At 69.4% G+C, this 42327-nt stretch carries 24 protein-coding genes and 1 tRNA gene (1 of these 25 only partly in view); 12 read left to right on the top strand and 13 right to left on the bottom strand.

Annotated elements, in window-relative coordinates; translation table 11 throughout:
* Nucleotides 1-67: 67 nt before the first annotated feature.
* From ABD210_RS17745 to ABD210_RS17720, 6 genes are all read right to left on the bottom strand, one after another.
* Entirely contained in the window at nt 68-1492 is a 1425-nt protein-coding gene (locus tag ABD210_RS17745; RefSeq protein ID WP_344112692.1) for an acyl-CoA carboxylase subunit beta, read from the bottom strand.
* 14 nt (nt 1493-1506) lie between these two features.
* Nucleotides 1507-2742: a beta-ketoacyl-[acyl-carrier-protein] synthase family protein gene (locus tag ABD210_RS17740; RefSeq protein WP_344112691.1), complete on the bottom strand. Its 1236-nt coding sequence runs from the start codon at nt 2740-2742 to the stop codon at nt 1507-1509.
* 123 nt (nt 2743-2865) lie between these two features.
* The gene (locus ABD210_RS17735) at nt 2866-3114 is read right to left on the bottom strand and encodes an acyl carrier protein (RefSeq protein ID WP_012920191.1); all 249 of its coding nucleotides are present in this window, start codon (nt 3112-3114) and stop codon (nt 2866-2868) included.
* 74 nt (nt 3115-3188) lie between these two features.
* The gene (locus ABD210_RS17730; RefSeq protein WP_344112689.1) at nt 3189-4187 is read right to left on the bottom strand and encodes a beta-ketoacyl-ACP synthase III; all 999 of its coding nucleotides are present in this window, start codon (nt 4185-4187) and stop codon (nt 3189-3191) included.
* Nucleotides 4187-5377, bottom strand: coding sequence for an acyltransferase domain-containing protein (locus ABD210_RS17725; RefSeq protein WP_344112688.1), 1191 nt, complete (start codon nt 5375-5377; stop codon nt 4187-4189). Before ABD210_RS17725 ends, ABD210_RS17730 begins: the two co-directional genes overlap by 1 nt.
* A gap of 78 nt (nt 5378-5455) precedes the next feature.
* Nucleotides 5456-6661, bottom strand: coding sequence for a PucR family transcriptional regulator (locus ABD210_RS17720; protein WP_344112687.1), 1206 nt, complete (start codon nt 6659-6661; stop codon nt 5456-5458).
* A gap of 102 nt (nt 6662-6763) precedes the next feature.
* Here ABD210_RS17720 and ABD210_RS17715 point away from each other — a divergent pair, with 102 nt between their 5' ends.
* On the top strand, nt 6764-7807 hold the full coding sequence (locus ABD210_RS17715; protein ID WP_344112686.1) for a PHP domain-containing protein: 1044 nt from the start codon (nt 6764-6766) through the stop codon (nt 7805-7807).
* Nucleotides 7804-8814: a pirin family protein gene (locus ABD210_RS17710; RefSeq protein WP_344112684.1), complete on the top strand. Its 1011-nt coding sequence runs from the start codon at nt 7804-7806 to the stop codon at nt 8812-8814. Before ABD210_RS17715 ends, ABD210_RS17710 begins: the two co-directional genes overlap by 4 nt.
* A 180-nt stretch (nt 8815-8994) precedes the next feature.
* On the opposite strand, the gene ABD210_RS17705 is transcribed toward ABD210_RS17710, so the two are convergent.
* Nucleotides 8995-10461, bottom strand: a complete 1467-nt coding sequence (locus ABD210_RS17705; RefSeq protein WP_344112682.1) for a peptide MFS transporter — start codon at nt 10459-10461, stop codon at nt 8995-8997.
* Between the two features lie 187 nt (nt 10462-10648).
* A complete protein-coding gene (gene aceE, locus ABD210_RS17700) occupies nt 10649-13378 on the bottom strand; it encodes a pyruvate dehydrogenase (acetyl-transferring), homodimeric type (RefSeq protein WP_344112798.1) in 2730 nt (909 codons plus the stop codon).
* A gap of 296 nt (nt 13379-13674) precedes the next feature.
* Here aceE and ABD210_RS17695 point away from each other — a divergent pair, with 296 nt between their 5' ends.
* The 4 genes from ABD210_RS17695 (at nt 13675) to ABD210_RS17680 (ending at nt 26216) form a co-directional block, all read left to right on the top strand.
* Nucleotides 13675-14121, top strand: a complete 447-nt coding sequence (locus ABD210_RS17695; RefSeq protein WP_344112680.1) for a DUF3052 family protein — start codon at nt 13675-13677, stop codon at nt 14119-14121.
* Nucleotides 14122-14128: 7 nt separating this feature from the next.
* A complete protein-coding gene (locus ABD210_RS17690; protein WP_344112679.1) occupies nt 14129-14605 on the top strand; it encodes a peroxiredoxin in 477 nt (158 codons plus the stop codon).
* A 19-nt stretch (nt 14606-14624) separates the two neighbouring features.
* Nucleotides 14625-14696: transfer RNA gene (locus tag ABD210_RS17685), tRNA-Val, on the top strand.
* 519 nt (nt 14697-15215) lie between these two features.
* Nucleotides 15216-26216 (top strand): non-ribosomal peptide synthetase/type I polyketide synthase, encoded by an 11001-nt coding sequence (locus ABD210_RS17680; protein WP_344112676.1) that lies wholly within the window; start codon nt 15216-15218, stop codon nt 26214-26216.
* Nucleotides 26217-26347: 131 nt separating this feature from the next.
* On the opposite strand, the gene ABD210_RS17675 is transcribed toward ABD210_RS17680, so the two are convergent.
* The 4 genes from ABD210_RS17675 to ABD210_RS17660 form a co-directional block, all read right to left on the bottom strand.
* On the bottom strand, nt 26348-26923 hold the full coding sequence (locus ABD210_RS17675) for a hypothetical protein (protein WP_344112674.1): 576 nt from the start codon (nt 26921-26923) through the stop codon (nt 26348-26350).
* 339 nt (nt 26924-27262) lie between these two features.
* Complete coding sequence (locus ABD210_RS17670) at nt 27263-28180, bottom strand: ROK family protein (protein WP_344112673.1); 918 nt, start codon at nt 28178-28180, stop codon at nt 27263-27265.
* 10 nt (nt 28181-28190) lie between these two features.
* Nucleotides 28191-28832: a DUF7158 domain-containing protein gene (locus tag ABD210_RS17665; RefSeq protein ID WP_344112671.1), complete on the bottom strand. Its 642-nt coding sequence runs from the start codon at nt 28830-28832 to the stop codon at nt 28191-28193.
* On the bottom strand, nt 28829-33145 hold the full coding sequence (locus ABD210_RS17660; RefSeq protein ID WP_344112670.1) for a glycoside hydrolase family 38 N-terminal domain-containing protein: 4317 nt from the start codon (nt 33143-33145) through the stop codon (nt 28829-28831). Before ABD210_RS17660 ends, ABD210_RS17665 begins: the two co-directional genes overlap by 4 nt.
* Nucleotides 33146-33389: 244 nt before the next feature.
* Here ABD210_RS17660 and nagZ point away from each other — a divergent pair, with 244 nt between their 5' ends.
* Complete coding sequence (nagZ, locus tag ABD210_RS17655; protein WP_344112669.1) at nt 33390-34847, top strand: beta-N-acetylhexosaminidase; 1458 nt, start codon at nt 33390-33392, stop codon at nt 34845-34847.
* Here the strand turns inward: nagZ and ABD210_RS17650 are convergent.
* The gene (locus ABD210_RS17650; RefSeq protein WP_344112668.1) at nt 34787-36046 is read right to left on the bottom strand and encodes an ROK family protein; all 1260 of its coding nucleotides are present in this window, start codon (nt 36044-36046) and stop codon (nt 34787-34789) included. The genes nagZ and ABD210_RS17650 overlap by 61 nt on opposite strands.
* Before the next feature lie 165 nt (nt 36047-36211).
* On the opposite strand from ABD210_RS17650, the gene ABD210_RS17645 reads away from it, so the two are divergent.
* The 5 genes from ABD210_RS17645 to ABD210_RS17625 form a co-directional block, all read left to right on the top strand.
* On the top strand, nt 36212-37873 hold the full coding sequence (locus tag ABD210_RS17645; protein ID WP_344112667.1) for a glycoside hydrolase family 13 protein: 1662 nt from the start codon (nt 36212-36214) through the stop codon (nt 37871-37873).
* Nucleotides 37874-37944: 71 nt separating this feature from the next.
* A complete protein-coding gene (locus ABD210_RS17640; protein WP_344112666.1) occupies nt 37945-39087 on the top strand; it encodes a Nif3-like dinuclear metal center hexameric protein in 1143 nt (380 codons plus the stop codon).
* A gap of 76 nt (nt 39088-39163) precedes the next feature.
* Nucleotides 39164-39877 (top strand): zinc ribbon domain-containing protein, encoded by a 714-nt coding sequence (locus tag ABD210_RS17635; protein ID WP_344112665.1) that lies wholly within the window; start codon nt 39164-39166, stop codon nt 39875-39877.
* Nucleotides 39874-41004, top strand: a complete 1131-nt coding sequence (locus ABD210_RS17630; RefSeq protein WP_344112663.1) for a bifunctional RNase H/acid phosphatase — start codon at nt 39874-39876, stop codon at nt 41002-41004. The genes ABD210_RS17635 and ABD210_RS17630 overlap by 4 nt, the downstream gene beginning before the upstream one ends.
* 52 nt (nt 41005-41056) lie before the next feature.
* A protein-coding gene (locus tag ABD210_RS17625) for an RNB domain-containing ribonuclease (RefSeq protein ID WP_344112662.1) crosses the window boundary here: on the top strand, nt 41057-42327 show its 5' portion. The gene runs 166 nt beyond the window's last position; 1271 of the gene's 1437 nt are visible here — the first part of the coding sequence; the start codon lies at nt 41057-41059; its stop codon lies beyond the right edge, outside the window.

Here is a 42327-nt window from a genome sequence, read left to right as displayed (position 1 = left end):
CCGCACCAATCCTTGCGTCCGAAAAGCCGTAGGGCAGGCCCCTCGCTTCTTCGGACGCAAGCGTTGGTTAGAGGGGGATGTTGCCGTGGCGGCCGCGGGTTCGGCCGGCTGACTCGGCGGTGGCGATCGCGGCGGCCAGGGCTGAGCGGGTGACGCTCGGCTCGACGATCTCGTCCACCACGCCGATCTGGCGGGCGCGCTCGATACCGCCGGCGATCTTCTCGTGCTCGACTGCCAACTCCGCCTCGACCTGCGCGCGCAGCTCCGGCGCCACCTCGGCGAGCTTGCGCCGGTGCAGAACCCGGATCGCAGCGACCGCGCCCATCACCGCCACCTCGGCCCGCGGCCACGCGAACACCCGGGTGGCTCCCAGGGATCGCGCGTTCATCGCGATGTAGGCGCCGCCGTAGGTCTTGCGCGTCACCAGGGTGACTCGCGGCACGACCGATTCAGCGAAGGCATGCAGCAACTTGGCGCCCCGTCGTACGACGCCGTCCCATTCCTGGCCGACACCCGGCAGATAGCCGGGGACGTCGACCAGCACGACCATCGGTACGCCGAACGCGTCGCAGGTCCGGACGAAGCGGGCTGCCTTCTCCGCGCTCAGCGCATCGAGGCAGCCGCCGAGCCGCAGCGGGTTGTTCGCGATCACGCCGACGGTCCGGCCACCGAGCCGGCCGAGCGTGGTGACGATGTTCGGCGCCCATCGCTGGTGCAGCTCGACGCCGGATTCCTCGTCGAGCACCCCGCCAACCAGCGGATGGACGTCGTACGCGCGCTTCGCCGACTCCGGCAACAGCCCGGACAGATCGGTGTCCGGCACGTCCTTGGAGACCTCGCCCTGGTTCGCGAGCAGGTCGGCCAGCTGGCGCGCCTTCTCGATCGCGGCGGCCTCGGAGTCGGTGGTGATGTGGACGACGCCGGAGCGCCGGCCGTGCGGCTCGGGACCACCGAGGCGCAGCATGTCGACGTCCTCGCCGGTGACCGAGCGGACCACGTCCGGGCCGGTCACGAAGATGCGGCCCTCCGGACCGAGGACGACGATGTCGGTCAGGGCCGGACCGTACGCCGCTCCGCCCGCGGCCGGGCCGAGCACGACCGAGATCTGCGGGATCTTGCCCGACGCCTGGGTCATCTCGTAGAAGATCTTGCCGACCGCGTGCAGGCTGAGCACACCCTCGGCCAGCCGGGCGCCGCCGGAGTGCCACAGACCGATGATCGGCAGCTCCTCCTGGCGGGCGACCTGGTAGGCCTTCACCACGACCTCGCAGCCCTCGTCACCCATCGCGCCACCCATCACGGTGGCGTCCGAGCAGAACGCGACCACCGGTGCGCCCGCGATGGTGCCGCGGGCCGCCAGCATGCCGGACTGGTTGTCCGGGGTGATCAGCTCGAGGCTGTCCGGGTCGAGCAGGTGGGTGAGCCGGGTGACCGGGTTGCGGGGATCCTGTTCGCGCGGCAGCTTGGCCGGTTTGACGGGGGCAGTGGTCATGGGGTTCTCCCGGATCAGACTGACTTGAAGGCAAGGGCGACGTTGTGGCCGCCGAAGCCGAAGGAGTTGTTCAGCGCCGCGATGTCCCCGTCGCTCAGCTTGCGCTGTTCGGTCGCGATGTCCAGCTCGACCCCGTCGTCGACCTTGTCCAGGTTGATGGTCGGCGGTACGACCCGGTGGTGCAGGGCGAGCACGGTGGCGATCGACTCGACCGCACCGGCCGCACCCAGCAGGTGGCCGATCATCGACTTCGGCGCGGTGGCGATGGCGTGGTCGGCCGCCTTGCCGAGCGCCTTGCGGATCGCGACCGACTCGGCGACGTCGCCGACCGGGGTGGAGGTGGCGTGCGCGTTGATGTGCACGATGTCGCCGGTGGCGAGGTCACCCTCGCGCAGAGCCTGCTTCATGGCGCGCTCGGCACCCGAACCGGTCGGGTCGGGCTGCACGATGTCGTGGCCGTCGGCGGTGATGCCGGCGCCCGCGAACTCGGCGTAGATCTTGGCGCCGCGGGCGACCGCGTGCTCGTAGCTCTCGAGCACCAGTACGCCGGCGCCCTCACCAAGCAGGAAGCCGTCGCGGTCCACGTCCCAGGGCCGCGAAGCGCGCTCGGGGTCGTCGTTGCGCTTGCTCAGCGCCATCATCTGACCGAACGCGGCCAGCGGCAGCCCGGCGATCGAACCCTCCGATCCACCGGCCACCACGATGTCCGCGCGGCCGAGCCGGATCTGGTCGGCGGCCAGTGAGATGGCCTCGTTGCTGGAGGCGCAGGCCGAGACCGGGGTCTGGACACCGGCCAGGGCACCGAGCTCGAGGCCGACGTTGGCGGCGGCCGAGTTCGGCATCAGCATCGGGATCGCCAGCGGTGAGACGCGGCGCGGGCTGCTCTTCAGGGCGTCGTAGTTGGCCAGGGTGGTGAGCAGGCCGCCGATCCCGGTGGCGATGGCGACACCGAGACGGGTCTTGTCGAGCTCGACGTCGGCCAGACCGGAGTCCGCCCAGGCCTCGCGCGCGGCGACGATCGCGAACTGCGCGTTGCGGTCGAGCCGGCGGGCCTTGACCCGCTCGATGATCTCGGTGGGTTCGACAGCGGCCGGAGCGGCGATCTTGACCGGCAGCTCCTCGACCCAGTCCGCGGTCAGCAGCTTCGCGCCGGACTTGCCGGCCAGCAGTGCCTCCCAGGTGGTGGCGACGTCGCCCCCGACCGGGGTCGTCGCTCCGAGCCCGGTGATGACGACTCGGGTCTTCGACATGGTTACCTCATCCTTCGGCGTGAGATCGGCGGGAAAACTGGACTGGAGCTGGAGCCTGCTGGAGCCGCTCACCGGGCGTCGCCGCCCGGTGAGCCGTGCCAGCACGAACACAGAGGGGCTGGGTCAGCCGTTCTGCGCGCGCTCGATGAACGCCACGGCGTCACCGACGGTCTTCAGGTTCTTGACCTCGTCGTCCGGAATCTTGACGCTGAACTTCTCCTCGGCGGCCACCACGACCTCGACCATGGAGAGCGAGTCGACATCGAGGTCGTCGGTGAAGGACTTGTCCAGCTGGACGTCCTCGACCGGGATGCCCGCGATCTCGTTGACGATCTCGGCGAGGCTTGAACGGATCTCTTCGGTGCTGGCCATCTGTTCGTTTCCCTTTCGGATTCTGTGTGTATTGCCGCCGGGCCGGCCACCTGATGAGCCGTCCCGGACATCTATTAGGGGAGCCGGATCACCTGGGCGGCGAAGACCAGGCCCGCGCCGAAGCCGATGATGAGGGCCAGGTCGCCGCTCCTGGCCTCGCCGCTCTCGCGCATCGCGGTGATCGCCAGCGGGATCGACGCGGCGGACGTGTTGCCCTGCCGCTCGATGTCGCGCGCGACCTTCACGGCCTCCGGCAGTTTCAGCGCCCGGCGCATCGCGTCGGTGATCCGCATGTTCGCCTGGTGCGGCACGAACAGGTCCAGGTCCTCGGCCTTCACGCCGGCCACGTCCAGGGCCTGCTGCGCGGTCTTGGCCATCTCGAACGAGGCCCACCGGAACACCGGGTTGCCGTCCATCCGCAGGTGCGGCCAGTTGGAGCTGCCGGCCGCCTCCTGCCAGGACTCCTTCTGGCTGATCACGTAGTGCTGGGTGCCGTCGGAACCCCACACCACCGGGCCGATCCCGGTCTGGTCGGACGGGCCGACCACGGCAGCCCCCGCGCCGTCGGCGAAGATGAACGCCGTACCGCGGTCGGTCCGGTCGGTGATGTCGCTGAGTCGCTCGACCCCGATCACCAGCACGTACTTCGCGCTACCGCCGCGGATCATGTCGTTGGCCATCGAGATGCCGTAGCAGAACCCGGCGCAGGCCGCGGAGATGTCGAAGGCCGCAGCGGTCGGGGCTCCGACGGCGACGGCGAGCTGGGTCGCGATCGCGGGGGTCTGGTAGAGGTGGGTGACGGTCGCGACGATGACGCAGCCGATCTGCGCCGGATCGATGCCGGAGTCCACCAACGCATCCTTGGCGGCGTTGGTCGACATCATCAGCACGGTCTCGTCCGGCTCGGCCCAGCGCCGCTCCTTGATGCCCGAGCGCGTCTGGATCCACTCGTCGCTGGAGTCGATGTGCTCGAGGATCTCCGAGTTCGGCACCACCCGGCGCGGACGGTACGCACCAAGGCCCAGTACTGCGGCGTGTGCGGCGCCGGTGGATTCGTTCAGCAGGCCGGTCATCAGCTCACCGCGCTCGGGTGCAGCCGGACCAGCGGCTGGCCGGGGGCGACCGGGTCGCCTTCCTCCACCAGCCACTCGACCACGATGCCGCCGTGCGGAGCGCGGACCTCGAGCTCGTCGCGCAGGCTCTTCACGGTCGCGACCACTTCACCGGCCTCGACGGTGTCGCCTGCCTCGCGCGGCACCTGGGCCTCGCGGGTGAAGGTGCCCTTCATCGGGGAGACCAGCAGTCGCCAGGTCGGCGAGGCGTTGATCTCCGACGGGCTGCCGTGCTTGTCCACGAACGCGCGGGCGTCGTCCAGCTGGTCCGGCGTCTTCAGGGCGAAGGTCTCGACACCCTTGAGGGCACGCTTGGCGATGCCGGTGAGGGTGCCGGCCGGCGTCATCTCCAGGATGCCGGTCACCTGCAGGTCGGCCATCGTCTGCATGCACAGATCCCAGCGGACCGGGGCGTTGACCTGCTGGACCAGGCGACGCAGTACGTCGCGGCCGTCGTGCACGATCTGGCCGTCGCGGTTGGAGATGAGCCGCGAGCGGGGGTCGTGGGTAGTGATCGACCGGGCGTAGCCGCCGAGGGTCTGAACGGCCGGCTCCATGTGCTTGGTATGGAAGGCGCCCGCGACCGAGAGGGGGACCAGCCGCGCCTTGGCCGGCGGGTCGGCGGCCAGCGCCGCCAACTCCTCGACCGTGCCGGCGGCGACGATCTGGCCGGGCCCGTTGTCGTTGGCGGGGGTCAGGCCGTGCTCGGCGAGCTTGGCCAGCACCTCGTCGCGATCTCCGCCGAGCACCGCGGTCATCGAGGTCGCCGTCTGGGCGGCGGCCGAGGCCATCGCCTTGCCGCGCTCGCGGACCAGGACCATCGCCTGCTCGGCGCTGATGACGCCGGCGCCGACGGCCGCGGCGATCTCACCGACACTGTGGCCGGCCATGGCGCCCATCTTGTCGAACGCGTCGCCGGGGTGCGGGAACACCGCCAGCGCGGCCAGCATGCTGGACGCGACCAGCAGCGGCTGCGCGATCGCGGTGTCGCGAATCGTGTCCGCGTCCGCCTTCGTGCCGTAGTGGGCGAGGTCGAGCCCGGCCACGGCGGAGAGCCAGTGCAGCCGGTTCTCGAAGACTGGGTCCTCCAGCCAAGGCTCGAGGAAACCTGGGGACTGAGCGCCCTGTCCGGGCGCGACGATGACGAGCACGTGACAACTCTCCCTGAGCCGAGCCGTTCGCGGGCCACAATGCGACACGAATTCTACCCGGCCGACTTTGTGGAGATCCTACAAAACGTACGACCCTGGTTCCGGGTTGAGCAGGCGACCGAGGGTCAGTGCGACACGCAATGTGAAACTGTCGCGGGGGTTCGCCGGCGAGTAGCCCGTGATCTCGCCCACACGCTTCAAGCGATACCGGACGGTATTGGGGTGGATGAACATCGCGCGGGCCGTCGCCTCGATCGAACCGCCGGAGTCCAGGTACGTCGAAACGGTGTCAAGGAGGACGCCGTCGCCCATTGTGAGCGGGCCATAGACGTCTGAGGCCAGTTGGCGACGGGCGTGACCGTCGCCCGAGAGAGACCTCTCCGGCAGTAGTTCGTCGGCTTGGACCGGTCTCGGCGCTGCCGGCCAGGCGGGTGCCGCGCGGAGCCCGGCGACGGCCGCACGAGCCGAGGTGACCGCGGACATCAGGTCCGGAACCACTGGGCCGATGACGATCGGGCCGGGTCCGAAGAAACCGGCCAGGTTTTGTACGATCTCGACAGGTTTACTCGTACCACCGAGTACTATCACCAGCCGATCACCCTGCATCGCGCACAGAGCGTCACACCCCGCCTCGCGGGCCGCGTGCCGGACAGCGTCCGCCACGTTCGCACTCCCGGCCTCGGCAGAGGGGGCCCTGCCCACGACCACGGTGACGTCGGCCGACCCCGTAGTACCGGCTCCGCTCCAGCCCAGCGCGGAAGCGCGGGAACGGACGGATTCGTCGGCCTCGCCGCGGATCACCGAGTCCACTACAAGTGCTTCCAGGCGGGCGTCCCACGCGCCGCGCATCTCGGCGGCCTGGGCGTAGACAGTGGCCGCGGCGAAAGCGACCTCGCGGGCGTAGCGCTGCATCGCCTCGCGCACCACCGGTACGTCGTCCTCGGGCAGCAGGTCACCGATCGTGTTCTCGATCATCTCGATCGTTGTCCGGACCAGATCGACCGTCTGATGCAGCGAGATCACCCGGGTGAACTCGCGTGGCGCCGAACCGAACATCCGGGTCGGCATCGACGAGTGCGTCTCGGGGTCGCGGAACCAGTCGACGAACGCGGTGATGCCGGACTGCGCGACCAGCCCGATCCAGGACCGGTCCTGAGCAGACAGCTTGCCGAACCACGGCAACTTCTCCTCCATCGCCGCGGTGGCAGCCGTCGCCAGCGCCCCGGTCGCGTTCTGCAACCGCTCAGCCCGCGCCTCGTGCTCCTTCACCCCGGTCTCCGCCACAGCCCGACCATAACCGGCAATTCCCGTACTCCCGACCACTCACCTGCCCAGCCGGCATCAAGGCTGCGGCGGATGGTCGGTGTGGCAGGTCATGATTGGGGGATGAGTGACAAGGCGGGCGTCGCGGACGCGGTCGAGGCGTTGCGGGCGATCGGGTATTACCTGGAGCGCGACCGGCAGCCCACCCACCGGGTGAAGGCGTACCGGCGGGCGGCCGACACGATCGAGGCGTTGCCCGCCGCCGAGGTTCGTGCTCGTAGGCGGGCCGGGACGTTGACCGAGTTGCCGGGGATCGGGCCGAAGACCGAGGCCGTGATCCTGGAGGCAATGGACGGCGCGACCCCGTCGTATCTGGTCAAGCTCGAGGAGGCCGCAGGCTCCCTCACCGAAGCCGGTACTACGTTGCGGTCCGAACTGAAGGCGGATCTTCATCTGCACTCCGAGTGGTCCGACGGCGGCAGTCCGATCGAGGAGATGGCCCGGACCGCGGCTCGGCTCGGACACAGATACATGGCGCTGACGGATCACTCGCCCCGGCTGACGGTTGCCAACGGGCTGTCCCGGGAGCGTCGGCTGCAGCAGATTGAGGTCGTCGCCGAGCTGAACAAGAAGCTGGCCGACGAGCTGGACGGGTTCACGATCCTGAACGGGATCGAGGTGGACATCCTGGACGACGGTTCGCTCGACTGCGACACCGAGATCCTGGCCCGGCTGGACCTTGTCGTGGCGAGCGTTCACTCCAAGCTGCGGATGGGGTCTGAGCCGATGACCGAGCGGATGGTCCGGGCGATCGCGAACCCCCATGTCGACGTGCTCGGGCACTGCACCGGCCGGCTGATCACCGGCGGCCGGGGGACGCGGCCGGAGTCGGAGTTCGATGCGGAGGTGGTGTTCGAGGCCTGCCGGCAGTTCGGGACGGCGGTGGAGATCAACTCGCGGCCCGAGCGGCTGGATCCGCCGAAGCGGCTGCTGTCGATGGCCGTCGAGTCCGGCTGCGTCTTCTCGATCGATACCGATGCGCACGCGCCGGGCCAGCTCGACTGGCAGGTCTACGGTTGTGAGCGGGCCGAGGAATGCGGTGTGACCACCGATCGGGTGATCAACACCAGGGACTCGGACGAACTTCTGGAGTGGGCGGCGTCATGAGCGATCTGGAGAAGGATCCGGCCGAGCTGGTCAGCGAGGGGTCGCGGGCCGAGGGACCGGTGCTGGAACTGCTGGAGCCGCGGAAGGTGGTGCTGGGGCGGACGACCACGGTGCGGCGGTTGCTGCCGAACAAGAACCGGCGGATGGTCGGCGCGTGGTGCTTCGTCGATCACTACGGGCCGGAGGACCTGACCGCGCGGGTCGACTCGTACGACGTACCGGGGGACCAGGGCATGCTCGTGCCGCCTCACCCGCACACGAGTCTGCAGACGGTGAGCTGGTTGTTCGAGGGCGAGATCGAGCATCGCGACAGCGCGGGGTCACACGCGATGGTCCGGCCGGATGAGCTCAACATCATGACCGCGGGCAACGGCATCGCGCACTCAGAGGTCTCGCTGCCGAGCGCGCCCCCGACCCTGCACGGCGCTCAGCTGTGGGTCGCGCTGCCAGATTCGGTCCGCACCACCGTGACGCCGGCCTTCAACGCCTACGCGGACCTGCCCGTGCTCACCCTCGACGGCGGCAAGGCGATCGTCATGATCGGAACGGTCGGAGGAGTCACCTCGCCCGCCCCGGCGTACACGGCGCTGGTCGGTGCCGACGTCGCAGTCGAGCCAGGGCGGACTATCACCTTGCCACTCCTGCCGGGCTTCGAGTACGCCGTACTGGTGGTGGACGGGACTCTTCAGGTCGGCGAGCTGGCTCCTGGCTTCGGGGAGATGGCATACCTCGGCACGGGTCGCTCCGAGCTCGAGTTCGCGGCCGCCGACCAGGGAGCGCGCTTCCTGCTGCTGGGCGGAGAACCGTTCGAGGAGCGACTGGTGATGTGGTGGAACTTCATCGGCCGCTCGCACGAAGAGGTGGTTGCCGCCCGCAATGACTGGATGACCGCGATCGAAGCCGGCGGCAACGACCGATTCCCGATGGTGGTCGGCTACGAAGGCGATCCGTTGCCGGCGCCCACCCTTCCCGCCACCCAGCTGAAACCCCGCGGGCGGTCTCGCTAGGTGCTCAGCGGCAGCACCGCGATCTGTAGCCGGCGGGGCGCCCGATGCATCCCTCGGGAGAGCGGACCTCCAGCACTCACAATGAGAATGCATGGCCCGGCAAACAGCCCGGCTCACGCTCGGCGGACCTGCTCAACGTGAGGAGAAGCGGGCTTGGTGAGTGGGGGACGTCCGCGGTTGTCAGGAGCGGGCGTGGGCGTGGCGGCGGATCCAGGGGGAGAGGAAGTAGAGGATGACGGCGAAGGCGATGGTGACGATGGCGAGGCCGCCGAAGTACGCCGTGTCGGAGGCGCCTTCAGTCGCCTGCACCAGTTGAGCGGTGATCGCCTGACCGGCAGCCGGTGCCAGGAACCACAGAGCCATCATCTGGCTGGTGAACGCCCTCGGCGCGAGCACCGTGGTTGCGGCCAGGCCGACTGGGGAGAGGAACAGTTCGCCCAGGGTCTGGACGAGGTAGACCACGACCAACCAGAGCGGCGAGGCGAGGGCGTTGCCGGCGACCGACGACCCCAGCGCCATCACGGCGAAGGACAGGCCCGCCAGCAGTAGGCCGGTGGCGAACTTCTGGCCGATGCTGACCCGATCGCCGAGCTTGATCCAGATCACCGCGAAGACGGGCGCCAGCAGGATGATGGCGAAGGGGTTGATCGACTGGAAGAACTCGGGCGTGATCGAGATGCCGAGCACGCTCAGCTCGGTCCGGTCCGCGGCGAACGTGGTCAGCGTCGTGGCAGCCTGCTCGAACACCATGAAGAACAACATCGCCGCGATGAACAACGGGATGTACGCCCGCACCCGCTGGCGTTCCTCGGGCGTGACGAGCGGACTGCGCAGCAGCATGGTGAAGTAGGCGATCGGCGCGAGGAAGCACAGGTACGAGATCGCGTCGACCACGGGTTTCGGCCCGAGGCCGCCGGACCGCCAGGCGGAGTACGTGAAAATGATCGCGAGCAGCGCGACGACCGCGACGGCGATCCTGACCATCGTCGGGCGGTCCTCGGCCGTCAGCGGGTTCGGCGGGGTGTCGCCGCGGCCTTCCAGGGTGCGCCGGCCGAGCACATAGGCGACCAGGGCCAGCGTCATGCCGACCGCGGCCGCGGCGAAGGCGACATGGAATCCGAAGTGGCTACGCAGGAAACCGACCACGAAGGGCGCCGCGAAGGAGCCGAGGTTGATCCCCATGTAGAAGATCGAGAACGCGGAGTCGCGGCGGCTGTCGTCCTTGTCGTAGAGGGTGCCGACCATGGTGGATACGTTCGGCTTCAGCAGGCCGGTGCCGAGGGCAACCAGCGCGATGCCGAGATAGGCCAGCCCCTCGGCCGGCAGGGCCAGGCAGAGGTGCCCTGACACGATCACGACCCCGCCGTACAGCACCGTCCTGCGGGCACCGAACACGCGGTCGGCGAACCAGCCGCCGAGCACCGACAGCAAGTAGACCGAGGCGCCGTAGATCGACACGACCGCTTCGCCGAGTGACTGCCCGAGCCCGAGCCCGTGCGCCTTGTCGGTCAGGTACAGCAGCAGGATCGCGCGCATCCCGTAGTAGCTGAACCGCTCCCACAGTTCAGTGGTGAACAGCGTCATCAACCCGCGCGGATGCCCGAAGAAGCTCTTCTCCTCGGCAGCGGACTGTTGCGTTACGGACACGATCGACTACTCCCAGTACATAGACAACCAACCTTGTCGACGTTAGTTGGTTGCGAACCCCAACCACGACTGAGGGTGGTCCATCACACAGGTGAGCCGCCCCACGCCTCGCCGCTGGGTCAGGGGACAAGCGAAGGGGCACCGCCGAGTGATGATCGGTGGTGCCCCTTCCGGGTCCGGCGGAAACTCAGGCGCCGGCACCCTCCTGCTTCACGCCGGCGACCGCGGTCGGGTCCTCGATGCGGTACTTGCGGGCGGCCTCGGCGGCCACCTCGCGCTTGACGTCGCCCCGCTTGGCCAGGATCTCCAGAGCGGCGACGACGATCGACTCGGCGTCCACATGGAAGTGGCGGCGAGCCGCGGCCCGGGTGTCGGCCAGGCCCCAGCCGTCGGTGCCCAGCGACGTGAAGTCGTTCGGCACCCAGCGGGAGATCTGGTCCTGCACGGCGCGCATGAAGTCGCTGACGGCGACGACCGGGCCCTTGGTGTCCTTGAGTTGCTCGGTGATGAACGGCACCCGCTCGTCCTCGTCCGGATGGAGCAGGTTGTGCTCCTCCGCATCGATGGCGTCGCGGCGCAGTTCGTTCCACGAGGTCACCGACCAGATGTCGGCCGCGACCGAGTACTCCTCGGCCAGGATCTCCTGGGCCTTGCGGACCCACGGCAGCGCGACACCCGAGGCGAGCAGTTGCACGCGAGGCACGTCGTCACCGGCTGCCGTCGGGTATTCCGAGAAGCGGTAGATGCCCTTCAGCAGAGCCGCCACGTCGAGGTTCTCCGGCTCGGCAGGCTGCGGAACCGGCTCGTTGTAGACGGTGAGGTAGTAGAAGACGTCCTCGCCGTACGGCTTCTTCTCGTCCAGGCCGTAGCCGTACATGCGGCGCAGGCCGTCCTTCACGATGTGCGCGACCTCGTAGGCGAAGCCCGGGTCGTAGTGCACCGCGGCCGGGTTCGTCGAGGCGAGCAGCGGCGAGTGGCCGTCCGCGTGCTGCAGACCCTCACCGGTCAGCGTGGTCCGGCCGGCGGTGGCGCCGATCAGGAAGCCCCGGCCGAGCTGGTCGCCGAACGCCCACATCTGGTCGCCGGTCCGCTGGAACCCGAACATCGAGTAGAAGATGTAGAACGGGATCATCGGTTCGCCGTGCGTCGCGTACGACGTACCGGCCGCGATCGTCGAGCCCATCGCGCCGGCCTCGCTGATGCCCTCGTGCAGCAACTGGCCCTTCTCGGACTCCTTGTACGCGAGCAGCAGGGCGCGGTCGACCGACTCGTAGGTCTGCCCGTGCGGCGAGTAGATCTTCGCCGTCGGGAACATCGAGTCCATCCCGAAGGTGCGGTACTCGTCCGGCGCGATCGGGACGATCCGCCGGCCGATCTCCGGATCCTTCATCAGGTCGCGGAACAGCCGCACCAGCGCCATCGTGGTAGCGACCGGCGTCTTCTCGTTGCCCTTGCTGAGCGGCTTGTAGACGTCGTCACCAGGGAGCTTCAACGTCTTCGGCCGGACCCGGCGCTCCGGCAGGAAGCCGCCGAGCTGCTCGCGGCGCTCCATCATGTACTGGTACTCCGGCGAATCGGTGCCGGGGTGGAAGTACGGCGGGTCGTACGCGTTCTCGAGCGCCTTGTCCTCGATCGGCAGGTAGAGCCGGTCGCGGAACGCCTTCAGGTCGTCCGAGGTCAGCTTCTTCATCTGGTGGGTCGCGTTGCGGCCCTCCAGCGCCTCGATCGTCCAGCCCTTGATGGTCTGGGCCAGGATCACGGTCGGCTGGCCGACGTGCTCGCTCGCGCTCTTGAAGGCCGCGTAGACCTTGCGGTAGTCGTGACCGCCGCGGGGCAGCTTGCGCAGGTCCTCGTCGGACAGGTTGCGCACCATCGCCTGCAGCCGCTGGTCGCCGCCGAAGAAGTTGTTCCGGATGTACTCGCCCGACTCGACCGAGTAGGTCTGGAACTGGCCGTCCGGCGTGGTGTTCATCTTGTTGACCAGTGCGCCGTCGTGGTCCTGCGCCAGCAGCGCGTCCCACTCGCGGCCCCAGATCACCTTGATCACGTTCCAGCCGGCGCCGCGGAAGTACGCCTCGAGCTCCTGGATCACCTTGCCGTTGCCGCGGACGGGTCCGTCCAGCTGCTGCAGGTTGCAGTTGATCACGAAGGTGAGGTTGTCCAGCTCCTCGCGGGCGGCCAGGCCGATCGCGCCGAGGGACTCCGGCTCGCCCATCTCGCCGTCACCGAGGAATGTCCAGACGTGCTGCTGGCTGGTGTCCTTGATGCCGCGGTGGTGCAGGTACCGGTTGAAGCGCGCCTGGTAGATCGAGTCCAGCGCGGCCAGACCCATGGAGACCGTCGGGAACTCCCAGAAGTCCGGCATCAGCCGGGGGTGCGGGTACGACGACAGGCCCTTGTGCGGGCCGCGGGAGACCTCCTGGCGGAAGCCGTCCAGCTGGTCCGCGGACAGCCGCCCCTCGAGGAAGGCGCGAGCGTAGATGCCGGGGGAGGCGTGACCCTGGATGAAGACCTGGTCGCCGCCGCCCGGGTGGTCCTTGCCCCGGAAGAAGTGGTTGAACCCGACCTCGTACAGGCTGGCCGCGGACTGGTAGGTGGCGATGTGGCCGCCGACCTCGAGGCCTTTGCGGTTGGCCTTGCTGACCATCACCGCGGCGTTCCACCGGATGAAGGCCCGGATCCGCCGCTCGACGTGCTCGTCGCCGGGGAACCACGGCTCGCGCTCGGGCGGGATCGAGTTGATGTAGTCGGTGCTCCGGAGCGCCGGTACGCCGACCTGCCGCTCCCGCGCCCGCTCGATCAGCTTGAGCATCAGGTAACGCGCCCGGCTCTTGCCGCGCTCGTCGAGCACGGCGTCGAGCGATTCGACCCATTCACGAGTTTCGTCGGGGTCGATGTCGGGGAGCTGGGTGGGCATCCCCTCGGTGATGATGGCTGGTGGTTCGTGTCCGGAAGCCACGGTGTCCTGCCGTTCTGTCTAGTCGGTCCTCCTGGCAATCCTGTCACCTGTTCGGAATGCGTTCTACTTTGCCTGCACAACCTTGCCCGTTCTCGCCCCCGGAGCCCGGTCGGGAGCGGACACGGACGGCGCACGGCACGCGGATACCGGACAGGCTATGGAACCCTCGTGCATACTTGCGCGACGCGGTAGGCCACGATGGACTACTGCTACTGACGCCTACCCCCGGGCCCGGGGACGACGGAGGAGGACACGTGAGCGCGACCGCGGACCACGCGGACGGCAAGAGCGGGGAGCCGAACATGGCGAGCCGGCTCGGCTTAGAGAGCGGCACGGTCGTGCAGGAGCTCGGCTACGACGACGACTGTGACGATGCCTTCCGCGACGCCATCACGGAGATCACCGGCGAGGCGCTCGTCGGTGACGACATGGACGACGTCGTCGACGTCGTGCTGCTCTGGTTCCGTGACGACGACGGGGATCTGGTGGACGCCCTGTTCGACACCCTGACCGACCTGAAGCCGGGCGGGATCGTGTGGCTGATGACCCCGAAGGTCGGCCGCGACGGGTATGTCGACGCCAGCGACATCGCCGAGGCGACCGCCGCGGCCGGGCTGTCGACGACCACCAGCCTCACCCCGACCGAGAACTGGTCGGCCACCAAGCTGGTGATGCCGAAGTCGCCGCGGGTTCGGAAGTGATCCTGCGGTGACCGCTGCCGTCCCTGGAGTCGGCAGCGAGGCACCGGACTTCAGCGCGCGGAACCAGCACGGCGAGCAGCTCCGGCTCTCGGAGTACCGGGGCCGGAGGCCCGTCGTGCTGGTGTTCTACCCGTATGCCTTCAGCAGGGTCTGCACGAGCGAGCTCGAGGCCCTCCGCGACCGGCCGGACCTGGCCGCCGCCGCGGAGATCCTGGCCGTGTCGTGCGACCCGATGTTCACGCTGCGCGCGTACGCCGAGGCGCAGCGGCTGGAATTCGCCCTGCTGAGCGATTTCTGGCCGCACGGATCCATCGCCTCGCAGTACGGGGTGTTCGACGCCGGGCGCGGCTGTGCGGTGCGCGGCACGTTCGTGGTCGATCAGGCCGGGATCATCCGGTGGTCGGTGGTCAAGGGCATCCCGGAGGCCAGGGACCCGGACGAGTACGCCATGGCCTTGGCGGAACTCGGCACCGACCTCGGATAGACTCCTCGCTCGCAGTCGAGGGCGCTTAGCTCAGCGGTAGAGCGCTTCCCTTACAAGGAAGATGTCGGGGGTTCGATCCCCTCAGCGCCCACCCAGCAACTCCGCGGGTCAGAGCATCGTCTGCTCGCAGACCTGAGCCGGCGAGTGCCCGATCCGGGCCCCGGAGCCGCCCAGAGGCGGTCGCGATCCTGGACGTATCGCGGGCCGGAAACGATCGTTGTCCCCAGTAGCGGCGGCGTGTCGGATTTCTTAACCTACGGCTGCTGGAACGGACTCTCCCAGGCCACGGAACGGCTGGTAGGGTTCACGGCTGTCGGTCGGACGATGACGCGCTGGGGCTGCCCGGTCACGCCGTTGTTCCGCCCGGCGGAACGGGGCCTGTTCTGTCGGTGAGAGCGAGACGGGTATGCCCTGAACCCGGCTCCGTCCAGTTGGGGAGGCGTGTGTCCGTGGGTCGCCGACTGGCTGGCGCCTCTGCCATTTCTGCCGACGAGTTCGGTGCTACCGGAGCTCCCGTTTCCGCCGCCCATGCTGCTTGTGCTGTCGGCTGTGCCAAGGGTGCCGGTGAGGCTGAGGTTCGTGGCGTCGCGGGATGCGCGAGGTTCGGGTGGTGAGGAACGGCGTGGACCGCCCGGCGATCAGCACCGGGCCGGCGTTGATGATCCCGGCCGGCTATCCCCGCGATCTTCCCAGCGCTCTGCTGCGCGCGGCGCGTGACTTCGGCAGTTCCGGCGTGGTCGAGATCGGTCCTGACGGGCGCGAGACCCGCCTCGACTTCCCGACTCTGCTCGAGCTCGCCGCCCGGATCCTCGCCGGCCTGCGCGCCAACGGAGTACGGGCTGGTGACCCGGCGGTCGTCCACTGCACCGAGCCGGTCGGCTTCTTCGCCGCGTTCTGGGCCTGCACGCTCGGCGGTATCCGCCCGCTGCTGATGGCACCCGCGGCCGAGGGTGACACCACCGAGGAGGGCCGCGAGCGCCTCCGCAAGGTGACCGACCTGCTCGGCTGGACCGTATTGATCGGCCGCCCCTCGGACCTGCCGAACGACCTCGGCCTGCCGGTGCTCGACCCCGACGCACTCGCCGGGCACGAGCCGACCTCCGAGTTCCACCGGCCCGCGGCGGACGACGTCGCAGTACTGATGATGTCGTCGGGCAGCAGCACCGGGACGCCCAAGATCATCCAGCTGACGCATCGCGGCCTCGTCGAGTTCGCGGCCGGTACGCCGGCGATGCTCCCGGTCCGGCCGGGGCAGACCACGCTGAACTGGCTCCCACTGGACCACAGCGGCGCGTTCCTGCTCTACCACCTGCTGCCGGTGTTCACCGGCTGTACGAACATCCACGTCGCCACCGACTGGGTGCTGTCGAACCCGCTGCGCTGGCTCGACCTGATGGACCAGCACCGGGTGAACCACTCGTGGTCGCCCAACTTCGGATACCGGCTGGCGACTGCGGCGATCGCAGGCGAACCGGATCGGCACTGGGACCTGTCCGCGCTGCGGAGCCTGGTCAGCGGCGGCGAGCAGATCACCGTGCCCGTGGTGAGCGATTTCCTTCGCGTGACGAACCGGTTCGGCGTCGTACCGGAGACGTTCGTCGCGGCGTGGGGCATGACCGAGACCGTCACCGGGATCACCTTCGCGCGGCCAGGGCTGACGCCGAACGTGCACCGGGTCCGGATCCCACCGACCGGTGTCGTGGAATGGGTGGACCAGCGCACGACCGCGGGCAAGGTCGCCGTCGCCCGGCCGGGGAAGTCCCGCGTCGACGGTGCCGGCGTACTGAGCCTGGTATCTGTCGGTACGCCGGCGCCGGGCGCGACGGTGCGGATCGTGGGCTCCAACGGCGCAGTGCTGCCCGAGGGCCGGATCGGGCAGCTGCAGATCGCGTCCGCGCGGGTGACGCCGGGCTATCTCGGCAATCCCGACGCCGACCGGGCCGCGTTCCCCGCGGGCAACTGGCCGGCCAGGAAGTGGCTCGCGACGGGCGACCAGGCGTTCATCACCGGCGGGCAGGTGGTCATCACCGGCCGGGACAGCGAACGCATCATCCTCAGCGGCCAGAACTACTCCGCCCACGACATCGAGACTGTCGCCGCATCGGTGGAAGGCGCGGAGTTGGGCTTGGTCGCAGCCTGCGGGACCGCGGACGCGGCCGCCGGTACTGAGCGCCTGGTGGTCTTCTACGCCCTGACCGAGGATTCGCCGGCGGGAGTCGACCAGGCGATCCGCGCGGTCCTGCAGGATCGGCTCGCGCTCCAGACGCAGGTGGTCGGAGTACCGCGTCGCCACTTCCCGACCACCCCCGGCGGGAAGATCCTCCGCCCGCTGCTCAAACAACGCTGGATCGACGGCACCCTCGAGTCGCCCACCCACCCGCAGACGCGCCCGCAACCGACGATCCACCCCGGTCCCCAACCCGGCTCGCGCCCGCCCGTCGTCTCCCCGTACGGCGACCCGGTGCGCGCCGGCACCTTCGACAGTCGGCGGCGCCCGGGGTACGACGGATCCGCTGCCGGAGTCGACGACGCCGACGGGTCAGCGGGCTCCGAGCGGGCAGGAGGACGCGCGGACTTCGAGCAGGCCGAGGCGCGCGCGGAATTCGACGAGGACGCCGGCGAGCGGACCACCGAGCTCCCGGCAGTGCGCCTGGCCTGGCGCCGATCGATCACCGACTCCATCCCAGTACCGCCCGCACGCCCGACCCTGGGCGCCAACCGCGACACCAATTCCGACCCAGCCGACCTCCTTGCCGACCCCACCCACGAAGCCCCGGCCGACGACGAGTCGAACGCCGACCCCACACGCGATCCGAAGCCGACCCACCTCGACCCGAGTGACGCCGAGTCGGCCGACCTCCCTGCGGGTAATGCGGACCCGGCTGATGTCCACGCGGGTGATGGGGAGTCGGGCGAGGTCCGTGCGGGCGATGCGGAGTCGGCCGAGCTCCCCGCGGATGAGCTGACGCCCGCCGACCCGCTGGCCGATGATGTGACGCCCGCCGACCCGCTGGCCGATGATGTGACGTCCAGCGACGGCGTTGCTGATGCTGAATCCACGGAGCTGCTCGCCCGGGCCGAGATGTCCACCGACCCGCTCGTCGCCCAGCCGACCCCGCCCGCCCCGTCTCAGGCAGACCCGATACCGGCCGAGTCGGATGCAGCGCGGCCCGAGGTCGATGTCGCTGGGACCGGGACGGACGCAGCACAACCCGAGCCGACGACAGCGCCGCCCCAGGCTGGTGCCCGCACATTCTCTGCCCTGGTCTTCGACGAGATCGTCTTCGACGAAGCCGCCTTCTCGGGAAGGCCACAGATCGAGGACGAGACCACTTCCGCGGACACGCCCACAGACGGACTCCCAGCGGACGAGCAGCATGCAGCCGAGAAGGCGCCGAACGCCGCCCCAACACAGGACAAGCCCGCCGCGGACCCGGATGCGGCTTCCGAGCCAGTCGACGCCTCGGAGCCGGAAGTCGTCGCGGGGCCGGGCGTCGTCGCGGAGCGGGAAGTCGTCGCGGGGCTGGATGGCGCTGCACAGCAGGAAGCCGACGTCGACCGGGCAGCCGTAGACACAGACCACCGCGCCGACTACTCCGTCGAGCGCGACGCAGCCAATGCGGGCGCGGTCAACGCGACGCCGCCGATCGCCGACCCCGCTGATGCCGACCCCGCCGATGCCGATCCCGCTGAGGTCGATCCCGCAGCCTCAGCCGACGCGGACCCTGCCGACGTCGACGCCGACGCTGAAACGAATCCCGCCGACACCGATTCCGCCGATGCCGATCCGACTGTCGTCGACGCGACCGACGTTGATCCCGCCGAGGCCGGCGCCGACCCCGCCGGCGCCGATCTGGCCGACAGCGATCGCGCCGGTGCCGACCCGGCCGACGCCGATCGCGCCGGTGCCGACCACGGCGAGTCCGAGGATGCCCAGGTTGCGGACGTTGACCTTGTTGAGAGCGACGCGGCGCGGGGGGAGCTGACAGAGGCGCCGCAAGCCTCCGGCGTTGAGTCAGCTGGTTCCCAGTCGGCTGAGTTGGAGTCCGTAGACAGGGCGCTCGCAGAATCGGGTGCGGCTAAGGGGGCAGAGCCTGCCACGGCCCAGACCTCGCAGAACGCTGAGCTCGAGCCAGCGGCCAGAACTGATGTCGAAGAGGCGTCCGAGGACGATGTCGACCTGACAGAACCATCTACCGCTGTGGTTATGTCAGATGCCAAAGCGGCGCCGGCAGACGCGGTTGGCGCCGACCTGGTGGGCGAGGGCGAAGATGCGCCGACAGAACCATCTACGGGTGTAGCTACGTCTGGCGGCCAAGCGGTGCCGGCAGAAGCGGTTGGCGCCGAACTGGTGGCCGAGGATGAAGGCGCGCGGGCGGAAGCGGTTGACCCTGAGCTGGCGGCCGGGGTCGGGCAGAAGCGGGCGGCTGAGGTTGAAGCTTCAGACGCGGCTCCGGCGACCGGGACGGAATCAGCCGAGACTGAGTCGGCTGAGGTTGTTGCGGCGGAAGGTCGGTCGGCTGCGGGTGAGGCGGGTGGCGCCTCGCATGAGGTTGCGGCCCGGGTGCTCGCGGTGGTTCGTGGTGTCGTGGGCGGTGAGGTTGACGAGGGAAGTGCGCTTCACGAGCTGGGTGTGGATTCGGTGGCTGTGGTCCGGGTCCATACGCGGTTGCAGGAAGAGTTGGGGCTGGAATTCCCGCGGGCGGTGATGTTCGAGCACGAGTCGATTTTTGCCCTGGGCAACTACCTGCAACAGCACGCGGCCGAGTTCCGTCGTGCGGCGGCGCACTCGACCGAGACTCCCGCGCCTGAGAAGGCCAGGCCGGGAAAGAAGGCGAAGCAGGCGATCGAGCCGATCGCGATCATCGGTCTCGCGGCGCGGTTCCCGGGCGCGGACACGCTCGAACAGTTCTGGGACAACCTGGTCGGGGGCGTGGAGAGCATCCGCCGGTTCAGCTCCGACGAGCTCGGCGCCACGAAGGATGCCTTTGGCAACGATGAGCTGGTTGCGGTCAGCGGTGCGCTGGATGACGTGGAGACGTTCGATGCGGACTTCTTCGGGCTCAGTGCTCGCGAGGCCGAGCTGACGGATCCGGCTCAGCGGATCTTCCTGGAGGTCTGCCAGCACGCGCTCGAGCACGGCGGTCATGCCGGTGCCACCGGGCGGATCGGCATCTTCGCGGGCTCGGGGATGAACCTCTACTCCCACCACAACCAGCCGCCCGACTTCCTGGCGACCCGTGTCGCCTACCGGCTCGGATTGACCGGCCCAGCGATCGGCGTACAGGCTGCTTGGTCGTCTTCGCTGGTGGCGGTTCACCTTGCCTGTCAGGCGTTGCGTAGTGGTGATGCGGATCTGGCCCTGGCCGGGGCGGCCGCAGTCCACGTGCCGCAGGCAACGGGTTATCACCCGACTCCTGGGTCGATCCTTTCGCCGAGCGGGCAGGTCCGGGCATTCGACGCCGAGGCGGACGGCACGGTTGGCGGCAACGGTGTCGCGGCGGTGCTGCTCAAGCGGCTCGACCAGGCCGTTGCCGACGGCGACACCGTCTACGCGGTGATCCGCGGGTCAGCAGTCAGCAACGAGAGCAACCAGGCGGATCTGGTCGAACGTGCGCTGGAGAAGGCCGGAGTTCCGGCTGATTCGCTCAGCTACATCGAGGCGAACGCGACGGGTACTGCGGCCGACGACGCAAGCGAGTTCCGTGCGATGGCGTCGGTCCTCAGGCGTCACACGGACAAGGTGGGGTTCTGCACGATCGGCTCGGTGAAGCCCAATATCGGGCACCTCGACAGCGCCGCGGGCATGGCCGGCCTGATCAAGACCGTGCTGATGCTGCAGCACCGCACGCTCGTTCCGACGATCAACTTCGCACAACCGAACCCCGAACTCCCGTTGCCGAACAGCCCGCTCGTCATCGGCACCGAGGTCCGCGACTGGGAAGCCGGTACGCCGTTGCGCGCGGGCGTGAGCGCACTCGATGCAGGCGGCACCAGCGCGCACGTGATCCTCGAGGAAGCACCTCGGCAGATCCGCCGCGGCGATGACGGCCCGGTTGTCCTCCCGTTGTCTGCACCGGACCCGGCGGCGTTGGAAGAACTGGTCGAGCTGTTCAGGATCGACCTCGACCACGGCACCGGCCACCGCCTGATCGATCTCGCCGGTACTGCGGCCCTCGGGCGCCCGGCGTATCGCCACCGCCTGGCCGTGACGGGTTCGTCCGAAACCGAACTCGCAGGGGCCCTCGGCACGGCCCAAGCCGCCGAGGTACCGCGCGGTGGACCAGGGCCGCTCGGATTCGCCTTCACCGGACAGGGTGCCGCGCGCCGCGGAATGGCAGCGGGGCTTGCCACTCGGTTCCCCGTGTTCCGGTCGGTGCTGGACGAGTGCGACAAGGTGTATGCCGAGGAGTTCGGCGGCAGCTTGCTCGAACTCCTGTTGACCCCGGCTGGTTCGTCCGAAGGCGTCTGGCCGACCGAGACCGCCCAGCCCGCGCTGTTCGCCTTCGAACTCGCGCTGGCCCGGCTGTGGCAGTCCTTCGGCGTGCAGCCGGCGCTGGTGGTCGGGCACAGCGTCGGCGAGTACGCCGCGTTGTGCGTGGCGGGGGCGCTGTCGCTGGCGGACGGCGTACGGCTGACTGCCAAGCGGGGCCAACTCATGCAGCGTGGGACGGTCCCGGGCGCGATGGTCGCAGTACGGGCGGACGCCGACCGCGTGCGGGAGTTGGCGCGTACCTCTGGCGTGGAGATTGCCGCTGGCAACGGTCCGCAGTCGTTCGTGCTCACCGGTACCGAGGTGATCGTCGGGCAGTTGGCCGAGCAGCTGGATCGGTTGGAGCTGAAGTGGCAGCGGCTCGATGTGGATCGGGCGTTCCACAGTTCCCTGGTCGATCCGATCCTGGCGGACTTCGCCGAGGTGGTCGCGGAGATCACGCTGCGGCCGCTGCGGATGCCGATGGTGTCGAGCTGGTCAGGCGAACTGCTGGAGAGCGGTACTGCGCTCGACGCCGACTACCTGGTCGGGCAGCTTCGTCAGCCGGTGCTGTTCGGCGACGCGGTAGAGGCGCTGACGGCGGCGGGTTGCAGGCGATTCCTGGAGCTCGGGCCGGATGCGGTACTCAGCCCGGCTGGTCGACGGATCGCCCCGAACAGCACCTGGATCCCGACCCAGCGCCTCGGGCAGGACCCTGTCCAGGCAACGATGAACGGCCTCGCCGAGCTGTACGAGCAGGGCACCGAGATCGCCTGGAAGCGCGTCTACCCCGACGGCGGCCGCGTGCCGCTGCCCGTGTATCCGTTCCGCCGCGTCCACCACCCAGTCGACACTTCCAGCAGCGCCGGAGGTGGCGCGGCCGCTACTGCGAGCGCCGCCGCTGCCTCCGGTACTGCGCGCGCAACGTCCGCAGCCGGTACTGCGCGCGTAACGGCGGCATCCGGTGCTGTCCGCGGAACCGCCCCTTCCGGTACTGCGCAGACGGGCTCCCCTGCTGCAGGAGTTGCCGGTAGTTCTCGTCCTGCGGGCCCGGCCGGTGCTGGTGGTGCGGCGGGCTCGGCTGGTGCTTCTGGTGCTGCGAGCGTGACCCCTGCTCCTGGTGATGCTGGGGCTGCTTCTCGTACTGCGGCCGCTGCCGCCGCTTCCCGGACTGCCGACGCCGGGGTTGCCGGCGGCGGGTCTGCTGCAGGGGCGCATGGTGTTGCTGCTGGTCGTTCGGCGGCGCGGGTCCAACCAGCTGGGGCGGGGGAACGGCCGGTCGAGCGCAGACGCCCCACGCTGAAGAGGATTCCTCTGGACCCGCCGGCGCCAGACGACGTCGCCCACCCCGACCCCGCAGCCGCCGAACTAGCCGAAGCTGCCGAGCATTCCCCCTTCACCATCCCAGCTGAATCATCCGACCAGGCACACCCCGACACCATCCACCGCAGGCCGGTCGAACCTCCTGCTACCGAAACGGACGCAGCCGAAGCCAAGCCCGATGCCGCGCCCGTAGCTGGTGCTGCGGAGGTCGCGGCGGATCCTGTCGAGCCTGCACTGGATGCTGTCGAGCCCGCGCTTGATGCCGCTGAGCCGAAAGCCGCCGGACCGGAAGCTGATGCGCCTGAGCTCGCTCCCGATGCTGCTGAGCCCGCTCCCGGTGACGCTGAGTCGCAAGCTGCCGGACCGGAGGCTGATGCTGCCGAGCCCGCGCCCGATGACGCTGAGCCGGAAGCTGCCGGACCGGAGGCCGATGCTGTCGAGCCCGCGCCCGATGACGCTGAGCCGGAAGCTGCCGGACCGGAGGCTGATGCTGCCGAGCCCGCGCTGAGTGCTGCTGAGTCCGCGCCGAGTGCTGCTGAGCCCGAGCTGGGCCCTGGTTCCGGCGAGGATGTTGCCCAGGACGAGGCTGGTGCCGCAAGGCGCGGCGAAGGCGCTTCCGAGGGCGCCGAGGCTGCGGGTGACGGGGGCGGCGAGGCTCAGACTGCGGGTGTTGACAGTACGCGGGTTGAGGCTGGGGACGCCGGGGTTGTCGGTGGGGAGGTGGGAGATCCGGCGGTGGTGGCGGCTCGATACCGGGCGTCGTTGGAGGTTGTGCTGGATCTGACCGGGGAGCAGTTGGGGCTAGATCCGTATGACGTGACGGTGGATCACACCTTTGCTGAGCTTGGTGCGGATTCTTTGTCGATGTTGCGGGTTGTCGAGGAGGTCGGTCAGCGGTTCGACGTGGAGTTGGCGGTCAGTGAGCTCTTTGATGAGCTGAATACGCCGCACAAGCTTGCTTCGGCAGTTGCCTCACGCAACCTTCCCGGTGGTGCTGTCGATCCACTCGACCTGCTTCGAAGCGCCAACAACGCCGGTGCCGACGGATCAGGAGCGCCCGAGCGGCCCGCCGAAACCGTGCCGGACGCAACGGTGGAGCACGCTCCAGGGTTTGTGGAGCCGGTGCGGTTGAAGGGGTCCCGCCAGACCCTGGCGGTCTTGGGGTCTGGGTTGGCGGAGTTGGCGGCGAAGGTGGATGCGGCTGCTGCAGCGACGAGTGAGGCGGATCTGCCCGGCTCCGGGATGGCTGCGTTGATGTCGCAGCAACTGCGGGTGGCTGGTCAGCTGGTCGACGGAGTCACCAAGCTGATGCACGAACAGCTTGCCCTGCTCAACGAAACCACTCACGCGGCAGCCAACATCGAAACACCCGCAGAGCCGACGACCGAAGCACCCGGACAGTCGACGACCGAAGCACCCGCACGGCCGACGACCGAAATACCAGCCGCACGGCCGGCCGAAGTATCAGCCGCACGGTCGGCCGAAGCATCAGCCGCATCGACGGCCGGAGTACCGCCCGAAACGCCGACCGAAGGTGAGGAAGCGGCCAAGGAGAAGGCGAAGGCGCAGGACAAGCGGGCCAAGGATCTGGAGTATTGGCGGCAGGTGCTCGTCGGGGCGCAGCCGTTGGTCTTGCCGACTGATCGCCCGCGTCCCGCCGCACGCGCCAAGGTTGCTTCGACTGTGAGAGAGCTGGACCAGGAGCTTGGCGACGCGGTGTTCGCGTTCAGCCGGGATCGCCGCGTCAGCCCGTTGATGACCATGCTCGCGGCCGTCGGCACTGTGCTCGGCCGTTTCGCCGCGCAGGACGACATCACCGTCGGCACGGCTGCTCTCCGCCGGCCTGGCGACGAGAGCAGCCAGTTCCGTCCGCTCCCGCTCCGCCTCGACCTGTCCGGCGAACCGGATCTCGGCGAGCTCGCCCAGCGGGTTCGCGAGACCACCACCGCCGCGTTCGACCACGCGACCGCCGAGCTCGGCGTACTCGAGCAGGACCCCCTCTTCCAGGTCCTGGTGGAGTTCGAGGCCGGCGACGACGACCTGACGCCGGATCTGGACCTTCGACTCAGGCTCGCCCATCACGCCGGTGGCATCCGTTGTACTGCGGACTACCGGGCCGGCTTGTTCGACGCGGTCACCATCGATCGCCTCCTGCGCTACATCGAGGCCGTACTGCGTCGCGCAACCGCTGAGACCGGGTTGAAGCTGCCGGAACTCATGCTGCCGACACCCGAGGACCAGCAGGCGTTGCGCGACCTCGAGGGCGAGCCAGCCGAGGCGGGACCGATTGGACGCGTACGCCGGGATGCCGTGGTGGCGGGTGAACTCAGCGGCCTGCACACGTTGTTCGAGCAGCAGGTGGCGAGGACTCCCGACGCGATCGCGCTGATCCAGGGCGAGCGTGAGCTGACCTACGCGGAGCTGAACCGCCGGGCGAACGTGGTCGCCTGGCAGCTCGTCGACCTCGGTGTGAAGCCCGGCCAGCTCGTCGCGGTCCGGGTGGCTCGCGGCACGGAGCTGGTGGTCGGAGTCCTGGCCGTGCTCAAGTCCGGTGCCGCCTACCTGCCGCTGGACCCCGGCGTACCGGAGTCGCGGTGGTCGTTCATGACCGCTGATTCGGGCGCGGTAGCGCTGGTCGGGGACGACGCGGCGCTGGCGGATCGGCTCGGTCTGCGGCTGGTCCCGGTGGCTGCCGTCGAAGGGGATCCGCGCGCCGGGCAGGCGCCGCCGGTGCGGGCCGCGGCCGATGACATCGCCTACTGCATCTACACCTCTGGCTCGACCGGCAATCCCAAGGGGGTCGCGGTTCCGCATCGCGGCCCGGTCAACCTGGTCCGGCAGTACCTGCGGACCCGCCGGTCTCTGCGGACCTTGCAGTGGACCTCGTTCGGGTTCGACGTGCACGTGCAGGAGATGTTCACCGCGCTCGCGTCGGGTGCCGCGCTCGTGCTGATCGGCGAGGACGACCGGTACGACCCGGACGAGGTGGTCGCCGCGCTGACCGAGCACCAGGTCGAGCGACTCTTCATGACCTTCACGCCGTTGACCGCGCTGCTCGCGACCATGCCGGAGATGCCGAAGCTGCCGGCGTTGCGGGAGATCGTGGCCGGCGGTGAGGCGATGGTGCTGTCGCACGGGATCCGGGACTTCCTGGCCGCCCATCCGGACTGCGCCCTCTACAACGAGTACGGCCCGACCGAGGCGTCGATCGTCGCCACGATCCACCAGGTCGACCCGGCCGAGGACAGGCCGTCGATCGGGCGCCCCATCGACGGCGTAGTGGTCCGGGTGCTCGACGAGGCGCTGCGCGCGGTCCCGGTCGGGGCGGTCGGCGAGATCCACATCGGTGGCGCGGCGGTCGCCCAGGGCTACCTCGGGCGGCCGGACGAGACCGAGACGGCGTTCGTGAACGACCCGGCGCACCCGGGCGGGCGCCTCTACCGCAGCCGTGATCTGGCGCGCTGGCGGACGGACGGGACGCTGGACTACCTCGGCCGGGTGGACGACCAGGTCAAGATCCGCGGCCACCGGGTCGAGCCGGGCGAGACGGAGCACGTGCTCGCGGATCTGCCCGGAGTCATCGACGCGGTGGTTGTCGCCTGCACCGATCCGGCCGGGGACACCTGTCTGATCGGATACGTCGTGCTGGAAGACGACGACCCCGCAGTACTGGCGCGGTTGTTGCTGGAGCTCACCCAGGAGTTGCCGATCTACCTGGTGCCGGCCGACCTGATCCCGATCGACGACCTGCCGCTGGATGCGAGCGGCAAGCTGGACCGGGCTCGGCTACCCGAGCCGGAGTGGCTCAAGGAATGAGAAGGGCCCGCTGATCAGCGGGCCCTTCTCCTTGACGTCGGTTCTGCACCGTGGACGGTGGTGTGAGTCCCGGTGGTAGCCCTCCCGCAGCCACCGGCCCACCGTCCGCGGTGCAGAACCCGCTTCGATCCTCATCCCTCCCGAGGATCGATCGCGCTCCGCAGGGTCCCGTCTTCCACGGGACCCTCTGCCCGCCTCCGGAGCAGCGCGAAGGCGCTGATCACGCAGGTGAGCAAGGAATAGCAGGCCCAGACCGGTCCGACGTTGCCGAGTTCCGGTCCGTTCCCCGCCGACCCGAGCGCGACCATCGCCGTGACGGCGACGAGGGCGATCAACGGGCCGGTCCAGCCCAGCACGCCCATCCGCACCGGCTGCTCTGGCTCCGACGAATCGTCCGGTGCCGCAGCGGTGGAGATGGCCCGGCCCCGGAGGGCCTCGTGCAGGGCCGCGACGCCGCACGAGGCGGCGACGTTCAGGATCAGCAGGCGGCCGGCGACGTCCTCGATCGCAACCCCACCCGGACCGACCGTGCCGTACAGGACGGCGTACAGGTCGACGGGGACGGTGGCCGCGGCGGCGCCGACGACTACGAGCTGGAGGAGCCGCGGCCGGCGCACCGAAGCGCGCAACCTGCCGTGGCTGGTGGTCGTGGCGACCATGATCGCGAGGAAGAAGAGCGCGAAGACGAGCAGTACTACCACGTCCATCAGGACCTGTCCCTACGGTCGAGCGTTGCCCCGGACAACGCTGGTGGACGTGCGTACTTCGATGGTTCTGCCCGCGCGAGCGGCGGAGAGTCGCCTCTCCGCCGCGCACACGTGCGGTCAATCCCTGGCATGCAGGCCCCCCTGATTGCCCTTGGATGACGTGCCCCCACCCCATCCACCACTTGAATCGCGTGGACGGGGGCAACCGTTACAAGGATTCCGGCAATTGGTAAGAATTGCGCAAAATTGCTCGGGAGGCCGCTTTTCGCACGCGTTAGCTGTGTGAACGGGTCGCTCACCGTGGCAACACGGTGACAATGGCGCCAACAGCCGCGAGGGCTACCTCAGCGCGTCCCAGCCGAGGCGCGCCGCGCCGATCAGGCCGGCGTTGTCGAGCTGGGCCGGCTCAACGGTGAGGTCGGCGACGAACGGCAGTTGCGCGAGCCGCTTCACCCAGCGCTGGACCGGATCGAAGAGGACCGGTCCGGCCTTCGCCACGCCACCACCGATCACCACCGTGGTCAGGTCAACGGTGACCGCGGTGGCCACAATCCCGGCCGCGAGGGCCTGGGCGCCGTCGTCGAACACCGCCAGGGCGATCTCGTCGCCGGCAGCCGCGTCGGCGGACAGCACCGCGGCATCGACGATCTCCTCGGACCGCCAGCCGAGTCGCCGTGCCCGGGCAACCATCCGCGGTCCGCTGGCGTAGGTCTCGACGCAGCCGTAGGACCCGCAAGCGCAGGACTCGCCGTCGAGGTCGACGACCATGTGCCCGAGGTGTGCCGCGTTCCCCGACTGCCCGAGCAGCGGCTTGCCATCGACAACCAGTCCCGCGCCGACCCCGGTCGACACCACGATGCCGAGCAGGTTGTCGACGTTGCGTCCGGCACCGGTCCAGAACTCGCCGAGCGCGAAGCAGTGCCCGTCCACCCCCAGCGTCACCGGTACGTCGCCGGTCAGCGCCCGCACCCGCGCCACCAGCGGGAAGTTCCGCCAACCGGTGATGTTCACCGGCGAGACCAGGCCGTGCAACTGGTCGAGCGGCCCGGCCGAACCGATCCCGACGGCGGCCGGAGTGGCATCGCCGGAGACCCGGACGATCAGTTCGGCGAGCGCGGCGAACACCTGGTCCGCGCCACCGGGCGGCGTCGCGATCCGGTCCTTGCTGATGACCTCGCCGTCGGCGGACACGATCGCGGCGGCCATCTTGGTGCCGCCGATATCGATACCGAGTACCGTCGCTGCCTCGTCGCTCATGGTCCCCCCGTCAGTGCCGGTGCAGATTGTCAGGTTGGTTGCTGTCGCCTGGATGTTCGAGGCCGTGAACCAGCCGGACCCGTTCGTGCATGGCAGCGTTCAGCCAGCGCGCGAACGCCTCCAACCGGGCGCTGTCCAGCAGTTCGGCGTGCCACCTCGCGGCCGGTACGTCGGGATCGGCCGGAGGTTGCTCGCCGAGCACGTCCGCCGCGTACTCCAGCTGAGTGCGGGAGATCCGTACGTCGTGGCTGACCAGCTCGGCTACCCGGCGTACGGGCTCCGAACCGGCCAGGGCGGCGGCGGTGATCGAGCCGACCGCGATCGCGGTCGAGACGTCGAGGGGCTTGCCCGGGACGTCCGGTACGACGTCAGCGCGCCGCTGGAGCTCGTCGACGCACAGTTGCTCGGTGATGACCACCTGGGCCACCCAGCGGGCCAACTGCCGCCCCTCCCGGCTGTCCTCCCTCGGCAGGACACAGGCGGCATCACTCGCGCGCAGAACGGCGAGCCGCTCGTCCAGCAGCGCGCGCGGCACAGGCCGGTCGTTGAGGTAGGCCATCACCCCCGCCGGCGCGTGCGGGGCATTCCCGTGACCATGCCCGTGACCGTTCTCATGGCCAGCTCCGCGTCCGTGCTGGAGGGTGGCCGTCACGAGATCTCCAGCCGGACGGTCGGCGCGTACTGCGCCCGGCCGAACCACATCACCTTGGGCAGCACCCAGGCGTGGGCCGGGGCGGCATCAGCCGGCGCCTGGACCGGCACGGGCACGACCACCGACGACTTGGGCGGTACGACGACGGCCCGCACCGGCTCCGGCAGCCACGACCAAGTCCCGTACGGCGACGCCAGTTGTAGCTCGGCGCGGATCTCCGAAGAGGTGTTGTTCGCGAAGGTGAGGTCCAGCGTCTCCTTGCCGCCCGGCCGCAACCGCAGATCCTGGGTCGACGGGGTCACGGTCAGTCCGGTGGGCCGTCCCGGTTCGCCCTCGGCGGCGCCTGATCCGTGCTCCGGCGGCGCGGTCGGAGCCATCCCGAACCCGATGGTGGCCGTGAGCTCGGGGCTCTCCCCGACGAAGACCGTCACGACATCCTCGACAGCCTGTACTCCGGACCCGCCGGCGAGGGCATCCGTCTCGGTGATCACACGGGCGGCCACGAAGTACTGGCCGGGCTCGGTGTTCTCGGCCGGCGTCACGTAGGCGAGGTAGCGCGCGTAACCGCCTGGCTCCAGGGTCACCGGCCGGTCGGCGTCGGAGGTCCACCCGGCCGGCAGGTCGAGCGTCAGGGTCCCCTCGGCCGCGGCATCGGCGTACTGGTTCGCGATCACCATCGAGATCTCGAACTGCGCGCCGGCGGTCCGTGCGACGGTGGGGGAGACCGACAGGCTGACCGGGAGGAAGCCCATCTGCGCCGGGCCGCGGTTGTGCAGCCAGTAGCGCGAGTACGACGGCTGGGCGATCTCGCCGGACTGACCGAGAACCGCTGATCCAGTAGCCGCGGAAGCGTCGACGTCGAGCACGAAGGTGTCGACCGCCGAGCCGGCCAGCTCGACCGTGAGCTTGCCGTCGGCAACTTCCAGCGGCGCGCCGCGATGCTCGAGCAGGTCCGCGTGGCACGCACCGGTGATCGGCACAGCCGAGGTGACTGTGGCTGTCGCGCCCAGCCCCGTTGCCTCGATCAACCGGAGGGTGACGCCTTCGCGGGGATCCGAGGCCGTGCCCGAGCCGTGTGCGATCGGGTTGCCGGTGGGCTTGAGGGTAGACACGAGGACATCGCGCTCGGGCGAGACCTGCAGCAGCGAATGGCTGGCGGGCAGCAGGCCGTCATGCGCCGTAGTGGTTGCCGAAAGCAACGGTGACGAGAACTCCTGGCCGCGCGAAGGAAGCTGCAGCGCACGCCAGTCGCCCTCGCCCGTCGTCAGCGCGTAGCGGAACTCGTGGGTCCAGTGCTGCAGCTGGAACGACGACCCATCCGGAGTGGAGCGACGCGGTGGGTCGATCCAGAGGCCGGACGGCCAGCCCGTGCAAGAGCGCAGCAGTGATGCGTGCAGGGCGCCGGTCGCGTCCACCGCGAAGCCGGGCAGACCGTAGGTCAGGAGTGCGACCGTGGTGTCCGTGAAGTCCTCGATCACGCCGTCTCCGTGCACGGTCGCCGTGATCCGCGCACTACTCAGCTCCGCGATCGCCTGCCGCACAGACTCGTCGGTCGGCAGCACCAGGACGGAGATCGCCCGGACATCGCGCACATCCGCATTCGGCTGCCACACCTCGGCGAGCGCCGTCTTCGCAGGGACGAAGGCCGGACCGCCCGGCAGCGTGCCGAGCTCCTCGGCCAGCGCCTCGGTCAGGACGCTGGTGCCGACCAGGATCCGCAGGTCCGGCAAGTTCGAGTCGACCTGCAGATTGCCGTAGCGCGACCCGCCGGCCAGCGAGGTCGTCGCCGTCACACCGACCCGTGCCAGGGCGACCACCAGCTCGCGAACCTCGGCAGGCTCGGTGTCATCCGGTACGACGATCTCCGCTACCGCGAGCGGACGGGTTCCCACCTGGTTGCCGTCGGCATCGACAAGGGAGATCCGGGCGGTCGAGCCGAGACCGAACCAGGTGTTCGCCGGATTGTCCAGCGTCCACGGCGCCTGCTCGCTGTCCACGTCGATCAGGCCGAACCCGCGCCCGACGACCGCACCCGCGACCTCGCTCAGCGGCAACGCACCCGGCACGTCCGCGGGGAACTTCACCCGCACCAGCCGGTCGGACTGCGAGTGATCCAGGATCCGGGTGGCGAACTCGATCCGGTCGAGCCCGGTGTACACCGTGATCACCGACTCGTAGGCGATCCCGTCGACGTCACCGCGGCTGACCACCCGGCTGCCCAGCGGGCCGGCCTGGGTGAACACCTTCGCCGGCGCCTCGGACGAGCCCACGACCGGTCCGCTCGGGGTGAGGTGCCACGGACCTTCGCCGAACCTCGGGTGGTCCGGGTACTCCTCGTAGACCCGCAGTTCGTTGCCGAGCCCCTTCAACACCTGGCGCCCGGTCCGCTTGTCGACGATCGCGCTGACCGCGCCACCGCGGGACGGGTCGACCGTGACGTGGAAGAACTCGTTCTCCACCGAGTCGGATCCGGCCGAATCGACGCTGGAAGCCGGGCCCCACGACCCCGCAGTACCGGCGGTGAGCTGGTAGGTCCGCCAGCCCAGCGAGGGCACGTTCTCGGCGAGGAAGGTCAGCTTGCCACCCTCCACCACCGACGCCACTTCCTCCCCGTCGGCGGTCAGAACTCTTGCGTCCGAAGAGCCGAGGGGCAGGGCCCCCGCTTCTTCGGACGCAGCAGGGAGGGAGACGGTGACGAGGTCGGTGCGGGTGAAGGAGAGAGTGTTGGTGACGACGACCGCGGTCGAGCCGAAGGCGCTGGTGTCGATGCGGGCGGCGAACGCCTCCAGCGACGCGGAGCGGGCCGCGTCCGACAGGTCGTGGGCCTCGCGCCAGCCGGTGACGAGGTCGATGTAGACCTGGTCCGACTCGGAGCCTGTGATGGCGTCGTGGTGCGCGCCGTAGGCGAGCTGCCGCCATACCTTGTCCAACGACGCCTCCGCGAACCGCCCCAGGCCGAGCAGATCGGCGTACGTGCCGAGCTTCTCGGCGTCGACGGCAGCGACCTCGGCGGCGCGCTGGGCCTGCTTGGTGTCGATGTACGAGACATCCTTGCCGGTGTAGATCGGGTTCATGTCCCGCGACTGCGGCGATGGGCGACGGCCTTCGTCCTCCAGTTCGGCGCGGACCCGGTCCATGAAGTGTTTCGTCGTGCCGCAGACGAACTTCGGCCACGCATAACGAGCAGCCCAGTCGTGGTGCAGCGCGGTGATCCAGTTGTTCGGCGGGGTGTAGTCGCCACCGACCGGCAGCAGGGTGTTCTTGGTCGCCGCCACAGTCTTCAGCGTGGCGAACAGCTGATACGCCGTTTCGCCGGCCGCCTCGACGCTCGGCGCGTGCTGCAGCTCCCAGCCCGGGCCGTAGTGGTCCGGCATGTAGTGCGTGAGCACGCCGTCGCCGCTCGGGCTGATCCACTCGAACTCGCTGTGGAACTGCATCACCGCGGCCGTGCCCGACTTCGGATCACCCCAGGCCTGCCGTAGCGGCCCCCACTGGTGGAACGGCCCCCGGGCCCAGGCGCTGCCGGTCAGCCCGGCCTTGGCGAGGTAACCCGGGAACTGCGGGTCGTGCCCGAACACGTCCAGCTGCCAGGCGTTCCGCGGGTCACCGCCGAGGATGTCGCGCTGGTAGCCGACGCCGTACACGATGTTGCGGATGGTGGTCTCGGCGCCGGTCAGGTTGGTGTTCGGCTCGTTGTAGGTGCCGCCGATGATCTCCACCCGGCCCTCCGCGATCAGCCGGCGCAGTACGGCGCGATTCTCGGGGAAGGTGTCGAAGTACGGCTTGAGGTAGTCCAGCTCCGCTAGCACGAAGCAGTACGCCGGGTCGCGCAGCGCGAGCTTCAGGTGCGCGTCGACGAGGCTGAAGGCGTTGTGCGTGTACACGGGCCGGGTGGTCCCGTCCGGGCCCTGCAGATCCCAGCTGGTCGTGTAGGCCGCCTGCGTGTTCCACCAGACCGGGTCGTAGTGGAAGTGCGACACCATCACCATGGTCCAGCCCGGCTCGGCGATCACCACAGTGCCGCTGTCGCTCGCCACGGACTGACCCGCCGCAAGCACCTGAACCGTCGCGTCGACAGCCTCCCCGTACTGCGTACGCAGCGCGGGGGCCACCTCGAGTGGCACCTCCAGCAGGATCGAGCCGTCGCCCGGCGGGACGTTCGTAATACCGGAGACGCCCTCACCGGCGACCTGCACGGCCAACGCGCCATCGCCGGTCGAGCGGGTCAGCTCGATCCGCAGGAGCTGGCGCGGGTCGTCGTCGCTGCCGACGAACAACTCGGGGGAGGAGACGCGGGTGATCTGCACAGTCACGGTGTTGGGCTCCGTCGAGAGCGGTCAGGTCGGGAGACAACGTTATCCGTAACCGGCCGATACGGCGAGGGGTCACCGCTGCCAATCACAGGAAAACCCGCAGGTGAGCGCTCCGGCTATGCCTTGACAAACCCTGACAACGATAGCCTCAGGAACGGTCTGGCAGGCATCGAGCAGGTCAAATCTTTGCTGTCAGTGACCGCGTCGGGTAGCGGCACCCGGCCGGACACGAGAGGGTGGCCGGATGAGTGATCAACTGGATCGTGATGCTGCCGGCGCGCTGATCGTCGGCTTCAACGGGACCACCGCCCCGGATGAGCTGCGCCGGGCCGTCGCTGCCGGCCTGGGGGCCGTCATCCTGTTCACCCGCAACGTCAAGGACGCCGAGCAGGTCGCCGCGCTGACCGCCGCGCTGCGGGCCGAGCGGTCCGACCTGGTGATCGCGATCGACCACGAAGGCGGCGAGTTCAGCCACCTGGCCCCGGCCAACCCCTGGCCGCTCGCCTCACCGCGCTCACTCGGCGAACTCGACGACGTCGACCTGACCCGATCCTCTGCCCGGGACGCGGCTGCCACGCTGGCCTCGCTCGGCATCGACCTGATGCTCGCGCCGTCTGTCGACGTGAACAGCAATCCGGCCAACCCGGTCATCTCAACCCGCTCCTTCGGCACGTCCGCCGAGTTGGTCTCGAGGCACGGCGTCGCCTTCGTCGAGGGCGTCCGCGAGGCCGGCATCGCCGCCTGCCCGAAGCACTTCCCGGGCCACGGCGACGTCGCCGTCGACTCCCACCTGGCGCTGCCGCGGGTCGAGCGGTCGATCGAGCAGGTGACGGCGGTCGAGCTCGCGCCGTTCCGGGCGACGATCAACGCCGGCGCGGACGTGATCATGAGCGCCCACATCGTCTTCTCCGCGTACGACGACCAGCCCGCCACCTTGTCCCGGCGGATCCTGCACGGCCTGCTCCGCGAGGAGCTGGGGTTCTACGGCGTGATCACCACGGACGCCCTGGAGATGCAGGCGATCACCGCGACCCATGCGATCGAGGACGCCACCGTCGCCTCGATCCGGGCCGGTGCCGACCTGGCGATGATCGCGATCGGCGACGCCGACCCCCGGGCCCTGACGGGCCGGCTGGTCGATGCCGTCGGCAACGGATCGCTCGACGCGTCGCGACTGGCGGACGCGGCCGGCCGGGTCCGGTCGCTGGCCGAGTCGCTGGCCGGAAGGGCGCGTCGGCGCGGGTATGACGGCGCACCGATCCGCGAGGTCGCCGCTCGCATCGTGACCGGGCAGGAATTCCCCGCGCTCGGCGGCTCGCCGTACGTGGTGGATCTGGCCCAGGGCCTGCACCCGGCCTGGAACCCCTATTTCAGCGGCCTGCCCGAGATCTTCGCGCGGGTGGCCCGCGACTCGGACGGGGTGGTCCTCCGCGGCGAGGACGCCGACGCCCTCTCGGCCGCCCAAGCCGCCGCGATCGGCCGCCCGCTCATCGTCTCGGTCCAGGACGCGGTCCGTACGCCGTGGATGCGCGCGGCGCTGGACCTCCTGCTGCACAGCCACGAAGGCGAGGTGTTCGTCCTCTGCAGCGGAATCCCCGAGGACCGGGCAATCGTCCCCGCCACCGTCCCCACCGCGGTGACCTACGGCCGCAACCTGGTAGTACTCGAGGCCGCGGCCTCAGCCCTGACCCGCCGGCCCTGAACGCGGGTTGTCAGTTGGAGGTCCAGGGCGTGTTGTTCCACGTAGTTGAGGGCGTGGCGGACTGCGCCGACGGAGACGATGGCGTCGCCGAGGGATGAGGCGGCGACCCGGGGCGGGGTGGCGGTGAAGGTGGTGAGCTGCCGCTCGATGTCGGGGAGGAGCGACTTGGCCGCCTCGGCGACAGCGCCGCCGATGACGACCAGTTCGGGGTTGAAGAGGATGCCCAGGGTCGCGACCACGCGAGCCGTACGGTCCGCGATGTACTGAAGGATGCCTAGGGCAACTTCATCGCCGTCGGCCGCCGCGGTGAAGACCTGCTCCGCGGTGACGGGATCCGCGCCGGCCAGCTCTCGCAGTGCGGTCTTGGTCGAGCGGTCCGCCACCACCTTGGCGCCTTGTTCGCGGGCGGTTCGGGCAATGCCGGCCGTGTCGCCGACGCCTTCCACGAGCTTGAGGTAGACCATCTCGCCGGCGCCGCCGCGGCTTCCGTGCAGCAGGCGGCCGGAGTCCATCAGGCCGGAACCGAACCGCTCGCCGGCCAGCAGGACGACGAGGTCGTCGACGTCGCGCGCCTCGCCGCGCCAGTGTTCGCCGAGAGCGGCGAGATTCGCGTCGTTCTCGAGCAGGACCGGCCAACCGTGCAGCTCGGTCAGTCTGGCGGTGAGCCCGGTGTCGGACCGCCGCCAGAACTCGTCGTCGAGAAGGATGTTGCCCAGGCGATCCACCGGCGCCGCCACGCCGATCCCGGCCGCGAGCACCTCCGCATCGGTGACGCCGGCCGAGGACAGCGCCTCGACCACCGCCTCGTGGACCAGTTCGGTGCTCTCAGCGGGCGACCTGACCTGCTGGAACGACCGGCCGGACTTGGCCACGGTCTCGCCGCGAAGGTCGGCCAGCAGCACCGTCGTCTTGCCTGCGCCGACGTCGATGCCGAGCACATACCCGGCCTGGCTGTTGAACTCGAAGCGCCGCGAGGGCCGGCCGACGGCGGCGTCGTCTTCGCGACCCGGGTCGAGCTCGATCACCCAGCCCATCTCGATCAGGTCGTTGCAGACCGCGTGGACGGTCGCGCGGGTCAGGCCGGTGGCCTCGATCAGGCCGGTTCCGGTCATCACGCCCGCCGTCGACAGCACGCCGAGCAGCTTGCCGGCGTTGACGCGGCGGAGCAGGGGTGGCGTCGCCGCCGACGTCTTCGGCATATCGGCCTTGACCTCCTCGCGAATCCCCGCGCACAATACTGCAGAGTCTAAATTTAGAGTCTATATAAATTTGCCGGCAAAACCACCGCAACCTGGTGGTAACAACCGCGCCGGATCCGGACACCCCGCCAGAAGCAAAGTCCAGCCGAATGAGTGAGGCTTCTCTTGACCAGCACCGAACCGTTGGTGATCCCCGTCGGCGCCCCGATCGACTCCGACTGGTGGCGACAGGCCGTCGTGTACCAGATCTACCCGCGCAGCTTCGCCGACTCCGACGCTGACGGTATGGGTGATCTGCAGGGCATCATCAGCCGGGTCGGATACCTGACCTCGCTGGGCATCGACGCGGTCTGGCTGAGTCCCTTCTATCCGTCCGCGTTGGCCGACGGCGGGTACGACGTGGACGACTACCGCAACGTGGATCCGCGGCTCGGCACGCTGGACGACTTCGACGAGTTGGTGCGCGCACTCCACGACGCCAGGATCAAGCTGATCGTCGACATCGTGCCGAACCACACCTCGAACCGGCACGAGTGGTTCCTCGAGGCGCTCGCGGCACCGAAGGGATCGCCCGCCCGCGATCGGTACATCTTCCGCGACGGCACCGGGCTCGACGGATCCGGGCCGCCGTCCGACTGGGATTCGGTGTTCGGCGGATCCGCCTGGGCCCAGACCGAGGACGGCCAGTGGTACCTGCACCTGTTCGCCGCCGAGCAGCCCGACCTCAACTGGGGCAATGCCGAGGTGCGCGCCGACTTCCTGAAGACGCTGCGCTTCTGGTCTGACCGAGGCGTCGACGGATTCCGGGTGGACGTCGCGCACGCGCTGGTGAAGGACCTGACCGAGCCGTTGCCGTCCAAGACCACGCTGCCCCGGCAGTCCGAGTCGAACGGCCTGCACCCGCTGTGGGATCGCGAAGAGGTGCACGAGATCTACGTCGAGTGGCGGAAGGTGCTGAACGAGTACGACCCGCCCCGGACCGCGGTCGCGGAGGCGTTCGTGCCGGCCACCCGGCGGGCCCGGTATGCCAGCGCGGAGGGTCTGGGCCAGGCGTTCAACTTCGACCTGCTGCAGGCGGACTGGGACTTCGACCGGTTCCGCGAGGTGATCAAGGAGAACCTCGCGCTGGCCGAGCTGAACGGCTCGTCCTCGACGTGGGTGCTCTCGAACCACGACGTGGTCAGGCACGCGACTCGCTATGGACTGCCGAAGGATCCGGCCGGGGCTTGGCAGGACGGCAAGGCCTGGCTGCTGAGCAACGGGACCGAGCCGACGGTCGATGTCGAGCAGGGTTTGCGCCGCGCGCGGGCCGCAGTACTGCTGATGCTTGCGCTGCCTGGCTCGGCGTATCTGTACCAGGGGGAGGAGTTGGGGCTGCAGGAAGTCGGTGAGCTGCCGGCGGCGAACCTGCAGGATCCCGCGTACTTTCGGTCGAAGGGCGCGGAGAAGGGCCGGGACGGGTGTCGCGTGCCGTTGCCCTGGACGATCGGCGGATTGTCGTTCGGCTTCGGCTCGGGTGGATCGCACCTGTTGCAGCCGAGGTGGTTCGGGTCGTATTCGGTCGAGGCGCAGGAGGGAGACGCCTCGTCCACGCTGAGCCTCTACCGGAAGGCTCTGGCCGTTCGGCGGGGGTTGCGTACCGGCGAGGGGCTGGAGTGGGTCGACGGGACCGCGTGGGCGCTGAACTTCAAGCGCCCGGGCGGCTGGCAGTCCGTCACCAACTTCGGCGCCGCTCCGGTCGAGCTTCCCGACGGCGCGGTGGTCCTGGCCAGCGGCCCGCTCGAGGGCGCCAAGCTGCCGACCGACACCACCGCCTGGCTGATCTGACCGGTACTACGGGCCTGTGGTCGCCGAGGCCTCACCACAGCTACCCGAAGGCGAGCGGGAGGTGCGGCAGGATGGGACTCGTGGAACCGACGCTTGGTGATGTGGTGGCCGTTCTGGACAGGCTGTACGACCCGGCCTGGGCGGAGAGTTGGGATGCGGTCGGGCTCGTCACCGGCGACCCTTCGCAACCCGTGCGCCGGGTGTTGTTCGCGGTGGATCCGCTGCGAGCGGTCGTCGACGAGGCGATCGATGGCAAGTTCGATCTGCTGGTGACGCATCACCCGCTCCTGCTGCGCGGCGTGAACAGCGTCGCGGCGACAACGCCCAAGGGGCGCGTGATCCACGACCTCATCCGCAACGGCACCGCCTTGCACGTGTGTCACACGAACGCCGACAACGCGAACCCCGGAGTGAGCGACGCCCTCGCCGAAGCACTCGGGCTGAACGACACCCGGCCGCTGAAGGCGATGCCGACCGCGCCGATGGACAAGATCGTCGTCTACGTGCCGATCGACGAGACCCAGGCGATGATCGATGCCCTCGCCGCAGCGGGAGCCGGCCGGACCGGCCACTACGACCGCGCGGCATGGACCTCCACCGGTGCGGGCACGTTCCGCCCGCTCGCCGGCGCGAACCCGACGATCGGACAGGTCGGTGAGATCGAGAACGTCCAGGAATCGCGGGTCGAGCTGGTGCTTCCGAGGAAGCGCCGGCGAGCCGTGGTGGAGGCGTTGAAGGCGACGCACTCTTATGAGGAGCCCGCGTTCGACGTGTTCGAGCTGGCGTCCCTGCCGAGCGCACTCGGCGGCGGGCGGATCGGCGTACTGACCCAGCCTCTCCCGCTGAAGGAATTCGCCCAGCTTGTCGCCGAGAGCCTGCCACGCACCGAGCACGGCGTACGGGTGTCCGGTGATCCGGAGCGGACGATCGAGACGGTCGCGGTGGTCGGGGGAGCGGGCGATTCGGAGTTCGACCGGGTCCGCGCGGCCGGGGTCGACGCGTATGTCACTGCCGATCTGCGGCACCACCCGGCGACCGAGGCGCGCGCGTACGACGGGGGGCCGGCCCTGGTGGACGTGGCGCACTGGGCCAGCGAGTGGCCGTGGTTGAAGGATGCGGAACGACTCCTGGGCGCGGGCTTGGCAGAGCAGGGCAGTACCGTGGACACTCACATCTCGACGCTCTGCACCGACGCCTGGACGCTCCGGCTCTGACGGCCGTCGCAGCGCTGACAACTGAACCTGATCTAAGGAGTCGACCCTGAACGCCGAGCCCGCCGTCCAACGCCGGTTGCTGGACCTGCAGGATCTCGACCTGCAGCTGGATCAGGTCGCGCACAAACGCAAATCGCTGCCCGAGCACCAGGTCCTGGCCGAGCTGGCGGCGGAGAAGTCGGTGGTCGACCGCGACCTCGTCAGCGCGGACACCCTGGTCAGTGATCTGCAGCGCGAGCAGAAGAAGGCCGACAGCGATGTCGACCAGGTCCGCCAGCGCAAAGCGCGGAACCAGCAACGGCTGGACTCCGGCCAGGTCACCTCGCCGCGCGACCTGGAGAACCTGCAGCACGAGATCGGTTCGCTGGACCGCCGGATCTCGGACCTCGAGGACGCCGAGCTCGAGGTGATGGAGCGGCTCGAGGCCGCCGAGGGGATGCAGGCGGATCTCAGGTCCCGCGCCGACGCCTTCGCCGGTCGTCAGGCCGAGCTCGAAAGCACCCGCGACGCGGCCACCAAGGAGCTCGACGAGCAGCGTGCCGCTATCGGCGACAAGCGCGCCAGCGCGGCGGCGGAGATTCCCGAGGACCTCATCACGACGTACCAGCGGCTGCGCGAGCGGAACGGTGGCATCGGCGCCGCGCCGCTGGTCGGCAAGCGCTGCATGGGTTGCCGGATGGAGCTCGCGCCCTCCGACCTGAACAAGTTCAAGGCAGCACCGCCCGACGCCGTACTGCGGTGCGAAGAGTGCGGGCGGATCCTCGTCCGTACCTCGGAGAGCAGCGTATGAGCGAGAGCATCACGCACGTCATCGTCGAGGCTGACGGTGGATCCCGGGGCAACCCGGGACCGGCCGCGTTCGGTGCGCTGGTGCGTGATCCCGCGACCGGCAAGGTGATCGCGCAGGAGGCGGCCACGCTCGGCATCGCGACGAACAACGTGGCGGAGTACAGCGGCTTGATCGCCGGGCTGGAGCTGGCCAGGGAGTACGCGCCGAACGCCTCGATCGAGGTGCGGATGGACTCCAAGCTCGTGATCGAGCAGATGGCCGGCCGCTGGAAGATCAAGCACCCGGACATGAAGCCGCTCGCGATGAGGGCGCAGAGTCTCGCGCCGTTCGGCACCGAGTGGACCTGGGTTCCCCGGGCCCAGAACGCGGCCGCGGATGCGCTGGCGAACATGGCGCTCGACGGCAAGCCGATCCCGTTGCGCCCTGCTGAGGTGGTTCCCGCGGAAGGCCCGGCGGCCGAGCCGTCCGATCAGCAGAAGGCGATGCAGGGCTGGGGCGCGCAGACCGAACCACCGACGCAGCTGATCTTCCTCCGGCACGGCGAGACGCCGCACACCGTGGACAAGCGCTTCTCCGGCTCGGGCGGGGACGACCCCGGGCTGAGCGAGACCGGGTTGATCCAGGCGCAGGCGGCCGCGCAGTACTTGTCGACCGTCGGTGGGGTGGACGCGGTCGTGTCGTCCCCGATGCGCCGGACCCGGGAGACTGCCGCAGTGGTGGCGTCCGCGCTCGGCCTCGACGTCGTGGTGAACGACGGGTGGGTGGAGTGCTCGTTCGGTGACTGGGACGGCCACACCTTCGCCGAGGTTCAGGAGAAGTGGCCGGAGGCGCTGAACGCGTGGATGGGTTCGACCTCGGTCGCCCCGCCCGGTGGCGAGTCGTTCGACGTCTGCGCCCGGAGAGCCCGCTCCGCGCGGGACTCGGTGCTCGCGGCGTACCCGGGCAAGACGGTCGTCGTGGTGACCCACGTGACCCCGATCAAGCTGATGGTCCGGGGCGTCCTGCAGGCCCCGATGTCGTCGCTGTTCCGGATGGAGCTGCGCCCGGCGAGCGTCACCGAGATCCACTGGTACGCCGACGGCTTGGCGTCGTTGAAGTCCTTCAACGTGCAACCCTCGCTAGTCTGACCCCTACGCCTGCCACAACCCAGTGGTGGGCTGGAGTGAACGGAGTGGTCGAGTGCCGTTGCAGAGAGTGCATTTCGCCGAGGAAGTCCCCGAGGTGTTCCGCGCGTCGCTGCAGGCGATCAGGCGTGAGCTCGAGGTTCCGGCGGAGTTCCCGGCCGAGGTGGTCGCCGCCGCGCTGGAGGCGGCGCAGAACCCCCGGCTGCCCGAGCTCGATCGCACCGACCTGGAGTTCGTCACCATCGATCCGCCGGACTCGATGGATCTCGACCAGGCCGTCTACATCGAGCGCAACGGCGACGGCTACACCGTGTACTACGCGATCGCCGACGTCGCCGCCTTCGTGCAGCCGGGCGACCCGATCGACGCCGAGGCTCGCAAGCGCGGCGAAACCCTCTACGCGCCGGACAAGCGCACTCCGCTGCACCCACCGGAGCTCTCCGAGGGCGCGGCGTCGCTGCTGCCCGACCAGGTCCGTCCCGCGCTGTTGTGGACGATCCAGGTCGACTCGGCCGGCGAGGGGACGGACGTCTCCTGCAAGCGCGCCCTGGTGAAATCGCGGGCCAAGCTCAACTATGCGGGCGTTCAGAAGGACCTGGACGCCGGTACCGCGTCGGAGTCGCTCCAGCTGCTCCGCGAGGTCGGCAAGCTGCGCGAGCAGCGCGAACTCGAGCGCGGCGGCGTGAACCTGCCGATCCCCGACCAGGAGGTCGTGCCCACCAACGGCGACTGGAAACTGGAGTTTCGCGCGCCGCTGCCGATCGAGGGCTGGAACGCGCAGATCTCCCTGCTGACCGGGATGGGTGCCGCGCACCTGATGATGTACGGCGAGATCGGCATCCTCCGCACACTCCCCGAATCGCACGACGACCTGCGCCGCAAACTGGAGAACACCGCGAAGGCGCTGGGAATCGCGTGGCCTGTCGGCACGTCGTACGCGGCCTTCATCCACGCGCTGGACCCGAAGGTGCCGGCGCACGCGGCGATGCTCGCGGGCTGCACGGTGCTCTTCCGTGGCGCCGGCTACACCTCGTTCTCGGGTGGTGTGCCGGAGCAGCCGGAACACGCCGCGATGAAGTCGGAGTACGCGCATGTCACGGCACCGCTTCGCCGGCTGGTGGATCGCTGGACCGGCGAGATCTGCGTGGCGCTGTGCGGGGACACTCCCGTGCCGGAGTGGATCCGCGAGTCGCTGGACGACATCCCCAAGATCATGGAGGAGTGCGACCGCAAGGCCCACGCCTATGAGCGGTCGATCGTCTCGATGGTCGAGGCCGGGCTGGTCGCCGACCAGGTCGGGTCGGAGTTCGACGGCGTGATCACCGA

Source organism: Kribbella alba (assembly GCF_039529635.1).
Lineage (GTDB): Bacteria > Actinomycetota > Actinomycetes > Propionibacteriales > Kribbellaceae > Kribbella > Kribbella alba.
This window is presented reverse-complemented; position numbering and strand designations above follow the sequence as displayed.

Excerpts from the sequence above, each read along its gene's own strand:
- ABD210_RS17730 (WP_344112689.1), bottom strand. The coding sequence starts at position 4,187 with ATGACCGGCCTGCTGAACGAATCCACCGGCGCCGCACACGCCGCAGTA.
- ABD210_RS17630 (WP_344112663.1), top strand. The coding sequence starts at position 39,874 with ATGAGCGAGAGCATCACGCACGTCATCGTCGAGGCTGACGGTGGATCC.
- ABD210_RS17710 (WP_344112684.1), top strand. The coding sequence starts at position 7,804 with ATGAGCGATCTGGAGAAGGATCCGGCCGAGCTGGTCAGCGAGGGGTCG.
- ABD210_RS17715 (WP_344112686.1), top strand. The coding sequence starts at position 6,764 with ATGAGTGACAAGGCGGGCGTCGCGGACGCGGTCGAGGCGTTGCGGGCG.
- ABD210_RS17745 (WP_344112692.1), bottom strand. The coding sequence starts at position 1,492 with ATGACCACTGCCCCCGTCAAACCGGCCAAGCTGCCGCGCGAACAGGAT.
- ABD210_RS17740 (WP_344112691.1), bottom strand. The coding sequence starts at position 2,742 with ATGTCGAAGACCCGAGTCGTCATCACCGGGCTCGGAGCGACGACCCCG.
- ABD210_RS17670 (WP_344112673.1), bottom strand. The coding sequence starts at position 28,180 with ATGAGCGACGAGGCAGCGACGGTACTCGGTATCGATATCGGCGGCACC.
- aceE (WP_344112798.1), bottom strand. The coding sequence starts at position 13,378 with ATGCCCACCCAGCTCCCCGACATCGACCCCGACGAAACTCGTGAATGG.
- ABD210_RS17650 (WP_344112668.1), bottom strand. The coding sequence starts at position 36,046 with ATGCCGAAGACGTCGGCGGCGACGCCACCCCTGCTCCGCCGCGTCAAC.
- ABD210_RS17640 (WP_344112666.1), top strand. The coding sequence starts at position 37,945 with ATGGGACTCGTGGAACCGACGCTTGGTGATGTGGTGGCCGTTCTGGAC.
- nagZ (WP_344112669.1), top strand. The coding sequence starts at position 33,390 with ATGAGTGATCAACTGGATCGTGATGCTGCCGGCGCGCTGATCGTCGGC.
- ABD210_RS17735 (WP_012920191.1), bottom strand. The coding sequence starts at position 3,114 with ATGGCCAGCACCGAAGAGATCCGTTCAAGCCTCGCCGAGATCGTCAAC.
- ABD210_RS17675 (WP_344112674.1), bottom strand. The coding sequence starts at position 26,923 with ATGGACGTGGTAGTACTGCTCGTCTTCGCGCTCTTCTTCCTCGCGATC.